The organism is Paenibacillus elgii NBRC 100335 (assembly GCF_004000865.1).
Classification (GTDB): Bacteria; Bacillota; Bacilli; order Paenibacillales; family NBRC-103111; genus Paenibacillus_G; species Paenibacillus_G elgii.
Genome location: NZ_BIMB01000044.1, coordinates 1 through 57671, shown reverse-complemented (window position 1 = coordinate 57671; position 57671 = coordinate 1). Strand labels below are relative to the sequence as shown.

The 57671-nt window shown below is 47.8% G+C and carries 53 protein-coding genes and 1 pseudogene (1 of these 54 running past the window's edge); 17 read left to right on the top strand and 37 right to left on the bottom strand.

What is annotated here, in order from left to right:
• Nucleotides 1-350, top strand: partial view of a DMT family transporter gene (locus PEL01S_RS25785; protein ID WP_025846770.1) — the 3' end only. It extends 562 nt beyond the left edge of the window; only the last 350 of its 912 coding nucleotides appear in the window; its start codon lies off the left edge, out of view; its stop codon occupies nt 348-350.
• Nucleotides 351-599: 249 nt separating this feature from the next.
• On the opposite strand, the gene PEL01S_RS25780 is transcribed toward PEL01S_RS25785, so the two are convergent.
• The 4 genes and pseudogenes from PEL01S_RS25780 to PEL01S_RS25765 all read right to left on the bottom strand — a co-directional run.
• The gene (locus PEL01S_RS25780) at nt 600-1292 is read right to left on the bottom strand and encodes a TetR/AcrR family transcriptional regulator (protein ID WP_164824320.1); all 693 of its coding nucleotides are present in this window, start codon (nt 1290-1292) and stop codon (nt 600-602) included.
• A 53-nt stretch (nt 1293-1345) separates the two neighbouring features.
• Nucleotides 1346-2518 carry an FAD-dependent oxidoreductase gene (locus PEL01S_RS25775; protein ID WP_063185450.1) on the bottom strand — a complete coding sequence of 391 codons (1173 nt, stop codon included), beginning with the start codon at nt 2516-2518 and terminating at the stop codon, nt 1346-1348.
• 116 nt (nt 2519-2634) lie between these two features.
• Nucleotides 2635-4176 carry an MDR family MFS transporter gene (locus tag PEL01S_RS25770; RefSeq protein ID WP_225948245.1) on the bottom strand — a complete coding sequence of 514 codons (1542 nt, stop codon included), beginning with the start codon at nt 4174-4176 and terminating at the stop codon, nt 2635-2637.
• Between the two features lie 486 nt (nt 4177-4662).
• Nucleotides 4663-4893, bottom strand: a pseudogene (locus PEL01S_RS25765) (AraC family transcriptional regulator); the annotation flags it as partial.
• 73 nt (nt 4894-4966) lie between these two features.
• Here PEL01S_RS25765 and PEL01S_RS25760 point away from each other — a divergent pair.
• Complete coding sequence (locus PEL01S_RS25760) at nt 4967-5401, top strand: MFS transporter (protein WP_127462271.1); 435 nt, start codon at nt 4967-4969, stop codon at nt 5399-5401.
• A 75-nt stretch (nt 5402-5476) separates the two neighbouring features.
• On the opposite strand, the gene PEL01S_RS25755 is transcribed toward PEL01S_RS25760, so the two are convergent.
• Nucleotides 5477-6421, bottom strand: coding sequence for a LysR family transcriptional regulator (locus PEL01S_RS25755; protein ID WP_127462269.1), 945 nt, complete (start codon nt 6419-6421; stop codon nt 5477-5479).
• A 142-nt stretch (nt 6422-6563) separates the two neighbouring features.
• Here PEL01S_RS25755 and PEL01S_RS25750 point away from each other — a divergent pair, with 142 nt between their 5' ends.
• Nucleotides 6564-7583 (top strand): alpha/beta fold hydrolase, encoded by a 1020-nt coding sequence (locus PEL01S_RS25750; RefSeq protein WP_063185455.1) that lies wholly within the window; start codon nt 6564-6566, stop codon nt 7581-7583.
• Between the two features lie 141 nt (nt 7584-7724).
• On the top strand, nt 7725-8441 hold the full coding sequence (locus PEL01S_RS25745) for a methyl-accepting chemotaxis protein (protein WP_127462267.1): 717 nt from the start codon (nt 7725-7727) through the stop codon (nt 8439-8441).
• On the opposite strand, the gene PEL01S_RS25740 is transcribed toward PEL01S_RS25745, so the two are convergent.
• From PEL01S_RS25740 to PEL01S_RS25715, 6 genes are all read right to left on the bottom strand, one after another.
• Nucleotides 8419-8724, bottom strand: a complete 306-nt coding sequence (locus PEL01S_RS25740; RefSeq protein WP_239551460.1) for a hypothetical protein — start codon at nt 8722-8724, stop codon at nt 8419-8421. The two genes, PEL01S_RS25745 and PEL01S_RS25740, sit on opposite strands and share 23 nt — an antisense overlap.
• Nucleotides 8725-8887: 163 nt before the next feature.
• Nucleotides 8888-10561, bottom strand: a complete 1674-nt coding sequence (locus tag PEL01S_RS25735) for a response regulator (protein WP_127462265.1) — start codon at nt 10559-10561, stop codon at nt 8888-8890.
• A 12-nt stretch (nt 10562-10573) separates the two neighbouring features.
• Nucleotides 10574-12307 carry a sensor histidine kinase gene (locus tag PEL01S_RS25730; RefSeq protein ID WP_127462263.1) on the bottom strand — a complete coding sequence of 578 codons (1734 nt, stop codon included), beginning with the start codon at nt 12305-12307 and terminating at the stop codon, nt 10574-10576.
• Between the two features lie 38 nt (nt 12308-12345).
• Entirely contained in the window at nt 12346-13230 is an 885-nt protein-coding gene (locus tag PEL01S_RS25725) for a carbohydrate ABC transporter permease (RefSeq protein WP_174807006.1), read from the bottom strand.
• Nucleotides 13231-13266: 36 nt separating this feature from the next.
• Nucleotides 13267-14127 carry an ABC transporter permease gene (locus PEL01S_RS25720; RefSeq protein ID WP_063185464.1) on the bottom strand — a complete coding sequence of 287 codons (861 nt, stop codon included), beginning with the start codon at nt 14125-14127 and terminating at the stop codon, nt 13267-13269.
• Between the two features lie 145 nt (nt 14128-14272).
• The gene (locus tag PEL01S_RS25715; protein WP_127462261.1) at nt 14273-15916 is read right to left on the bottom strand and encodes an extracellular solute-binding protein; all 1644 of its coding nucleotides are present in this window, start codon (nt 15914-15916) and stop codon (nt 14273-14275) included.
• Nucleotides 15917-16326: 410 nt separating this feature from the next.
• Between PEL01S_RS25715 and PEL01S_RS25710 the strand changes: the two genes are divergently transcribed.
• Both PEL01S_RS25710 and PEL01S_RS25705 read left to right on the top strand, forming a co-directional pair.
• A complete protein-coding gene (locus PEL01S_RS25710; protein ID WP_127462259.1) occupies nt 16327-18924 on the top strand; it encodes a DUF4855 domain-containing protein in 2598 nt (865 codons plus the stop codon).
• Nucleotides 18925-19345: 421 nt separating this feature from the next.
• Complete coding sequence (locus PEL01S_RS25705) at nt 19346-20491, top strand: glycosyltransferase (protein ID WP_127462257.1); 1146 nt, start codon at nt 19346-19348, stop codon at nt 20489-20491.
• Nucleotides 20492-20706: 215 nt separating this feature from the next.
• Here PEL01S_RS25705 and PEL01S_RS25700 read toward each other — a convergent pair whose 3' ends face one another.
• Entirely contained in the window at nt 20707-23163 is a 2457-nt protein-coding gene (locus tag PEL01S_RS25700) for an S-layer homology domain-containing protein (protein WP_163767655.1), read from the bottom strand.
• Between the two features lie 1514 nt (nt 23164-24677).
• On the opposite strand from PEL01S_RS25700, the gene PEL01S_RS25695 reads away from it, so the two are divergent.
• Nucleotides 24678-25826 carry a response regulator gene (locus tag PEL01S_RS25695; RefSeq protein WP_127462253.1) on the top strand — a complete coding sequence of 383 codons (1149 nt, stop codon included), beginning with the start codon at nt 24678-24680 and terminating at the stop codon, nt 25824-25826.
• A gap of 74 nt (nt 25827-25900) precedes the next feature.
• Here the strand turns inward: PEL01S_RS25695 and PEL01S_RS25690 are convergent, their stop codons facing one another.
• The 7 genes from PEL01S_RS25690 to PEL01S_RS25660 form a co-directional block, all read right to left on the bottom strand.
• Nucleotides 25901-27298 carry an SMI1/KNR4 family protein gene (locus PEL01S_RS25690; protein ID WP_127462251.1) on the bottom strand — a complete coding sequence of 466 codons (1398 nt, stop codon included), beginning with the start codon at nt 27296-27298 and terminating at the stop codon, nt 25901-25903.
• A gap of 58 nt (nt 27299-27356) precedes the next feature.
• Complete coding sequence (locus PEL01S_RS25685; RefSeq protein WP_127462250.1) at nt 27357-28154, bottom strand: hypothetical protein; 798 nt, start codon at nt 28152-28154, stop codon at nt 27357-27359.
• The gene (locus PEL01S_RS25680) at nt 28147-28458 is read right to left on the bottom strand and encodes a DUF2834 domain-containing protein (RefSeq protein WP_255320164.1); all 312 of its coding nucleotides are present in this window, start codon (nt 28456-28458) and stop codon (nt 28147-28149) included. The genes PEL01S_RS25685 and PEL01S_RS25680 overlap by 8 nt, the downstream gene beginning before the upstream one ends.
• 73 nt (nt 28459-28531) lie before the next feature.
• On the bottom strand, nt 28532-29383 hold the full coding sequence (locus PEL01S_RS25675) for a DMT family transporter (RefSeq protein ID WP_163767652.1): 852 nt from the start codon (nt 29381-29383) through the stop codon (nt 28532-28534).
• Nucleotides 29373-29798, bottom strand: coding sequence for an NUDIX domain-containing protein (locus PEL01S_RS25670; protein ID WP_127462245.1), 426 nt, complete (start codon nt 29796-29798; stop codon nt 29373-29375). Before PEL01S_RS25670 ends, PEL01S_RS25675 begins: the two co-directional genes overlap by 11 nt.
• Nucleotides 29799-29843: 45 nt before the next feature.
• Nucleotides 29844-30533 (bottom strand): class I SAM-dependent methyltransferase, encoded by a 690-nt coding sequence (locus PEL01S_RS25665; RefSeq protein WP_127462244.1) that lies wholly within the window; start codon nt 30531-30533, stop codon nt 29844-29846.
• A 233-nt stretch (nt 30534-30766) separates the two neighbouring features.
• Nucleotides 30767-31141 (bottom strand): winged helix-turn-helix transcriptional regulator, encoded by a 375-nt coding sequence (locus PEL01S_RS25660; RefSeq protein WP_239551138.1) that lies wholly within the window; start codon nt 31139-31141, stop codon nt 30767-30769.
• Between the two features lie 139 nt (nt 31142-31280).
• On the opposite strand from PEL01S_RS25660, the gene PEL01S_RS25655 reads away from it, so the two are divergent.
• On the top strand, nt 31281-32300 hold the full coding sequence (locus tag PEL01S_RS25655; RefSeq protein WP_127462276.1) for a zinc-binding alcohol dehydrogenase family protein: 1020 nt from the start codon (nt 31281-31283) through the stop codon (nt 32298-32300).
• 320 nt (nt 32301-32620) lie between these two features.
• On the opposite strand, the gene PEL01S_RS25650 is transcribed toward PEL01S_RS25655, so the two are convergent.
• Nucleotides 32621-33961, bottom strand: a complete 1341-nt coding sequence (locus tag PEL01S_RS25650; protein ID WP_127462242.1) for a helix-turn-helix domain-containing protein — start codon at nt 33959-33961, stop codon at nt 32621-32623.
• A gap of 489 nt (nt 33962-34450) precedes the next feature.
• Here PEL01S_RS25650 and PEL01S_RS25645 point away from each other — a divergent pair, with 489 nt between their 5' ends.
• The 5 genes from PEL01S_RS25645 (at nt 34451) to PEL01S_RS25625 (ending at nt 38728) form a co-directional block, all read left to right on the top strand.
• Nucleotides 34451-35161: a response regulator transcription factor gene (locus tag PEL01S_RS25645; protein WP_063182458.1), complete on the top strand. Its 711-nt coding sequence runs from the start codon at nt 34451-34453 to the stop codon at nt 35159-35161.
• Nucleotide 35162: 1 nt separating this feature from the next.
• Nucleotides 35163-36098, top strand: coding sequence for a HAMP domain-containing histidine kinase (locus tag PEL01S_RS25640; protein WP_127462241.1), 936 nt, complete (start codon nt 35163-35165; stop codon nt 36096-36098).
• Between the two features lie 153 nt (nt 36099-36251).
• Complete coding sequence (locus tag PEL01S_RS25635) at nt 36252-37175, top strand: ABC transporter ATP-binding protein (RefSeq protein WP_127462240.1); 924 nt, start codon at nt 36252-36254, stop codon at nt 37173-37175.
• Nucleotides 37168-37860, top strand: coding sequence for an ABC transporter permease (locus PEL01S_RS25630; RefSeq protein ID WP_127462239.1), 693 nt, complete (start codon nt 37168-37170; stop codon nt 37858-37860). The genes PEL01S_RS25635 and PEL01S_RS25630 overlap by 8 nt, the downstream gene beginning before the upstream one ends.
• Nucleotides 37861-37912: 52 nt before the next feature.
• Nucleotides 37913-38728, top strand: a complete 816-nt coding sequence (locus tag PEL01S_RS25625) for a DUF4097 family beta strand repeat-containing protein (protein ID WP_127462238.1) — start codon at nt 37913-37915, stop codon at nt 38726-38728.
• 225 nt (nt 38729-38953) lie between these two features.
• Here the strand turns inward: PEL01S_RS25625 and PEL01S_RS25620 are convergent, their stop codons facing one another.
• The 3 genes from PEL01S_RS25620 to PEL01S_RS25610 all read right to left on the bottom strand — a co-directional run bounded on the left by PEL01S_RS25620 (nt 38954) and on the right by PEL01S_RS25610 (nt 41059).
• A complete protein-coding gene (locus tag PEL01S_RS25620) occupies nt 38954-39865 on the bottom strand; it encodes a DMT family transporter (protein WP_371860726.1) in 912 nt (303 codons plus the stop codon).
• A 65-nt stretch (nt 39866-39930) separates the two neighbouring features.
• Nucleotides 39931-40251: an ArsR/SmtB family transcription factor gene (locus tag PEL01S_RS25615; protein ID WP_127462234.1), complete on the bottom strand. Its 321-nt coding sequence runs from the start codon at nt 40249-40251 to the stop codon at nt 39931-39933.
• A gap of 91 nt (nt 40252-40342) precedes the next feature.
• Entirely contained in the window at nt 40343-41059 is a 717-nt protein-coding gene (locus PEL01S_RS25610; protein WP_127462233.1) for a MerR family DNA-binding transcriptional regulator, read from the bottom strand.
• 154 nt (nt 41060-41213) lie between these two features.
• Here PEL01S_RS25610 and PEL01S_RS25605 point away from each other — a divergent pair, with 154 nt between their 5' ends.
• Both PEL01S_RS25605 and PEL01S_RS25600 read left to right on the top strand, forming a co-directional pair.
• Nucleotides 41214-42095, top strand: coding sequence for an alpha/beta fold hydrolase (locus PEL01S_RS25605; RefSeq protein ID WP_127462232.1), 882 nt, complete (start codon nt 41214-41216; stop codon nt 42093-42095).
• 58 nt (nt 42096-42153) lie between these two features.
• On the top strand, nt 42154-42849 hold the full coding sequence (locus PEL01S_RS25600) for a DUF4386 domain-containing protein (RefSeq protein WP_127462231.1): 696 nt from the start codon (nt 42154-42156) through the stop codon (nt 42847-42849).
• Between the two features lie 11 nt (nt 42850-42860).
• Here PEL01S_RS25600 and PEL01S_RS25595 read toward each other — a convergent pair whose 3' ends face one another.
• The 7 genes from PEL01S_RS25595 to PEL01S_RS25565 form a co-directional block, all read right to left on the bottom strand.
• On the bottom strand, nt 42861-43442 hold the full coding sequence (locus tag PEL01S_RS25595) for a Crp/Fnr family transcriptional regulator (RefSeq protein WP_127462230.1): 582 nt from the start codon (nt 43440-43442) through the stop codon (nt 42861-42863).
• Between the two features lie 113 nt (nt 43443-43555).
• On the bottom strand, nt 43556-45085 hold the full coding sequence (ahpF, locus tag PEL01S_RS25590; RefSeq protein WP_127462229.1) for an alkyl hydroperoxide reductase subunit F: 1530 nt from the start codon (nt 45083-45085) through the stop codon (nt 43556-43558).
• A gap of 13 nt (nt 45086-45098) precedes the next feature.
• Nucleotides 45099-45662, bottom strand: coding sequence for an alkyl hydroperoxide reductase subunit C (ahpC, locus tag PEL01S_RS25585; protein ID WP_036692003.1), 564 nt, complete (start codon nt 45660-45662; stop codon nt 45099-45101).
• 193 nt (nt 45663-45855) lie between these two features.
• Complete coding sequence (locus tag PEL01S_RS25580) at nt 45856-46863, bottom strand: ABC transporter substrate-binding protein (RefSeq protein ID WP_127462227.1); 1008 nt, start codon at nt 46861-46863, stop codon at nt 45856-45858.
• Between the two features lie 215 nt (nt 46864-47078).
• Nucleotides 47079-48578, bottom strand: coding sequence for a malate:quinone oxidoreductase (locus PEL01S_RS25575; RefSeq protein WP_127462226.1), 1500 nt, complete (start codon nt 48576-48578; stop codon nt 47079-47081).
• Nucleotides 48579-48913: 335 nt separating this feature from the next.
• Nucleotides 48914-49795, bottom strand: a complete 882-nt coding sequence (locus PEL01S_RS25570; RefSeq protein WP_127462224.1) for a hypothetical protein — start codon at nt 49793-49795, stop codon at nt 48914-48916.
• A 60-nt stretch (nt 49796-49855) separates the two neighbouring features.
• Nucleotides 49856-50434, bottom strand: coding sequence for a TMEM175 family protein (locus PEL01S_RS25565; RefSeq protein ID WP_127462274.1), 579 nt, complete (start codon nt 50432-50434; stop codon nt 49856-49858).
• A 191-nt stretch (nt 50435-50625) separates the two neighbouring features.
• Between PEL01S_RS25565 and PEL01S_RS25560 the strand changes: the two genes are divergently transcribed.
• Entirely contained in the window at nt 50626-51216 is a 591-nt protein-coding gene (locus tag PEL01S_RS25560; protein WP_127462223.1) for a TetR/AcrR family transcriptional regulator, read from the top strand.
• A gap of 137 nt (nt 51217-51353) precedes the next feature.
• Entirely contained in the window at nt 51354-52520 is a 1167-nt protein-coding gene (locus PEL01S_RS25555; protein ID WP_127462221.1) for an MFS transporter, read from the top strand.
• A gap of 80 nt (nt 52521-52600) precedes the next feature.
• Here PEL01S_RS25555 and PEL01S_RS25550 read toward each other — a convergent pair whose 3' ends face one another.
• The 7 genes from PEL01S_RS25550 to PEL01S_RS25520 form a co-directional block, all read right to left on the bottom strand.
• The gene (locus tag PEL01S_RS25550) at nt 52601-53365 is read right to left on the bottom strand and encodes a hypothetical protein (protein WP_255320163.1); all 765 of its coding nucleotides are present in this window, start codon (nt 53363-53365) and stop codon (nt 52601-52603) included.
• A gap of 101 nt (nt 53366-53466) precedes the next feature.
• Nucleotides 53467-54735, bottom strand: coding sequence for an SMI1/KNR4 family protein (locus PEL01S_RS25545; RefSeq protein ID WP_127462272.1), 1269 nt, complete (start codon nt 54733-54735; stop codon nt 53467-53469).
• Between the two features lie 74 nt (nt 54736-54809).
• Nucleotides 54810-55466, bottom strand: coding sequence for a hypothetical protein (locus tag PEL01S_RS25540; protein WP_255320162.1), 657 nt, complete (start codon nt 55464-55466; stop codon nt 54810-54812).
• Between the two features lie 262 nt (nt 55467-55728).
• Nucleotides 55729-56193, bottom strand: a complete 465-nt coding sequence (locus tag PEL01S_RS25535; RefSeq protein WP_127462215.1) for a DUF8821 family protein — start codon at nt 56191-56193, stop codon at nt 55729-55731.
• Between the two features lie 14 nt (nt 56194-56207).
• Nucleotides 56208-56411, bottom strand: a complete 204-nt coding sequence (locus tag PEL01S_RS25530) for a DoxX family protein (protein ID WP_174807005.1) — start codon at nt 56409-56411, stop codon at nt 56208-56210.
• 233 nt (nt 56412-56644) lie between these two features.
• On the bottom strand, nt 56645-57424 hold the full coding sequence (gene srtB, locus PEL01S_RS25525) for a class B sortase (protein WP_127462213.1): 780 nt from the start codon (nt 57422-57424) through the stop codon (nt 56645-56647).
• A 19-nt stretch (nt 57425-57443) separates the two neighbouring features.
• Nucleotides 57444-57671, bottom strand: a 228-nt coding sequence (locus PEL01S_RS25520; RefSeq protein ID WP_164824318.1) for an LPXTG cell wall anchor domain-containing protein, incomplete at its 5' end; no start/stop codon positions are given.

Sequence of the window (57671 nt, the reverse complement as noted above, 5' to 3'; positions counted from 1 at the left end):
TTTCGGTATACCCGGTGGCGGTCTGGAGCGAGCCTCACGTACAGGTGGAGCCTCACTTCTGGTGGTGGGTTCTCTTGCTTGGATCGGCTCTGCTCATTCAGGGCTTATGCGCAGTTATCTGGAATGCGCAGATCCGCAAGGTAGGGGCGGCTAAAGCCTCCCTGTTTCTGAATTTACAACCGTTTGTCGCCATGATTTTAGGTTATATCACGCTTGGCACCCCGATTTCCTTAACGCAAGCGGCAGGTTCTGTTCTAATCATTTGCGGCGTAGTTCTAGCCACTGTGCAGGGACAGAGAACAAGGAAAACACAAGACGATAAACTAAAATTCTCCCCTGTGGAGAGATAATGGCCTACGCGGCAATCGAGGCTAAAGAGGAAGATTGAGGATTTACGACAAACCAAAGGAAGCGCTTTTTATCATGGCTCCTTTGAAACGTACACCTAGGGTCTGGAGTGGTTTCGGCTCACCGCGCTGTCTGTAACGGCAAGTTTTAAGGGCCATCCTTCGTTGGGATGGCCCTTTCTTTGTTCTCGCTTTGTTCAAAAATTCGCTCTTGAAGGGAAACCAGTAAGCCGTTACCGTCCAACAACTGATCTAGCTCCGCTGCAAACCGTTAGCTTGCACAATACCGTTCAAGATCACTTCAATCCCCCAATAGAACCGTTCCTTCGAAACGGTGTCTCCGGAAAACAACTCCTCTTTCAGACTGTGAATGAGCGGGAAACGAACCGGATCTGAAGCTTGGTAAGAACGTTGGATGGCATTCATCTGTTCCTCTCCATGCCTGGACCTAGCGGCCTTCTCGAAAGCGACTGAGGAAACATACAGCAATAATAGATCCATTCCCCAAGCAGCGGAAGTGGACGTAATACCACCCTTGTGCAGGACCGTAAGTAGGTATTCATTCAACCGGAATGCATGGGTCCCTACCGGAATTGCCTGAAGTGACAGCTCTGCAAGTCCAGGCTGCTCGATTAGCAACATCACATACGCATCCAAAGCCCGGAAAAGCTGTTCCTTCCAATTGCCTTCCGTTAGCTCTGGCAGCACGAGCTCCCCAAGTCCATAATCCAGCACATAGGAGCTCAACTCCTGCAAGTTCTTTACGTAAACATAGAGCGAGGAAGGTCCGGTGTCCAGTGCTTTGGCCACCTTCCGCATGCTCATGCCTGAGGTGCCTTCTTCTTTCAGCAACTCATAGGCGGTCTTTACAATCAACTCATGACTGAGCGGTTCTTTGGCCGGACGAGCCCGGCGACTTACAATTTTACGTTTAGGTTTCATCATACTTTTCTTATATCATACCGGAAGCGAATAGTAAATTCGCCCTTCGGGCACGACTACGCTTCGTTATGCTGCTCATGGTACGAATTCATAAGCTCGTTAAGCTTCCGGGCTGCATCATCCGAGAAGCACAGGACGAGATTATCGTTTGACTCACGAGCCATCTCCGAAGAATAGGCGTACATCTTCTCCTCATAATCCTCGATCGCTTTTGCTTGATCTTCATTCCGTACGATCGCAAGTGCAAGCTCCATTGCGTCCTGCATCGCCATATTAACGCCTTCGCCAGCGAACGGAGACATGACGTGGGCCGCGTCACCGATCAGCGTAACACCGGAGTTCCTTTTCCACTTGAATCCAACCGGTAACATGTAAATCCGTCTTGGAAGAACAGCATCAGCCGCGTAGCGGATATAATTTTTGAGCGACTCATCCCAATCTTGGAAGATCTCCAGTAGTTTTGCTTTCGCTTCCTGAGGATTTTCAGACCTAATACCGCTTGTTTCGAGCCACTCCCGATCCACCCACAGGCTCGCATAGACCTTAATGCGCCCATCACCATTCAACTGCCCCAAAATGCCTTTGTGATCGTCCAATGCAAACACTTTGCCACGACGGTTGAATGCAGCCAAATCAGGATAGCGGTTAGCAGCGTCCTCAACATTAAGCTCTAACATGGTTAGTCCCGAATAACTGACATCCGTATCCGAAAGCAGCCGACGAATACGGGAGAAGGCACCGTCCGCTCCAACTACAAGATGCACGGTATCGACGAACCCGTTCTCGAAATGAAGTTCTGTCATGCCACTTGGTAGTGAAACGGCCTTGTCTAGCTTATACCCATAGCGGATGATCGCTGGGTCCAACTTGCTTAAGAGTAAATCGCAAAGTACGCCACGGTCGATCTCTGGCCGCCCTCCTGGAGTATCCTCATCGGCTACTTCATCCATATAACATTTCCCCGTCTTATCAAAAAGCCGAAAGTCCTCCCCTTCATAACGAGCTACTTTTTGAAAAGCCTCATAAAGTCCGGCTTCCTTCAGCGCCTGTTGACCGGATTCCTCATGAATGTCAAGGGAACCTCCGCGTTCATGACTCTTGTCTTCCAGCTCCCGCTCATAAATGACGGACGGAATGCCATGATGTTGAAGAATGAGCGCAAGCGTTAGTCCGCCGGGGCCTCCTCCGATAATAGCGATACGTTTTTGATCTTTAGTAGTTGTTGTCATTGTAAACATCTCCTCAGCATATTTGTCGTTTATCAAAGTGAAATATCTTTATTGCGAACTCCGTTCTTTTCGTCCAAGGCCGCAGAATACAAATTCTCTCTGCTGATAAGCTAATGCTATTTCGATTGAGGTGAGGCAGTCTTATTTTCTATACGTTTTGCAAAAAATAAACTGAGTACTAATGCCGCAATCGCAAACCCCAGAGTGATCCAGAACGTGGAACCGAAAGCATACCCCAACTGATTGAGAGTATGCTGGGAAGGTAGTTCTCTAATCTTTTCAGCTAGAAAAGCCATCGTAATCGTCACTCCGAAGGATGACATGATTTGCTGGGCTGAAGTTGTTATCGGTGTCACGCGACTGACTAATTCCTTCGGAGCCGATTTGAGCACATGAGTATTGATCTGCATCATCGTCAATCCTTGGCCTAGTCCTGCAAAGGCAAAGCTACACATAATGTACAACGGACTGGTATTAGCAGTAACTTGTGTCAATGCGAGCAATGAGCCAGATAGAGACAGAATGCCCATAATGGCAACCGGCCGAACTCCGTAACGGTCAAACAATTTGCCACCGAGGTTGATTCCCACCGTTGACAAGATTGCCTGTGGAATGACATACAGTCCAGCCTCAAGCGGCGAAAGGCCCTTAACCTGCTGCAAATAAAGAGGGAACAACAGAATGCTGCCGAACAACGCAATCTGATTTAGCCACGCGACGAGAATTCCATGTACGAATGCCGGAGAGCGGAACACCCTAAGCTCCAGCAGAGGATATTTCTGCTGCAATTCATGCCAGATAAAAATTGTAAGCATGACGATACCGAATATGAGTGAACCAAGCGTCCATGCATTCGACCAGCCCTTCTCACCAGCTTGGTGAACCGCGAAGACCAGTGAGGCGAAGGAAATCGGAGCTAAGATTGCGCCGACTACATCGAGCTTGCTGTTGTGCTTCGGCTTCGCTGTAGGGAGGTATCTCCATGCCATTAGTAACGCGATAAACCCAACCGGCACATTGATGAAAAAGATCCAGTGCCAATTTATAAACTCAATAAGCCAACCAGACAGAACAGGACCGAGAATCGGTGCGAGTAGCATCGGAATCCCGAGAATCCCCATGACTGAACCACGTTTATCGGGAGGCGAAACGGAGAACACCGTTGCAATCCCAATCGGGGCAACCATGCCCCCTCCGAGTCCTTGAAGGATACGGAAGATGATCAGTTGCTCAGGCGTTTGCGCCAGGGCACACAAGACAGAAGCAAGCACAAATAACACGATGCTCGTCATAAACATCCGTTTTGACGAGAAACGGTCCGAGAACCAACCTGCGAGCGGAATAATAGCTGATAATGACAAAGTATAGGCCGTAATGACCCATTGAATGGTGCTGAGATTGGTATCAAAGGCGCTTACCAATTTCGGTACTGCCACGTTCATAATCGTACTGTCCAAGATTACAAGGAACATTCCCGAAGTCACTGCAAGCAGCACCGGTAATATTTTTTTCAATGAAAATTCTGACTGCATACTTGCTGTTTTATTTGCTGGCCCCATATCGATTATTCTCACTTCTTTCTGTATAAATTTCAGAGCATGCTTATTGAGCTCTAATAAGCACATTTCAGTTATACCATTACGAACACCGTTCGTCAAGAACGGTGTTCGTAATGGTTATACATATATCATAACCATAACCCCTTTTTCGAGGGGTTATTTTCATTTTTAGGAGGGACAGATGAATGAGAATCATCAAGACACAGCAAGACCTTGTCGTCTTACGACTTGCTGTGACACTTCCAGTGGAACTTCTCCTTCAGGTTGAGGAGTATTTACTACAACTTAGAGATGAGCAGAAGGAAAAAGAGGCAACCGAGTTTCGTTTGGTCGGAAGGGGCTACATCGTAGTTCTTGAAGCAGGTGACAACATTCGAGAGCTTGGCAACATGGGGTTAGACCATGAAAACGGAGGACTGCTTGGAAGTCACCCCGAGTACGTAGAAATACTCGATGTAGGTGATGGGCTCCAAACGTACAAAGTCGCCATACTGTACGATAACGACTACCTGATGACGTTCTTCACGCAGGCCGGAGCGCACGACGAGGAGGTGGAGAAATATATTCCACTTGCGCCTGGGCAAGTAAACCCACCACCTTCGCCGCCCCGCCGTGCTGCAGCTCCAGCGCGGCAAGCGTCAGCCGTCTCCGCCTAATGTACTCCGCCAGCGTCACGTCCGTAATGAACGAGAACATACGCTGGAACTGATACGACGAACAGCAGGCCATGCGGGCCGCTTCCCTCAACTCGATCTCCCCGGTCAGGTTTGCTTCAATATAGTCTATCGCCCGATTCATCCGCTCCAGCCACTCCATCTCATTTCCCTCTCTCGAATTCAAGTATAGGCGGGGCGGCAAATTAGCTGATGAAAAGGGAAACCCGTTCCTTGTGTATACAGCAGCAGCACTTCTTATTATAAGTTTCATCTGTTTGTCTTCAGCCGTTGGTATGTCGCCAGTATTTATTGCGATCTTTCTTATTTTCGGTGCCCTTGGTCAATCGTTCATGCAAATTGCGATGTCGAACACCGTTTCACGAACGCAATCAAAAGAGCATATAGGAGTAGGAATGGGCTTGTTCTCCATGATTACTTTTATTTCTACGGCTGCATCAACAGCTGCTATCGGCAAGATACTGGATTTGGGTACATCGACCTTTCGCTTAAATCCGATACCCCAAAATAGCACTACTTTCGTATATAGCAACATTTTCCTGGTACTTGCCATTCTGGTCGTTGTGATGTCCGCATTTTATTATGTACAATTTGGGCGTGTAGCTAAAATGGCTAAGGACGAAAAAATGGATAGGGAACCCGTTATTTAGCGACATTGATATTGGAATGATCCTTTCCTACGGACGTTTAACAATTGTAAGAGCCACTCCAGATTAAGGAGTGGCCTATTCGCTATGTTTAATAAATATCTTATTTTGGTTAGAGTTGGTCGGAGACTCCTCCTCTATAGCGAGAACCTCTCTTGCTGCTTCTATGAAAGATAATATGATTGGTGAAAGCCACTTGTCTTTATGCCATAACATCTGTGTATACACATACAAGTCCGGAATTTTCCATGGAAGAGCAACAAGTTCGCCCCGTTCCACTTCGGCTTCAGCTACGATTTCAGGAAGAAAAGCAATACCGATTCCCGAAATGGCACATTGTTTAATGGCTTCGGCACTTTGAAACTCTAAATACGTAATGCTATCGATGCCCTCTTTCTCGAATGATCGATCAAACATGGTTCGATAGGGACACCCTTTTTCATTAGTCAGGAACACTTCTCCGTGAAAATCTTCCAACTGAAGCACAGCTCGTTTAGCGAGCGGGTGGTCTGGAGCAGCAAAAAAGCGGAAAGTTTCCTCCAGCAACGGTTCCACTGCAAGTCCGCTCGAGCGAATGGGTTCGTCCAGCATAAAGACGACATCCGCGGTTCCCTCAAAGAGCGTTTGCTTGAGTTGCTGATTTGGAACGGAGCGGAAGATGAGACGAATTCCCGGATGCTGCGAACGAAATAGTTGAAAGACAGCTGGAAGCCGATAGGCGCAAATAACCTCGTTGGCACTTATCGTTAGGGTACCGCTTAGAATTTCATTGTCATGAACGACGCTGCGAGCTTCGTCCAATTTGTTTAGAACGCCCTGGACATGAGTTAAAAAGCGTTTACCTGCAGTTGTGAGAACGAGCTGCTTGCCCAAGCGGTCAAAGAGACGAACACCAAGCTCTTCCTCCAATGCTTTTATTTGCATCGTGACGTTGGAGGGTACGTAGTTTAGCACTTCCGCAGCTCGACTGAAATTTAAAGTTGATGCAACCGTGCGGAACGTATTCAGTTGACGCAATTCCATCATACGATCCCCTTTTACTTCAATATTATTGAATACTACTTTGAAATCTATTCACTTTTATTGAGAGTATCACAGATCTATACTAAACAACAAGAAATACATTCTCAATGTGTGGTTTCATTTTGAAGGGAGCGACAATACGATGGATTATGAGATTTTTGATATGGGTGACGTAACCTTGCAATCGGGAGTGACGTTACCGAGTGCTTTTCTTGCTTATAAGACTTATGGAAGATTGAATGAAAAGAAAGATAATGTCATCATCTATCCAACTGGTTTTGGCGACCAGCATGTTCAGAATGAATGGTTGATTGGAGACGGCATGGCACTCGATCCGCAGAACTATTTCATAATCGTTCCAAATCTGCTGGGCAACGGATTATCTTCGTCTCCCAGTAACACGCCTCCCCCATTCGACCGGGCTAATTTTCCGCAGGTAACCATCTATGACAACGTTCAATTCCAGCATCGGCTGGTGACCGAAAAATTCGGCATTCAAAAGATCGCTCTCGTCGTTGGTTGGTCCATGGGAGGCATTCAAGCATTCCAATGGGGGGCAAGTTATCCAGACATGGTGGAACGAATTGCACCTTTCGCCGGAGTTGCCAAGACTTGGCCCCAAACGTATGTGGTCCTGGACGGCATGAAAGCTCCGCTCATGGCCGCAATTGGTTTCGATTCAAGCAAACTAAACCAGCTGACTTCTGCAGACATGCGCGCCGTTGGTCGTGTGTATGCGGGATGGGGCGTATCGCAGGCGTTTTACAGAGAGGAACTTTATCGTGAGCTGGGATTTGATTCATTGACAGATTTTATGACTGGCGTCTGGGAAGATAGCTTTATGAAGATGGATCCGCACAATGTCCTGGCCATGTTATGGACAGGACAACATGCAGATATTAGTGCAAACCCCTCCTATAACGGAGATTTCGATAAGGCACTCAAAAGCATTAAAGCGCTTGCCTTCGTCATGCCAGGGAGCACGGATCTTTTCTGCTCGGCGGACGATAACGAATACGAGGCTAAGTTCATACCTAATGCTGTTTTTAATCCTATCGAGTCGATCTGGGGCCATTTTGCCGGTCGCGGCATCAATAGTGACGATAATAAATTTATTGATGATAACCTAAAACGCTTGTTGGCGCTTAGTACAAACGGATAGATCATCATTAGCATTGGAGTGTCCTGCCAGGGATGGTTCAATGCTAATTATAATTTCAGGGAATGTTTTATTCTTTCACAGTTATCTCGTAATTCCGGGAGTTGCCTTGAGCTCGCGCCCCTTAAAGAGCTTGGATAATCGTTGCAGGCCCCGCTGCACCTTCCATTCCAAAACGCGACTTTGACTGCGGGGTATACACATAGGGAAATCAGCCAAATCATAACCAAAATTCTGACTAATGTGGGCATCATCGTCGCTATTAGCTTGGTTCTCTTTATCGTCGTCATGCTGGCGATCTACGAGAAAACCTTCAAACCGCTGGACCACCTGGTAGCCCTCATTCAAAAAACCAGCAAGCTGGACCTGAAAGAAGACGCCTCCTATGAGAAGCTCATGAAACGAAGCGACGAAATCGGAAGAATGACGCTCGCCATCAGTGAAATGAGAAATGCATTAAGAGAGGTTGTCGGTTCGATCAAGCAAGCATCCGGCAGCGTCACCGCCACCTCCGAACATCTGACCCAGGTGTCCAACGACAATTTGGTTTCTACGACCGAACTGTCGCTTGCGATTGACAACATCGCCAAAGCAAGCGAAGAGCAAGCCAATGAAACGGAACACGGCTCCGATAAAGTTTCCGATTTGGCGCGCGGCATGGGGGACATCTTGAACAGCACCTCGGAGATCGAATCGATGGTCAATCAAACCAACAGTTTATGCCATAACGGCGTTTCGATTATTAAAGACCTGACCCTTTCTTCCGAGGAGAACAAAAGAGCTTCCGCAAATGTCGAGAGCATCGTGGTCGAGGTGGACCGCAGCTCGGTCGAGATCATTAGTCCGCGCCATGCAGAGTGACTCCCGCTTCGTTCAATTTCCGGCGAAAGATCGGCTCCGACAGGTCTTGTCGTTGATCAAGGCCTGTCTTCTCGGCCAGCGCAGGCGTCAGAACCGCCATAACCCGGCCGTCGGCGGTTTCCAGCACCATGACCCGACTGTCTTCGTCCAGGTCCGGGTTGATGGCGAGAGTAAAGACTTCATCGCTGTAGAGGACGTCTCCGTTCAAAAATTGCATCCGCCAAAAGTCGGTAATCGTTTGTGAAAATAAAGGCGTATTTTCTCCACTGGGTTGATTGGTCATCAGGTTCACTTCCTTCTACCAGCATATACTATCTAAGTTATAGCATAGCAACGTTTGTTAAGAACACGGATCGGTTGGTTAAAAAAACTTTTCCTTCCGAAACTAAAAAAATCAAACCATCTCGATCGAACCAAGACGGCTTGATTTTTTCATTTAACTAATGCTAACCAGGCATCGGGCTTCGCGCCGTGCGAAAATCCTGCGGCGTCGTCTCGTTCTGCTTCTTGAAGAAGCGAATAAACGCAAGCGCCGAGTTATAGCCCAGCGCAGCCGCGATTTCGTTGACCTTCATCGAGGTGTTCAGAAGCATGTCTTTCGCGATCACGTTCTTGTAATCGTTCACATATTTCGATAGCCCGATCCCGGTCATTTGCTTATACAGCCTGGACAAATACGACGGGTTCAAGCCTACGTAATCCGCCAGAGCGGTGAGCGAAATATCGGTAGCGATGTGCTCCTCGATATAGCGGTGCACCTTATTCACGACCTCCGTCGGCAGCTGCAAGCCCCGCTGCGCGTTCCATTCGAAGATGCAATCGGCGATTTTCCAATAGTATTCGACCAGCTCCGGCCAGGGAGCAGAATCGTCATAGCGAAACAAAATGTCGAGATCCACCTGCAAATTGACGTGATCGCGAATGTCCCGATATTTGTACAGATAGAACAAAAAGACGGACGAGAGGGAATGGTACAGCTCGCTCTTCCGCTCACAGGGCGTGTCCGGGTCGTTCCATATGGCGGTCAGCTCGACGAACAGCTTGTTGAACTGCTCGCGGTGATTGTTCTCCAGACAGGTCATGAGCAATTGTACCCGGGCGTGGAAGAATCCGTCATGATAGTTTTCCGCTTTATCGGTAGGGTCCGCCTTCTGCATGTCCTTATCGGTCATAATGACCTCGTGCAACAATCCGTGTCCTTGCATCAAGCCGTATTTGATCGAATGAAACCGGTCCGACAGACTGTTCCACGGGATCGCCTCGCTGCCGAGCAGGAACGAGACCGACAGCCGCAGCAGCTTCTTGCACGTTTCCTGCACGCTGTCCAGAATACCGCTCGTATACCGGTGGGCTCTCATCCAATCCAGACCGCCGGCATGGCCGGATAGCTCGTCAGAAGCTTTGGGCTGAATGATCCAGACGATCTTGGACAGCTCGAAGACGACGGAAAAGCTTCGTACCTGTGCCGACAAATACTCGTCGCAAATATTTTGCAGCGCATAGGTGAGCAGCGCTTTATCCGGCATGGTGAACATCTCTTTCCAGGCATCCACCCTTCCCATGAGCAAATACACCGGCATGGTCGCATCGAGCGGGATGTCGATTTCTTTGAACGCCTGTCTGAGCTCCTCCTCCGTGACCTGCTTGCCCTGCAGGAGTCCCCACATGAACTCCTTTTGCAGCGAGGGCAGGGCCTGTCTCATCTTGGATTGCGCTCTCGCAATCATCTGCACTTGATCCTGTTCCTCTTCGATTTTCTCGATGGCCCGTTCGACGGACTGAATAATTTTTTCGTCGCTTTCGACCTTCAGAATGTAATCGAACCCGCCGTAGGTAATGGCGCTTCGGGCATAGTGGAAATCGTTATAGCCGGTCAGAAAAATCACCTTGCAGGCGGGCCACTGCGACTTGATTTCCCGCAGCAGCTCGATCCCTTCAATACCGGGCATCTTAATGTCGGACACGACGATATCGATCCGGTGGTCGGACAGCACCTCCAGCGCTTCTTCGCCCGAATAAGCGCTCATCACCTCAAGCGGCAGATGGCTGGTTTGCTCGAATAGCTCAAGAAGGCCGTCGACGATAATGGGAAGATCATCCACGATCAGCAGTCGGTACATGCCGTTCCCCCTTTAGCTTACGCTCAGTTTGATGATGACTTGCAGCCCGCCCAGCTCCGAACGGGACACGGTAATGCCATATGCTTCTCCGTAGCGCAGCTGAATTCTACGATGGACGTTCATAAGGCCGGTCGTTTCCTCGATCCGGTTCGAGGAATAGCGCAGCTTCTTCTGCAGCAGGTCGATCTCCTCGTCCGTGATGCTTTGGCCGTTATCTTCGACATAGAGGAGGAAGTCATCGTCCCTCCGCTCGCTATGTACCCACAATTCGCCGGGTTGAAGCATATTGCCCAACGCATGCTTATACGCATTCTCAATAATCGGCTGTAGAATGAGCCGCGGCACGTGAATCGCAGGGACATCTCCCTCGAACAAAACCTGAATCCGTTCCCCGTAGCAGATTCGTTGCATCTCGACATACGTGCGGGAATGCTCCACCTCCAGCTCAAGCGGGATTTCATCCTCGTCGTTACGGGTGATGAACTGGAAGTATTGCCCGATATATAAGCAAAATTGATACGCCTTCTCCTTCTGGCTCTCCGATTTAATCAACCGGCATAGTACAAAAAAGCAATTATATAAAAAGTGAGGATTAATCTGCGATTGCAGCCGCTTCAGCTCCGAACGCTGATTCCGGATTTGCTGCTCGTAGTTTTCCTCTATCAACGTTTTCAAGGACCGCACCGTATCATTGAACGCCCGGTACAAATAACCGAATTCATCCGCTCCGCGATCGATGAGGATCGGCTCCAGCCGGTTCTGCTGAACGCGGCGGAAGGAATGCACCAGCTTCATCAATGGCCGGTAAATAAACCGCAATAGAAAATAAGTAAAAAACATGACGATACAAACGGCCAGCGCACACGCCCACCAGAACAACGTCCGGTACATCTGCAGCGAGCCCAGAACCATCTCTTCCGGGATGCAGGTAATGGAATACGAGTTCCAGAGCTTGGAATATTTATACACCACAAGATACCTTTTATGGTCATGAACGATCGTTTCATGGCCTTCCTCAGATTGCAATTCCCGCTTCTCCAAGGCAAAAGACTTCATTCGCTGAAGCAAAGCCGGGTCCATCCCCGTCTCCATGCTCCACCCCAGCTCCAAATTGAGCAGGACGCTCTGCCCGCCTCGCGTCCGGCCGATTTGCGCGAGTGTTTCCTTGATCTTGGCCGCCGACAGCTCGACCCCCAGAATATATAACGGACTTCGGGCCGAATTCCCGGGATATGGCATCGTAATAAACAACCGGTCGTTCCAGTAAATGAACGGCGCTTCATACAGCTTCGCATTTTGCTGCATCGCCGTATATTCCTCCGGGTCCAGACGGGTTTCATAATCGTTGCTGAGAATGCTGCGTTTGAGGAGCGGAACGTAGGCCTTCGCTTCCTCAATGAAAGGACTTGAATTTTTCATCAGCTCAAGCCGCCGCTGGATATCCAATACTTTGCGCGTCCGCTCGTACGGACTCATGTCATTGCCGGTTGCCGCAAGCTCCATCAGATCCGTATCCATCACATAGTTGGGCAAATAACGGCTGATGCGATCCGCTTCCTTGTCCAGCGAGTCCATATAGAACCGCGTCGTATTCAGTACTGACTCCGTAATTTCACTGCGGATATTGTCCGAGCCCTTCTCGTTGATCGTCCAAGTAATCGCCATCAGCGGCAGCAAAGCCGCCAGAAAAGCGGCCATCACCTTCTTGAATATCGAGGAATCACGCAAAAAGAATAAGCAGTTCATCGTATGTTCTCCTCTAATGCCTGCAGAACGCTTCGCTATTATCCTTTTACACTCCCCATGACGATTCCTTTAATGAACAGCTTCTGCAAGAACGGATACACCACCAGGATGGGAAAGGCCGCTACGAAAATTTGCGCCGCTCTGCTCGTTCGGTCGGACAGCTTAAGCATCAATTCGGCATTCTCCGCTTTAATGAAGCGGAAATCCATCTTGATAATGACCGTCTGTAAAAACGTTTGCAGCGGATAATTTTCAGTATGATTCATATACAGCATTCCGTCAAACCAGCTGTTCCAATGACCGACCATCGTGAACAGTCCCGTCGTGGCCAAGGCAGGCAAGGAAAGCGGCACGTAAATTTTCCATAAAGTCGTAAAATGGCCTGCGCCGTCGATCCGCGACGATTCCTCCAGCTCCTTCGGCAAATTGCGATAGAAATTCAGCAGCAGGATGACATTGAACACCGGAACGGCTGTCGGCAAGACCAACGCCCAGATGCTGTCGATCAAGTTCAGCGATTTTATCGTGAGAAAAGTGGGAATCAGACCGCCGCTGAACAGGATCGTAAAGACGAAGAACCAGGCGTAAAACGTTCGCAGCCGGAATTGCCGAGGCTCCTTGGACAACGGATAGGCCGTCAGAATCGTCAAAAACATGCTGAGGGTCGTTCCAAGCACGACGCGCTGGACCGATACCCAGAACGCCCGCAAATATTCGGGCTTGCCGAACACGTTATTATAGGCGGCCGTCGTGAACTCGATCGGCCACAGCGTAACCTTGCCGGCCGCGGCAGCCGTGCCGGAGCTGAACGAAATCGCCAAAATATGAATAATCGGCATCAGGCACAGGAACGACAGAAGCGCCAGGAAGATGTAATTGCACGCGATAAATAGTTTGCGGCCCAAGGATGTCTTTATCGCCACGGTAGGCCTCCTTTCTGATAACGGACGAAGCTTAGCTTAGAAAATCCGGTAATTCGCTACGCGATAGGCGAGTACATAGGAAATGGCGATCAAGATGAACGATACGACGGATTTCAATAGACCTACTGCCGTGGCGAAGCCGAATTGCGCCTGCTGCACCCCCATGCGATAGACGAAGGTATCGATAATGTCTGCGCTTTCATAGACCGGCGGGCTGTACAGGTTGAAGATTTGCTCGAAGCCGGCATTGAGGACGTTCCCGATATTCAGCGTCAGCATCAGGATGACGATCGGCATCATACCAGGCAGCGTAATATGGAAGGTCTGCTTCCACCGCCCCGCGCCGTCGATTTCCGCCGCTTCATAGAGCGACGGGTTGATGTTGGTTAGCGCCGCCAGATACACAATCGTGCCGAAGCCGAACTCCTTCCATACATCCGACAGCACCATCGCATACGGAAACCAGGCGTTGCTTCCCAAGAAGAAGATAGGCTGGATACCGAGTAATCCGAGAAATTGATTGAGAATGCCGGACGATGGAGACAATACGTCGACCAAGATCCCGCTTAACAGCACCCACGATAAAAAGTGGGGCAAGTAGACGAGCGTCTGGAACGTTCGCTTGATCCATTCTCTCCGCAGCTCGTTCAGCAGAATGGCCACCGTGATCGGCACGACCAGACCGGCGATAATTTTCATTACGGCAATATAGACGGTATTGAAGAAAATACGCCCGATATCGGGATAATCGATCAATAATTGAAAGTTTTTCATCCCGATGAAGGGTGAGCCGAACAAGCCTCTGTTCGGGATATATTTCTGGAAAGCCATGATGAGGCCCGCCATGGGAACATAGCTGAATATCACCACCAGCACGATTCCCGGAATCAGCATCATATGCAGAGGCCACTCCCGCCTCCATATCCGTATCAGTCCATTCACGCCATTCACCTCGCGTATGCCTAAGGATGTTGTTGCGGTACCATGAAAAAAAGAGGGAGGGACGGTGTACGCCCGATCCCTCGATTCGCCCGGATAGCCGTTATTTCTTCGTTTTGTACCACTCGTTCACTTCTTTGGTCATGGCATCGCCGCCAAGCTTCTTCCATTCTTCCACGAATTTATCGAATTCATCGACCGATACTTGATTCATAATGATTTTAAAATAGACCTCGTCCCGCTTCTTGAGCAAAATCTCCTGTCTTTCGGCCATGGTTGGCGTCGGCGCGCCATAAAATTTGTTTTGCAGGTACTGCTTGTTCTTCTGGATAGACGGAATAAGCGAATACACGCCATTCGGACCGGAAATCAGGTATTCCCACCACATGCTCGTATCGCCGTTCACGTACTTCATCGCACGCTCATATCGCGTTTTCTGGTCCTTCGACTCCAGAATACCCGTATCCTTGTTGGCAATCGCTTTAGGCAGCACCTCGCCGTTGTTGTCGATTTGCTTGCCGACGCGCAGCGGATTGATCAGCCAATAATTGTTGCCCTTCTCTTTGCGGTCTTTGCCGAACTCGTACACCTTCTGCTCTTCGGTCGGGTGGTTATCGACGGCGATCCATTGGTTCAGCAGCTTGATGACGCCTTCCGGATGCTTCGCTTTCTTGGAGACGACGTAATATTCATCCACGCCCAGTCCGATTTGCGATAAGGCCGGGTTGCTGTCCACCGTCGGAATCGGGAACGCGCCCCATTCCTGCACCACTTTTCCGTCCTTCACGGCGCCTTTGACGAGCTGGGCCGGCGTCCACGATGCGCCATAGACCATCCCGATGCCGTTGCTGTAGATGAGCTCAGCCTCTTTCTCGGCATCCTTCACCGCAAATTCGGGATCGATCAACCCTTTCTTGAACATGTCCTGCAATGCGGCCAGCGCCTGCTTCACCTGCGGCTGAATATCGCTGTTGACCAGCCCGCCCTTGCCATCCTCGATCCAAATATTTTCATAGGCATGGTATCCGTTGAGGAAAGCCCGTAATCCCGTAACTCCAGTTTCAATATTAAAAGGATTTTTGCTGATCGCGAGTCCGTACGGCTTCCCCGTACCGCCGGGATCTTTGGTTTTAAAAGCCTCGGCGATCGTCATCATGTCTGCCATCGTCTTCGGCTCGGGCAAATTCAGCTTCTTCAGCCAGTCCGTACGGACATATAGGAACTGGTAATTGTACGGATTATAGGTGTTCGGAATCGCCATCAGTTTATTGTCGAACATGGCCGTCTTCATCTGCATGCCGCCGTCCATCGTCAGATACTTCTTCGTTTCGTCCGTGGCATACTTGTCGTACACTTCCGTCAGGTCCATGATCATATCCGCTTCGGTCAGCTCTTTCAACTGCGTCGCGTTTACCGGGAAGAAGTCCGGAAGATCGCCGGATGCGATCGTGATTTTGACCTTTTCCTTGAATTGGCTCGTATCGGCTACCCACTTGTTGGTCACTTTGACGCCAATGTCTTTTTCGTACGCATCATACACGGCGTTCTTGGTAAAGTTCTCGCCTTCGTCGAACTTCAGATATTGATCGCTTGGCGAAACCGTCGAAACCTCAATCACACCGTTTCCTTGGCCGGACGCTGCGTTATCCGCTTTGTTTTCCGATTCGTTTGCGTTGTTGCTGCATGCCGTAACCGCCAAGCTCATCGCCAATGCGGCGAACGAAAGCGTCTTCGTTGTCTTCTTCATGCTACCCCTCCAACTTATGTTACAAGTCTCGGTTGTCTTCCTTAAGTATGGATAATGCCACCTTCATAGTTCAAGTATAGGCAGGGGACGCGCCTTCAACCATATACTACTCTTTACTTTCGTATACACCTCTTGACGTGGCCGTGCCATATACGGAAGCAAACAAGTAAACAATTGTATACAAAAGTCATAACTTATCTCTTTGAAAATAGACCCCGATTACTTATTCTTACAGTAAGAAGATTCCTGCGCGCGTCAAGCGTTGACCGCGAAGGAATCGTCAGGAAAGGAGGCTCTGCCGCATGAATGGACCCGAGGCTTGAACGAAACGTCTCCTGTAAGCTGGATTCGAACGTAATCTATTCAGAGCTTGATGCTGCATTAACTCAACGTTGGAAGGAGCGGGATTTATGGGATTGAAAATAAAATGGACAGCCGTCGTCATGACCGCCGTCATGATGTTATCACAGATCTCGGCCGTGCAAGCGGAAGAGGCGAAGCCCAAGGAACGTAACCTCGCTTTAGGGTTGAATTATACATGGTCGCAAGCGCCGGAGGCGGCCCATCCGGATACTAACCGGAAGCTGACGGACGGAAAATATGGCGCATTGGATATGTCGGACCCCGCGTGGGTAGGACATGTGCAGAAGAAGACGCGCGAGGTCGTGTTCGATCTGGGCGAGCGAAAGTCGATCTCGAAAGTTAAAGCGCATTTCTTGCAGGATTGGCCGACGAACTCGATCCTTGTGCCGTTGTCGGTGTCGATGTATGCCTCCGACGACAGCCAAAATTGGGGAGCGCTTTCACACAAAGCTACCCAGCTTCTCTGGGGAGACGGGCCTCCAAGACAAGAAACCTTCGAGTGGGACGGAAGCCGGGACGGCATCCAAAGCGACAAAACCGTTACGGGGATGGTTTACACCCGCTATGTGAAAGTTACCTTCCCGATGCATACCCGGGCGTGGAGCCTCATCGATGAAGTCGAGATTTGGGGCACGGATGGAAAAGTAGCAGGAGCGGTAACGGTTCCTCCCGATCAAGTGGGCTTCTTAAAGCCGGGAGAAGCGACAGCCGGCATCAACCACTTGGGCTTGCTGTACAACGGGCATTACAAGGATAATCTGGGCGATTGGACGAAAGAACGGATCATTCCCAACATCAGCTATGTGAATCAGGCCGGACAGCCGGTGGATCGGCTGTTTGACGGCGTGCTGTTTCTCGGTCTGACCTCGCCGGCCGGCCGGGGCTACGATGGAAAAGCCAATCTCGAGGATTGGCAATGGTATCTGAATAAGACCTTCGCCGCAACCGGCGACATGCAGCAGCTTAACGAAGCGACTAAAGAAGTCGGGGCCAAGCTGGGGCAGCCGGATTATAAGGAAAAGGTCGTCCTGATGATTCCGGACCCGGGAGAGTACTTGAACGATTTTGGCGTCGTGAACGGAGAGTCTTTAAGCTTTAACGCTTCGACGGTCGGGGAAGCGAAGGCGTTCGCCAACCGGGAAAAAGCGATCCAATGGTGGCTCGATCAAGTGAAGCAAAAATGGGAAGCGGCTCGGTACTCCAATCTGGAGCTTGTCGGCATGTACTGGCTGGAAGAGCAGATCAGCACTAGCGCGAAAGGGCCGGATTTGCTTCGTTCGACGAGTGCCAAGGTTCATAACAACGGTCTGAAGTTTTTCTGGATTCCGCATTTCTTGGCTTACAAGAGCTTTATGTGGAAGGATGTCGGTATTGATGCCGTCAATTTCCAGCCGAACTATTTCTTCGAGGAAATGGGCTATGACCGTCTGGAAGATGCCGCAAACACCGCCAAGCGGTACGGGATGTCCAACGAGCTGGAGTTCGATGATCGCATGCTGACGGATAGCGTCTTCCGCGACCGGTATATCGATTATTTGAACAGCGGTGTAGAAACAGGTCTGATGCAGGAGGGCTTCAAAGCGTATTACCAAGGCAACAATGCCGTATATAATACGGCGGTGAGCGCCGACCCGATCAACCGGGTGATGTACGACTGGCTGTATCAATTCGTCAAAGGGACGTATGTCAAAAACACAGCCGTCGCTCCGGAAGCCGAAGTGCAGATGAACGGGAAAACAATTCAAAACAAAGCCCTCGTGCCGGATACGGAGCCTGTTCAGTTTGCATGGAAAAGCAATGACGGCAGCGGGCTGACCAAGGTCACCGCTACGTTTGACGGCAAGCCTTATACGGCAGGAACCGTCATGAATCTGGCGGGCAAGCTTGGAAAGCATGAGTTGATCGTTACCGTGATTACGGCGGGCAAATCCCGGAAAACTTCTTACGTGATCGAAGCATCCACCAGCGCAGCAGCCATGAAACAATTAGCCGACCGTTTCGCGGCGGAAAACCAGATCACGAATGCCAAAGCGGCTCGCGCGCTCATCAAAGATCTGGAAATGATGACCCACCTCGAAGGGTCCAATCCAACGAAGTTTATCGATTTTCTGAAAGTATTTAACGCCCGGCTGGACCGTGTGAAGGAAGAGCATATGATTACCGATACGGCGTACAATACGCTCAAGGAAGGCGTCTATTACCTGATCGGGAATTTGGCGGAAAATAAAAAGGCCGAAGCCTCTTCGGTGGAAGGCGATAAGCCCGGCTATGCCGCAGAGAAAGCGGTCGACGGCTCCCCCGTTACGAGATGGGCGAGCGAATACAGGGACAATACGTGGTTCCAGGTCGATCTCGGTGCGCCGACAGACATCGATACGGTGAGAATGGATTGGGAATACGCCCGGGCGAAAACGTTCCGGTTGCTTGTTTCGAACGACAAGCAGAATTGGACCAACGTGACGCAGGAAAATGGCGGCATGATTACGGCAACGGACGGGAAACAAACGGTGCATTTTAACCCGGTCCAAGCCAAATACGTGAAGTTCCAAGGCATTCAAAGAGCAACGGATTACGGATACTCCTTCTATGAGTTTGGCGTATACAGCCTTTCCGGAGCTAAAAAGTTAGCGTCGTTCGACGAGTAGGAAACGTAATGTAGGGGGCGCGCTCCCCTTCCCTTTAGATTTTTTTCTGTGCAAAAACGGCTCTTGGTCGCATTCTTGCGGCAAGGGCCTTTCTTAACCCAACCAAAATATTTCCTTTTGTCGTATAAGTCTTAAGATGCGATCACGAGCATGAAACTGAGAACGGTGTAATCGGAACGCATGCAGATTCTTTCTTTGCTCCAATGTCGATAAGGAAAGGGCGCGTACATTTCGAGTATTTAATCTTACTGGCGGCACAAAGGGTCCCTTAAATGACGGCCATTTCGGAAAGTGAATCAAGTAGCTCGATTTACAATAATCGTTTTAGGTTTTACTTTTTTAAGAAGGTGTGTAACATCTTAACCAAAATAAATATAAATCATCATTTGTCCGGTCATATCGTTTTCCGAAAGCATAAGCTATGCAAGCAGAACTGAAAATCGTGAAAGGGGGGGTTGAAGAAGTGAAGGTCTTGATGTTAATTGATCGCCTTAAAACCGGGGGGACCGAGAGACATGTCTTGTCCTTGTCAAAATTTTTGCTTACTAAAGGTATTCGGGTTGGGATTGTAACAAAAGGAGGCCCGCTAACCTCTGCTGCACGAAAAATGGGGATATCCGTGCATATACTACCCATGCAAAAAGAAAAGTTGATGAAGCAGGTACAAGGCTTATACAAGATTGTTAACCGAAACAAGTACGGCATTATTCATGCTAATACTAGACTTAGATTGGCCAATCGTTTTCAACGCGCGCATCCTGGCATTCCCCTTATAGTTACAGTGCATAGTACCTACGAACCAAAGAATGATCTAAGAGCTTCCGTCGTTTCCTCCAAAAAAATCGTTTCGGTTTCACCGGGGCTGTCACAATGGTTACGGAAGAGAGGAATCCCTGCGTATAAAATTCAACTTATTCCGAACGGAATCAATACTAAGCAGTTTCAGGCCAAGCAGCCTAAAAAAAGATGGAGAAAAGCCCTCGGCTTGCCACAAGATGCTCGGCTTTTAGTCTATGCCTCAAGGTTCGAAAGGGATAAATATCCGATAGCCCAAAAAGTCATCTTGGCTGTTGAAAAGGTTGCGCGAAGCAACAAAAAGTTTGCGGCAGTGTTATATGGTCCAGGTCCTTTTCGACGACAGCTTTCACAGTTGGCCCAGAAAGTGAACCAACGTCTTGGACGAAGAGTTATTCTTGTTAAGGGACCACTGGCTTCGATTCAAAATGCTTTTTATGCAGCAGATATCGTCGTAGGAACTGGTCGTGTCGCGCTTGAAGCAATGGCATGCGCCAGACCGGTTATCGCAGCTGGAGTGTCCGGATATTGCGGGATCGTTAGACCCGGTTCCATTGCTATGATGAAAAGTTATAATTTTGGTGACCATGGCTCCATGATATCTCTCAATGCAAACAGACTTGTGAACGATATAAATTTCCTCCTGAAACGCCCACAACGACTACGGATATTAGGTGAATTCGGTTCGAAAATGATAAGGAGGGATTTCTCGATAAGTAAAGTAGGGGGACGGTATATAGTACTTTACCGAAAATTTACAAAAAAGGCATAATGATGATCGCAGCAGACCGGAGGCACATTACACAAGAATGGAGCAGCAGGCCGCGGCAGCTGCTCATTTTGATTTATTCAACGATTGGGCAGGATAACATGGAAAATATGGAACAGCGAAAACCCACCGCGTAAGGTTGGCAGCCTAACGGTGGGTTTCGCATGTCTTTGCCGTTGCAGCGGTAAAGACTCTTTTTATTTTTTGCCGAAAAAAGCTTACTTATCGATCAGATTGGTTGTCTTAAGCAATCTTGCAATCAATGCCGTCACTTCAGCACGCGTCATATTCGACTGCGGGCTCAGAAGCTGCGGCCCGTTGCCTTGCACAATTCCCGCCTCAATCATCAGAGCGATATCCTCTCTCGCCCAAGCAGATACCTTTTTCGCATCTTCATACTTCGCCAGCAGAGCATCGGTCTGCTCCTGACTCAGCGCGGCCTTCGTCTCGATCAATTTGTAAGCTCGGGCAATCATCGCCATGCCCTGTTCTCTCGTGATTTGACGGTCGCCGTAGAAGTTACCGTCCTCGTAACCGCGCACGATATCGAACTCGTTCGCAATCGCTACAGAGCTGCGGTACCAAGCGGAATCCGAAACGTCAGGGAACTTGTTCTGCGGTGCATTTTGACGTTTCAAACCGAGACCGGTCACGACAATCTCCGAGAACTCGGATCGCGTTACGTTGCGATCCGGCGAAAACGTATTGTTCCCGGTTCCGGCAAGGTCGAGTCTCGCCGCAATATTGTTCACGTCGGCTTTGCCCCAATGGCTCTTCACGTCATCGAAATCTTGCGGATTCCAGATGACCGAGTAGGAGCCGTTGCTGCGTAAGTCTTTAATGAATGCATAATAACGGCTATTGATTTTCGTTACAACCGTCGGCACATGGAACACGCTGCCGTCCGGATTAACGATAACGCCTGTCGTAATGCGGTTCGGATCGATGCCTTCCGGCAGCGCGATGTACTTCGCCGCGTATCCGTTCAATTGCCCCGCTCTTACCATCTTGCCGTCATGCGAGAAAGTCATATCCAGATCGACCGGAGTGACCAGCAGCTCGTAGCCTTCCGCTGCCGCTTTGCTCTTGGCGTTATTAATTAACGTGTCAGAAGAACGTGCGATATCGATATGAACCGCAATATCGCCGAGCGCCGCGTTGCCCAACTGCTTGGACACTGCGCTCAAATCCATTTTTCCGCCTGGAACTGGGTAGATCGCCAGCGGGTTGCTGATTTCGAGGCCTGCTCCCTTATCGGCAAGCTGCTTCACAGCTCCTGCCGTCAATCCGTCTACCTTCATATCGCCATCTTTCGAGGAATGAATCGCCAGCTTCTGTCCGTTCCCTTGCGACAAGGCTTTGTTCAGCTTGTCCAAATCCACTTGAACCGAAGTCACCTTGCGGTCTCCCGAGGTGGATTCTTTCCCCGTTGCAAACGTATCGTCTTTGCCGTTCACCGAGGTTTCGATTCCCGAGCCACTCGGTGTTGTCGAACCTCCCGACGAAGACGAGCCTGTAGAGGTTGAAGGCGTTGTGGTGCTTCCGCCGCTGCTGCTATCCGAGTCTCCGCTGTCGCTAGATTCTCTTGTAATCGTCAACGTATATTCCGTTACTTTGCCTTTGGCATCCGTAACCTTTACAACAATCGTGTTCGTTCCTACATTTAAAGGCAGATTACCGCTTGTTGTTCCGCTAGGAACTTGCTGCCAAGGGCCATTATTAACCGAGACTTCAATCTTGGCGTTCGGATCAAGCGGCAACGAGCTTACCGTCACGCTGTAAACGCTATTCGTTACGGAAGCCGTATACTTGGTCGTGCTTCCATTGAAGGCCGGCGACAACCCGATCGGCGTTCCGTTCCAGCTATTGAGCTGCAGTCCCGTCAAGGAGGATTGATCTGCGGTGTTAACCGTCAGTCCTTTGCTTACGGTGCTGGACTTCCCATCCTTCGTAGCCGTTACTTTCACCGTGTAGTTGCCATCGGCCAAATTGACTTCCGGTGTGTAGCTCCAGTTACCATACGTGTCGGCCGTAACCGTCCCTGTAATCCCATCCGCAATGTTGACCGTAACCTGAGAGCCTGGCGCTGCTGTTCCTTTGAATGCCGGCTTAGACACCGTTACTGTCCCGCTGGCCGGCTCCGTGATTTCCAATGCCGGCTCTCCGACCGAAGTCCGAATCGTGGTGGCTGGGCTAACGGCAGACGCCATCTGCGTCGCTGTCGCTTTTACCCGCGTCACAAACGTATAGTCGGTGCCTGGTGTCAGTCCGTTAAAGGTTGGGCTATCCTGCCAAGTTAACCCGCCGTCCATACTGTATTCCTGACCGCTGACTGGTTGCAGGGTAATGCTCGCAGGCGTCACGCTGCTTGCTACTGGCGCACTCGGTGCGGCCGGTCCATCCCCTTTCGTAACCACTGCCGTTGCCATACTCGTTACGCTGCCTACCGCATGCGTACCATCGGCGGTGACCGTCAGGGTGATGGTCGCGCCCAGATCATCTGCGGTTAACGTGTAGCTTGAACCCGTCGCATTCGTGATGGCGACTCCGTTTCGGTACCACTGGTAGGTCGGCACATTACCTGTCGTGTCTGGCGTATACGTGATTCCCGTTACGTTCGCCGTTAACGTCTGACCCGCCTTGGCAATGCCATCGATCGTTACGCTACCTCCCATTACTGGAAGAAGTTTGATATCTTTTGTGGTAGTGATGATGTTACTAATGACACCGGAATTATACTCGACAATAACTCCCGGATCTTTATATGCGCTAGAGCCACCGTGTGTGTTATTTACGCCTAAGTAACGTACTGTAGTATTATTGGTGTCTAGCAGAAGTGTAAGATGGACGTAGTCGGTTCCATTAAAGTAATAATAAGGCGGTGACTCAAGATTTGTATGCAGACCATTGTTTGATACATAATGTGTCGCGCTATCACTAGAAGTGCTCCAACTAGGAGCTGTAGTTTTAGTAGCGCCAATAAAGCTTATAAAGTACCAGCCTCCTGTAAAGGGACTCTTAAATTCTTTAAACATACTGGCAATCGCTAACATTTCTGCAGCACCCGCATCACCTGCTGCTGGTTCTAGAAGATGTCCTTTATTGTTCGTTGCAGCAGTCACAGCATCGTAAAAAGTCATGCTACTCTGTCTTGCCACATATACAAAATGGCGTCCATTGTAGGTACGCACAGAGGTTTTTCCATCAGTCAATGGTGCCCCTGGCGTTACATTTATTGTGACACTTTGGGTTTGCCCTGAAACTTGTGTAAATGTCATATTTCGAATTACAGCTTGAATATCTTCATAAGTATTGCCACTTGAAAAATTGAACACTCTATTCGTAGGTGTAGATTTGTCAGAAACAACGCCACTAATTTTTATGCCATTCGTTAACTCCGTAATACCGCTTGAAAGAGCTCCAACATCAATTGAGCCACTATTTACCGCCACAGTAAAGTATCCGCCTTTTGCATCAACGACGCCTGTGCTTCCAAATGCAGCATTTGGCAGCTGATAGGTTACTTCGGTTACTTTAACAGGAATACCAAGATCAAGTATTGGTGTTGCCGCTGCTCTTACTTCTAATGGATGAAAAGGGATCATCGTCAATACCATGATGATTGCCATTAGTAAAGATAACATTCTTCGATTTGTTAATTTCATCTTTTGTTCATTCCTGCTGGCGAAAGCATATAGAAATTCTATATTCGCAGATTTCTTTCTGTTCAGCAGGTTTTCTCCCTTCTTTTTAATTAATTTGTCGACTGCTTCTAACTCGAGCGCCTCTGCTTTCGCTTGAGTTACTCTGATGAGTTTTACCATTCAAATCAAATTTGTCCTGCCGTCTGCATCTAAAGGGTCCCCTGAGCCAGCGGCGACGCTTCGCCAATCAAATCAGGTGCGCGTTCCTACGGCACACTACCAGCCTCCTTTTTATTGAATCGCCAAAAAAAACATCCAAAAGCGGGCATACGCGACAGATACTCACTACAGCTCGGAATTGTGCATTACGGCTTGGAAAGTTCACCGATGCAAACGTTATTTCGAGAGCTATCTACTAGTTTACCAACTCAACCTAAACAAAACCTAGACAACTCATCCTGGGTCTGTTCAATATATCCGCATGAAAGCCGATATAAGAATTGTGAAAGCAATTACAAGAACCGACTGTCAAGGAGGACGCTCCTGTGAAAGCCATATTGGTTGACGATGAACATTTGGCATTAATAGGACTTAAAAAAGCGATTGAGCGTGAAGCAAGCGAGGTCGAGATCGTTGCCTCCTATTCCTATTCTACCGAGGTCATGGCAGGCGTATTGGCTCATCGCCCCGATGTTGTGTTTCTTGATATCCATATGCCGGATATTAACGGCCTGAATCTGGGGAAGCAGATCCAGGCGGTCGTTCCCGGTACCGAAATCGTATTTGTGACCAGTTACGACAAATATGCTGTGCAAGCTTTTGAGCTTTACGCCTTGGACTATATTGTGAAGCCGCTGCAAAAGGAGCGTCTACGCCAAACGATCCTGCGGATAAAAGAGAAATTGGCTATCAGAGCCACCAGGAAAACACAGGACGCGACTTCCCCCATGATTTGCTGCTTTAATCAAATCCAGTTTAAGCTGCCCGGCATGGACGCCCAGAACGTGAAATGGCGCACAAGCAAGGCGCAAGAATTGTTTGCCTATTTGCTCCATCATCGGGACCGGACCATCAATCGAAGCGTTTTGCTCGAACTGCTATGGCCGGAGCTGGAAGAGACTAAGGCAGCGCAGCATCTCTACACAACGATTTATCAAGTACGTCAAACCTTGAAAAATTACAACATGGATACGGTTTCCATAAACAGCGGTAGTTTGGAGGCAGGGTACAAGCTAGACATCGGGGAAGCTCGGGTAGACACAGAGGAATGGGAATATGCCATGAGGCAGTTAGGTGTCCTGGATGCAGGTACAGTTGACGCCTATGAGCATGTGTTGAATATGTACAAGGGGGACTATCTGGGAAAATACGATTACCTCTGGGCCGAACATGAACGGGAACGGTTTCGATTGCTGTGGTTATACCATATGCGAAAGTTATGTGAGTTCTACGAGCAGCAAAAAAAACCGAAAAAAGCCATTCAAGTCCATCTCCGTATTCAACAATTGCTTCCGGACGAGGAGGGAAGCTATTTCTCACTGATGAAGCTTTATGATGGGATTGGCGACAGGATCGGTGTGGAAGAGCAATATTTGCTCTTGAGAACGAAAATGGAACGGGATTTGGAGATTCCGATGAGTCCTGACATTAAGGATTGGTATACACGTTGGAAATTCGTGAGCCTTACTTCCTAAACCCGCCACTTCGAGTTTCACATGGAAGCCCCCCGGCGCCGCGCAGGCTTCGGTCCGGTGGGCTTTGATAAATTTTAAGTCGCGGAAGCGAATGCTTTCAGCTTTTCCAGCAATTGCTTCGTTGCCGCATCCTTAAACGTAAGCACATCGCTTGTCCTGCCAATCATGCCTTGCCGGATTCGATCGTCCAGCCAGTCCGTGATAAAGCCGGGAGCATACCCCCCCGTGCTGAACGACCCGCCAAAAGCGATCATTTTGCTATAATCCTTCAAATATTGTTCACGGCTTGTATTGGGGTAAGACTTGGTGTACAGCCAAAACTGCAGGTCATACATCAACGTAGAGAGCTCGTCCGCATGAAAGGCAAAGTATCCTTTTTCCTCTACAATTCGGGTACAAATTGCACGGATGATCTCCTCCATGTTGTCGACCTCGGTGACACGGGCACACAGCTCCGATAGCAGCGGGGAAAATTCCTCATGGGCCACCTTCCGCAAAGCCTCATACTTCCCTTCCTCCGAGGTATCATAGACATCGTGATGCACCAAGCTCCGGACAAAGACCTCGAAGCTTTCGGCCAAAAACGTAATTTCATAATCGCATTCCTGGTCGACATGGACCACCTCAGGCTCTCCATGTCTGCCGCATTTCCGATAATCCAGCATCACGACATCGTGACCTGCCGAGGGGCAATCGCAAATGACCACGCCAATATCGGGATAGCCCCATTCTTCAATCATAAACTTACTGCCAAATTCCGCGCAGAGCGAATAAGGCTTTTCACGCCCGATTCCCAAGATCCCCGTAATCGCAATATGGTCTTCCGCCCAAGACGTCGCTTCCTCCGTAGGGAAGCAAGTGTTGACTGGCACACCGCCGTTATGCAATTTCATCATGGCAATGTAAGAGGCCGGCAATTTGTAGCCCAGCTCTTGTTCGATCGAAGCTATAAGCTCGTCTGTAGGCGGCTCGCTGACATATTGTTTTAGCGCGTAGTCGCTATCGTCCCAAAAGCTCGTCAAGTCAAACCCTTCAAAGGGGATTTTTCCCGCCCCATACTTTCTTCCTTGCTCGTTCCGGGCCTGTAGGGCCAGCGACTGCTTGCGTTTGCGGTTCATTACGGCGAGACCATGACGGCTCTCTACTAAAAACGACAGCGTGGCCCGGTCCTTGGGAGCCAGTTGATCCGCGATTTCGAATTCTCTTACGGCATCCTCGTATTGTTCCAGATAGTAGTAGGCATAGCCCGCGCGGAAATGCCACAAAGGGTCGCTGCCGCCTTGCTTCTCAATCGTCAAAAGCTGCTGCAGCGCTTCCTCGTAACGTTCCAGATTGTTCATGGCTCTAGCCAAATGACTGATTACATCATAATCGCGGTCCTGTTCAGGAATCTCCAGAATCCGAGCGATGATTTGTTCAAATTCATCTTCTTCATGCCAGAGGTTTAGCTGCTCCAATAGGCTTTTATCCATATTCATCCTCTTCTCGTTAGTAAGGTACATGGTCTACAGGTACCAATTGAAAATAAACCTACAGAAGCGCGCCGAAGTAAAATTCCAGCGCCTCCCGGGAGTACCGGTCACTTCCCTGCCACTCCGCAACGGAGTTAAAATCGTGGCTCCCTCCCCGAAGCTTGCGGGGCGTATCCTGCTGCGCCAGCAATCCGGCATATCCCCATATTTCCATCGTTACGTCCCGCTCCTGCTTGCTTGAAGGAAACGCATCCTTCCAGCGCTTCTCCAGCTGCCGGGCACCTTCATGCTCCGCACAGTCCTGAATCGCTTCGGTCATTCGGCGGAGCATGGCAGTATCCTCCTCGGCAACCTCGAACACTTCTTCTTCCTTGCTGAACAATTCGAGATCCAGCCAGCAATACAGAAGCTGGTTCAAGCGGACGCCTCCCCATTTGACCCGCTCGAAATTCAGCACGTTCAAATCCGCATGGACATAATCCCGGTCTGCCATGAGGCCATGGAAATTGCAATCCCCGCAGCTGCTGTAATTCGGCCGTACCGCACTCCGCTGTCCGTAGGTATGTAGAGGCAATTGGGACGTCAGGGCCCAGCTCGACAGAGCGCTCCGCAGATAAACTTTTTTCGTAGACAGACTGTGCAGGAACGCAGCGGTTACCCGTTCTTTGGTCGTCTTTTGATGCAATTCGTGCAGCCGTTCGACCAATTCATCATGCGTAATCGTGATGGGATCGAACATCAGCCCTTTGCTTTTGGCATACAGGAAATCCTCGCCGGCAAAGGTATACGGCCGACCCTTCCAACCGCCGGACGACCAGAACGTGTTCATAAGTATTTTTTTCGCTTTTTTATCCACGTTTTTTCTCCAAATGAATTTCTCGTTGTAATAAAAACAACGGAAGTCCCAACGAAACGCCCACGGTTACTGTCCCAACGATCGGTACCCATAACCATTTCATTCCTTGGCGACCCCCTTCATATATGATAAAGGCGATTAAGACCGCTGCCGAAACCGCGACATCCAGCCATGCGAATGCGCCGATACGGGTCTGCCCTGCTTCTCTTATCAATAAAGAAAGGTTAGGGCCATGCTCGCTAACCCACGGTATGAACTGGGAATAGGGCAGTATGGTTCCGAGCAAAGCTAAAATACCGTACACGAATTTCAACCGCTTCACCTCCATGTCAGATATGAGTTCTCCCATATCATAGCACATTTTGGAAAAGTGTTGGCTACTCTTGCTTCAGGTTCAACCAGATGACCGAAACGACAATCATCACGCTGCCTGCGATAAATTTGGCCGTAATCTCAATTGGGAAAAAGGGATACGAATACAAAAACACAATGACGGGATTCAGCGACCGGATCAGATTGGCTACCGAGAATTTGATGTATTTAATGCTTTCATAGAACAAGATAATGCCTAGAAAGCCGCTGCAAAATGCCGCAATCACAATGAACAACAAGCTTTCTCCGGCGAAAAAAGCCTTATAATCTCCCCGAGCAATCCATATAAACGCGCCGATCAACAAGGTAGAAATGATCTGGTTGTAAAATAAAATAATGGAGGAATCGACCCGATCCACCAGCTTCTTCGCCAGCAAATTGGTTAACGCAAACAAAAAGGTATACAGCAGCCCCAGTATAATTCCCATCATATTATTGTTCGACGATCCCGTGTTCACGACCAGAAAGGAACCTAAGATACAGATGACGATCGGAACATAGCTCGACGATTTAATTTTTTCACGGAGGATGAATACGGCCAAGGCCAGCGAAAAAATAATATAAAACCGGCCGATTAAGCCAAAAGCGATCGGTCCCAGCATAAACAAGCTGAAATATTGGCACACGACGCCGATGGAGTTGGTGACCCCCAGCAGATAGATTCTTTTGTCGTTGACGAATGTCAGGCTTTTTTTTCTAATCCCTAAAAATAGCAAGCAGAATAAAGCGGAAAACAGACTGCTGTAAAAGCTGGCGACCATCGGGTCGATCGACGACAGAGAGAACATATTGGTCAGCGGCGAGAGGCTCATCACCAGAACGGAAGCAACGCTGAGTAGAACGCCTTTAACTTTCATAACCATGTTCCTTGATATGGCTGAAGATCGATTTGTAAATTCCGTCTGTAAACGACAGTTCCTCTTCGCTTGGCAGCGTTGTCGATAATCGGACTTCCGTCGTTTCGGAGAATGCGGGAATATCCTCGAAATACAAGACTTCCGCGGCGGAAATAATCACGTTCTCATGGTTGGCCAATGTATAGTAGCCTACAACCTGTATATCTTCGATAATGGCTCCGGCTTCTTCCCAGGCCTCTCTCTTGGCAACCTCCAGAATCGTTTCGCCGTCTTCCTTCTTTCCCCCTGTAAACTCCCACTTTCTTTTTTTGTTTTTCACGAAAACAAATTGATCTTTATAATGTAAAACAACCAAAACATACTGATAGCTCTCAGGACATTGGTTGTAATGAATTTCCATGTCGTCGATTATCATGACCTTCACCTTCTTATCGTTTTTAAGCGAGCATCAAGCGTTTCTCTATTGCTTCTTCTTCAGGTGAAGAAATAAATATCTGCCGCTCTGTTTATTGAATTTGTGAATCACATTATCCAGCAAGGTCCAGACGCCCTTATCTCCGACGCACGGAACGACTTTGCAGCACAGCACATCGAATTTGCCGTCCAGAAATTGATAGATTTCCTTTACGGTCATCTCCTTCTGAAAGCCATAGTTCCACAGGTTTAGCTTCTCATACCATTGACGCTGCCACTTAAAAATCGAATTCGCATGGGACCAGACCATGATGGCTTCCCCGGAGCTTTCCAAATGGTCGAACAACGTCTGCAGGCCTGTCTCATAATTATGAATATGCTCCAGCACGCTGAACGCCATAATAAAATCATGTTGTTCGGCATGATCCGTCATCGGAACATTCAAGTCATGCTGCTTAAAGCTGACATGGCTGTAATTCGCCAGATTTTCTTTGGACTTGAGCAGCGCATCTTCCGAATAATCGTATAATCTCACGCTTTCAATACTGGGGTAACGGTTGATCAATTCCAACGTCATATAGCCCCCGCCCGCCCCGAAATCACCGACTTTTTTATATTTATGAAAGTTGACTCCCAGGCTTTCGTAGATATTAAATTTTTTCAGCGCCTTATTGTTCCTTACTTTCTCCAATGCGTAGTTATCTTTTTTCCATACGACATTCCACACCTTTTCCATACTTGGAATCACCCTCCAATTTTTTCTATCTGCATTATAGCCTTAGCCATGGAAGGTGTATATAGCAAATGTAGTAGATTTATGTCGATTTTGTAATTTTATGCTCTTTTTCATTTATTAGTTAAAACATAGTTTATTTTAAGTGAATTAATTTGAATAAGGCGCGATCTGAGAAAAACAAAAAGGATGCTTCCCCATAGGAAGCACCCCTATCACCGTTCGGTTATATCGCCTCATAAGTTCGATTGTTCAGCCGCATTCATCTCCAAATCATCACTCTGATTTACCCTTTCCTCGTAGTGGTCCCCCCATTCTTTCATTAGCAAAATAATCGGTTCCAGCGTTCTCCCAAACTCCGTTAACGAATACTCTACCTTAGGCGGTACTTGATTATATATCTTTCGTGTAACAATACCTTCTCGTTCAAGATCTCTCAATTGGAGCGTAAGGGTATGATGAGTGACTTGGGGGTATATCCTTCGGAGCTCATTGAACCGCTTTGTCCCGCTCAGCAGATGATAAATAATGACCCCCTTCCATTTTCCGCCGATAACACCCAAGGTTGTTTCAACCGGACATTTTTTTATTGGACTTAGCATATAGAACATCCCTTCTAGGTATGGTTTCTGATACTTAATATTATTTATTTGCGTACTTTTAGTATATTACTTATTAAAATATAATGAAATAGCTGGCAGCAATGAATATGAGAAGGGATGATAGAATTTGAGTACAAAGCCAGAAACGATGAAAGCAGTCGGTTATTATAAGTATTTACCAATCGAACATCCGGAGAGTCTGTTAGATCTTGAGGTGCCCAAGCCTTCCCCACAAGGACGCGATATTCTCGTTGAAGTAAAAGCCATCTCGGTCAACCCGGCCGATCCGATCGTACGCGCCTACGATAATAAAGTTGGAGAGCCTCCTTATATCCTTGGTTGGGATGTAGCTGGAGTTGTCCAGCAAGTCGGACCGGAATGCACGATTTTTCATCCGGGGGACGAGGTATTTTATGCAGGGAGCCTCATTCGGCCGGGAGGTAACAGCGAATTTCATTTGGTGGACGAGCGGATCGTCGGAAGAAAGCCGTCGACACTGGATTTTGCCAATGCCGCATCCTTGCCGTTAACAACGATTACGGCTTGGGAGAGTCTTTTTGATCGGCTTCTCATTTCCCAGTCTCCTGAAGCAAACCGGAACAAATCGATTCTGATGATCGGCGCCGCGGGAGGCGTAGGCTCCATCGCCTTGCAGCTTGCCAAGCTGGCTGGACTTACCGTCATCGGAACGGCTTCCCGACCTGAATCGGTTCAATGGGTGAAGGAGCTGGGAGCGGATTTTGTGATTAATCATTATGAGCCCTTCCTCCCGCAATTGCAGAAGATCGGCTTCGACCATGTCGATTATATCTTCTGCATGAACAATACGGATCAACATTGGAATAACATGACAGAAGTTATTGCTCCGCAAGGGAAAATCTGTCTCATCGTGGAAAATGAAGCACCCATTGCACTAGGCTTGTTGAAGAGCAAGAGCGTTACGGTGGTCTGGGAGACGATGTTTACGAGATCGACTTTTCAGACCGAGGACATCGAAGAACAGCATCGTTTGTTGAATCGGTTAGCGGAGCTTGTCGATGAGAGAAAAATCCGCACCGCGGTTACTGAGCGGATGTCGCCAATTAACGCTGCGAACTTGAAGCTTGCCCATGCCAAGATCGAATCTGGACAAGCCATCGGCAAAATCGTATTGGAGCATTTCAGTTAAGCTATCTGGACCAGCATGGCGGCTTGGACAATCTACACCGGCCGCCATGTTGGTTAACTGCCTTCCAGAAAACGAATTAGTCGCTTACTTTCCAAACTTCCGAATAATGGGTATATGGAGTTTATGAAGAGTTTTATTGACATAAAAAAAGCATTCTGCTTTGTGCAGAATGCCTCAAGGTATGGATGTTAATTGTTCAAAATGTTATTCTGTTCCATGGTCAAGCAGCTTGATTACCGCGCCATCACTTGGACCTGGCACAAAAGACCCGATTGTACCAAATAGCCCCAAGGCGATAACCAGGGCCAGGAAATAAGCCTTCATTCTAAATACACCTCCTCTCTCACGCCCATGGCTGACCGATACATTTTCAATTGCTGAGCCGAGGCCCGTTCTCGATAAGATTCAAATAACGTGACGCATTGAAAACCATCTTCATACTTTTTCATATCGTTGGCTAAGGAAAGACAATGTAATGTCTCATCAAGTCCCTCTCGAATTCGGCCATGCCTGAACTCATAAATAGCTTTATGATACCTGTATCGAAGATGTCGTTCTGAAAGAATCGGATCATGATTAAATAAATCGAAACGTGCAATAGAGCCAGAAAAACGCGCCAGCACATGATCAACATTGAACTCATATGTATTCGCTGACGCAATGATAGCATTCAATCCGGCCACAACGTCGTTTAATCGGTTAAGGCCTGCTAGATAGTCGGCATATTCATTAATAATGCCTTTGTTTCCAGACAATACTTCAAGCGTGTATAAATTCGCTTTCCCCCAAATCTTAAACTGTTCCACTTCTTTTTGGCCAGATTCATCGAGAGGATCTGGCCATTCTAAATTCATGTAATTAAGCACATATTCTTTTGCTCGGTCATATACCCCTCGTCTTTCCAACACAGCTCCTTTATACAAGAGTCCCTTACCGTAATAATACACGGGATGCCGTTTAGGCGCTACCTCTTCATCGCCGCATAGAACAGTACTTAGCTCCACCAGCTCGCCCGCATATTCTTCAACCTCGCTCCACTTTTTCAATGAATAACAAACTCGCGCTAATTGGTACAACGCGTCCAAACGATAACTCTCCGGCAACCGGTTTCGAAACGGATCAAATCGGATAACGGCCTTCCAATTCTTTTCCGCATCCGTACCTTGCGTGACCGTAAATAACCTATAGTGACTCATCACCAGCATTTCGGAAAAGCTGTCTTTGACGTTCTCCACAACAATTTCATAAAAGCGTTCCGATTCTTTTTGTTTTCCCTTATTGAATAGCTTCTCTGCCGCAGCAAAGATGATTTGCACGTTTTTTGGGTTATCAAGAATTTTAGATACGACCGCATCAATACAATCGTTTCTGCCAACCTCGGCACTTCGTACCAAATACGGAACTAACCGCGGCCGGGACAATTTATCTTCGGAGATACATTCTTCCGTGTACAGCTCATACAACCATCCGGGCACCTTTCCGAAAACTTTGGCCAGGGCATCCAGTTGGTTGATCGTCATTGATCGGGAAATGCCATTCAAGGCCATGCTTAGATTGCCTGTATTAATCCCAGAGAGTTCCGCCAATTGATTGATATTATAACCATGCAGCTTCATTTGGTCTTCAATTTCCCAACGCAAAGAGCGATTAACGACCCGCACGAAAAAACCAACCTCCCCTAAGAATATAAAACAATATTCCATAACAATAAAATAAAAAATTTACATTTGTTAAAATGACAAGATTGATGTTTACATATAGTAAAAACTCGATCCTTCTATACCCTTCGGCCACTCTTGAAAGATCTAGCTGTTTTTGCATAGGATGGAGGTTGCGAAAGGGGCATCACGAAAAAATTAACCTTTGGTGAATCTATCGAAACGATAGACGGCAGCCATTCTAAAATGCCCAGAAAGACTGAATGTGTATTACAAAATAGTTAAAAAGCCGGGTTTTTCCTATTCCAAGGTCGTTAACAACGTGAATTCCTTGTATGAAGTGATAGGTTATTTTCAGCCGTCTATATAGTATTATTGGGCGAACGGTCATATCTCGATTGGGGATGATCGGATTATAATGAGCTTGCGGTACTTTTTTTGTTATACTAATGAAATGAAAAGTCATAGCAAGCGTGGAAAGGATTGTTCATTATAAATCATTCAATATTCATTATGGAAGATGATCAAGCCATTGTAGAAATGGTTGAGACTTATTTAACGAAAGAAGGATATGCGGTGACCGTTGCCGGGGATGGCGACGAGGGACTTCGGAAATTCGAGCAGGCGCAGGGGCGATTTGATCTGTTACTCGTCGATCTTATGATGCCCAAGATCGATGGAATGGAAGTCATCCGCCGCATTCGGACTTACAGCCATGTGCCGATCTTGATTATGTCCGCGAAGGACAGCGACATCGACAAGGCGTTAGGCCTCGGGTTCGGTGCAGACGACTACATTGAGAAACCTTTCTCGATGATCGAATTGTCTGCGAGACTGAAGGCGATCATCCGGCGGGCGACGCAATACGCGAGCGTTGAGACGAAGGTTGCGCCGATGCATAACATCCTGAACATGGGCGATTTACGGATCGATTCCGACAATTTTGCCGTCTTCAAGCACGAGGAGCCGATAAAATTAACATCCAAAGAGTTCGAGATTCTGCGACTATTCGCAGCGCATCCCAATCGCGTCTTTACGAAAGCACAAATTTACGCGAAGGTATGGAACGATGACTATTACGGCGACGAGAACGTCATTAATGTTCATATGAGCAGGCTGCGGGACAAGATAGAAGATAACCCGTCAGAGCCGCGGTATATTAAGACGCTATGGGGCATTGGCTACAAGTGGGAAGGCCGCTAAGATGACGCTCATTCTATTGATGATGATCGCGATTCTTATCTGTTTAGTCATCTATCAGGCGGTTAATCGCGCGGGCCACCGCAAGCAATTGCGCCGGTTGCGATCAGAGATCGAACGTATATCATCCCACGCTACCCATGAGAAGTTATTGCTCATGACGAACGACCGGGAGTTCAAAGCGCTGCTGATGGAGATCAACCGGCTCTTGGAGGCGCAGCATCAGATGTACTCTGACTATGCCAAGATGGAAATATCGATGAAAAAGATGGTATCGAATATTTCGCACGATCTGAGGACCCCCTTGACTGTCGTACTGGGTTATATTGAGATGCTCCATCTCGATCCGGCGATGCATGCAGAGGAGCGCGAACGTTTGCTGGGCAAAGTGTCTGTCAAAACCCAAGAGACGTTGGCGCTCATTCACGATTTCTTCGATTTGGCTAAGCTGGAGTCCGGGGATCAAGATATGCCGATGACCCGAATTCTCATGAATGAACGTTGCGGCACGACGATTCTGGCTTATTACGACATTCTTACGGAGCAAGGTTACCTCGTCCATATCGAGATCCCGGATCATCCGATTTATGGCTTCGGTAATGATGAGGCGCTGCACCGCGTGCTGAACAATCTGATCTCGAACAGTATTAAATATGGCAATCACGGCAAGCAGCTCGGTTTGACGCTCCGGGAAGATGAATCTTCTGTCTATGTGGATATATGGGACCGGGGAAAGGGCATTGATGCGATGCATATCGATCATGTGTTTGAACGGATGTATACGCTGGAAGATTCGCGGAATAAGTTCTATCAAGGCAGCGGACTGGGTCTTACCATTACGAAGCGGTTGGTGGAGAGTATGGGCGGGTCCATCCACCTCCGCAGCAAGCCTTATGAGTTAACGGTGTTTACCGTTCAATTGAAAAAAGTACAATACTAGCTCATGAATTGAGGAGGGTTAACTCATTTCATGAGTTTTTTCATGCATCATCACACATAGAGTCCGCTTAAGAAATTCGTAAGAGTGAAGTAAGAAAAAAGAAGATAACGTCCTGTAAGATATAGTTATGAGTGAGCGAGGGGAGAAAAGAGTATGGAGCATATCGTACGAACGAATCGATTGACCAAGGCTTTTCAAGGGCAGGAAGTCATCTCGAATGTCAATATGAATATGAAGAAAGGCGAAATCTACGGATTCTTGGGTCCCAACGGCGCGGGAAAAACGACAGTGATGAAGATGATTACGAATCTCGTCAAGCCGACGAGTGGGGAGATCGAGCTATTTGGAGAGAAGCTAATGCCGAATTCCTATCATCTTCTGGGACGCATGGGAACAATTATTGAATACCCGGTGTTCTATGATAAGCTGACTGCCCGCGAGAATCTGGAACTGCATTGCGATTATATGGGGTACTACAACAAGAAGGCGATTGATGAAGCGCTGGAACTTGTGAATCTGGTCGATACGGGCAAGAAGAAAGTAAAGACCTTCTCGCTCGGGATGAAACAGCGCCTGGGGATCGCCCGCGCTATTACGACCAAACCGGAGCTGCTTATTTTCGACGAACCGATCAATGGACTCGATCCGCTAGGGATCAAAGAGTTAAGAGACGTATTCCGCATGTTGTGCAAGGAATATGGCACGACGCTATTGATCTCCAGCCACATTCTAGGCGAGATCGAGCAAATTGCGGATACAATTGGCGTCATTCAAGGCGGTCGGTTACTGCGAGAGATCGCGATGGACGAAATTCGCGGCATGACGACGAATTACATCGAGATCATGACGACGAATTGCAGCCGGGCTGCTTATGTCTTAACGGATAAACTTCAATTGAACAATATCCGAGTCATCGACAATCAATTCATACGAATCTATGACCAGCATATAGCACAAAGCGAAATTACTAAAACCTTGATCATGAATGAAGTGGTTATTGATTCGATTCATAAACGAAGCGGCTCGTTAGAGGATTACTTTTTGCAAGTGTTGAATGGAGGTGGAGTACATGCTTAATTTGATGAAGCTGGAGCTAAGAAAATTTAAAATCATGGGGTATATTCGCAGCGCGGCGATCGCTACTCTGATCATTTTCGGATTCATGATGTTAATAAGCTATTCGCCGAAGATGTACGGCATAAACGTATTTGAAAATTATAGCAGGGTGTTTTCTATGATAGATGTATTTGCGAGAGGGACATTTATTATTTTCGCCGCCGTCTTGCTGGGGCGATTCGTCATCGATGAGTTCAACCATAAGACGATTACCGTCTTGTTCATGTACCCGATCAAACGTCACAAAATCATTGCGGCTAAGCTTATGGTCGTAATCGCGTTCACTTTTCTATGTACCGTGGTTTCCATGATTATTTTGAGTACGTTGTATGTTGTCATCAACTCATTCACACATTTCGTGCCGGGTGAACTGACGCTGACGCTCGTGTTGCAGCACGCCGCGAAATTAGGCTTCCATGCGCTGGCGGCAAGCTTCATGGCGCTGATTCCGCTCTACTTCGGGATGCGCAAATATTCTAGTCCGACGACCATTGTATCCTCCGTCATCATCGTATTGCTGACCTGCTCGGACAGTGGCGGATTCAACTTGAATGACATTATTATCGTTCCAATTCTGCTAGCCGCGATTGGCCTAGCGGTCGGATACATGGCGATTCGCAAAATTGATCAAATCGATATACGTTAACTTGGGAGAGTATATTCAACACATCTAATGCAGAAGAAAGGAAGATACACATTTGAATAACAACATGAAGTTAACTATGATACTCCTGGCCGCTGCCAGTATCGTACTCGCCGGATGTACGAAAGAATCCTCCGTCACCAGTACACCAAGTTCGTCCCAGCAAAACTCTTCTATACCGACGAACACAATTGTAAACTCAGAAACATCGGACAATGGAAATGTCTCGAATACAGTAAAAGGGGATATTTCTCAAATTGATGTAAATAACATTCATTCCCTAAAAATCAAGAGTAGCGCTGCTACAGTTACAGTCATAGGCGACAAACAAATCAATCAAGCAGAATGGGAACTATCCAAGGGCAATTCAAAAGGAATGGACACCAAGGTGACTACGTCGATCCAAGATGGAACATTACTGATTATGCTTAAACAGGAACAAAAGAAGAGCATAAATACGGGGCCATTGCCATCGTTAACCATCCGTCTTCCTTATAAAGACTTCAACTCCCTTGAGATAGATAACGGATTTGGCAACATATCCGTTGAGTCAGAATTGTCGGTCCAACACTTAAATGTGAGCAGCAGTGCCGGCAACATCACCGTAAGGGATGTACTTGGCAAGAAAAGCAGTAACATATCTACGAACCTTGGTAACGTTGAATTCAATCTACCTGATCAATCAGCGCCTCTATATGTAAATCTATCAACGAAACTAGGGAATATTGATAATCAGGTTTCTCTTGAAAAAGCAACAAATACCACAACGGTTGTTTCCAAAGAACTTCATGGATATGTGGGTGAGGCTCAATCCGAGAGTGCAACGCTCAACATTTCCGCACAGACGGGCGATATTCTGTTCAAAAAATGAAAAGAGGGCCTCACCTGAAAAGGATTACCCCATTTACGATTTATGGGCAAGTGAAAGCCATCCGACCTCAAGGCCTACCTTGTTGCTGGGATCAAACGTTCATAAGCGAAGCAAGCAGGAATAAAAAGTCTGTCTAGCGCAGACAAAGGAAAACTCCACTCGACGAGCTGGCGCCCGCACTTTAGCGGTCGTCAGCTTTTTTAGCAAGAGCATCCTTGTCCACCTCTATGATCTCTCAACTCTTCCGATCGTCGCCAAGCCAATTCCGGCCAACACCATGGCCATCCCGAGCACTTGCTGCCATGTCATCATCGTGTCATATAGTACGACAGAGAACAAGGTTGTCACAATGGGCGTCAGGTTCAGGTAAATACTGGCCCGGCTCGCCCCGATCTGTTCAACCCCTTTATTAAAGATGACATAGCCGACCAGCGTACCGAACAGGACCATATATACCATTTCCAGCCACCCATGAGATGATAGAGAAGGAACCTTTCCCCATCCTCCTTCAACCAACGAGCTGCCCCCAAGAAACACGGAGCCGATCAAAGTCATCAGAGTCGTTGCCAATAGCGGGGATACCTCCTTCATGACTGCTTTTCCAAGCAAACCATACATAACCCCACAAGCTAACGCGGCAAAAAACAAAATGTCTCCCGTATTAAAAGATAGGGTGCTCATCGTATGGAAAGACCCTTTCGTAATGACAACGACCACGCCAACCAGCGATAAAACCAAGCTGAGTCCTGTCCTGCCGCTCCACGCTTCCTTCAAGAAGAACACGGCTCCTACCGTAACAAAAACAGGCATGGTCGCGATGATCAACGACCCATTAATCGCAGACGTATATTTCAGACCCAAAAAGAACAAAGCATTATAGCCAAAAATCCCGGTTAACGATACAAAAAGCAGTCCCTTCCATCTTCGCTTTAACACGGACATGTTCCATTCCGATTTCAAAGTGACGACCAGCATTAACAGCAAGCCTGCGAGAGCAAAACGAAGGGTCGCAGCGACAAGCGGCGGAATTTCCGATACGACATGCTCCGCCATCGAAAAAGATCCACCCCAAAATAAAGGTACCGCCAGCATCAGCCAATAGATGCCCTTCCACGGTTTACTGCTACTGCTCTTCATAACCATTCTCCTAACATCATATCGTTTATATGTTTAAAAATTTAAACATAGACTTCAAAAAATTTTTATATCCCTGCTTCAATCGCCGTAATGAGGTTTTTAATTTTGACCAGGAATTCACCCGAGCTTATCGAATAAAACTTCTCATTCCCATTCCTGTCGAAGGTAATCAAGCCGGCTTGTCGCAATATTTTCAGGTGATGCGAAACGGCCGGTCTGGAGATTGCCATCTGATCGGTGATTTGATTTACGTTCAGGCTGCCGTGCTCCAGCAAGAGCATAATGATATGCTGCCGATTCTCATCGCCTAAGGCTTGAAAAATCGCCGTCGTTAATTGGAATGTTTCCAACACACGCTCTCTGTTTTGACAATTCGAGGCTTCCATCGCAATCACCCTTATATGTTTAAGCTTTTAAACATGTTTATTATGGCCCTAGGCGCTTATTTTGTCAAATAAAAACCGTTTAGACGATCCGCTAACATCCGTCTTCTATTTTGTAAAAATCGATAAATTTCATGATTTCCGCGATTCCCCCGAATTTCATGGTAAGCTGCTGGTTTAAATTTTGCAGCGCAAGCTGAAGCGATCGATCGATTTTGGAATAACTGTGTACGTCCAAATCATGTAGAAGCTGCTTCATATTTTCAATATAATAGACGGTTCTTCTTAAGCTGCTTATGACCAATATTTTTCTTAATTCAGGTACGGTAAAGATCCTGTACCCATTGTCCTTATCTCTTTCGGAGCGAATCAGCCCCTCTTTCTCCCAATGTCTGATCGCAGAAGTGTTTACTCCGGCAATCTCCGCTACTTTTCCAATCGACATCGCATTCGTTATTTTCACATTCCTATACATGGTGAAATCGGCGTTTTTGACCATGGCAAGTATTTCTTCCACTCGTTGCTTTTCTTCTTGAATCTGATGCAGCTCGTGATTCACTAACCAAAGTGCCTGAATCCTATCTCCGTTCTTAATTCTTCTCATTGCATCATAAACAACGGGGATCTCATATCCTTTCAACAAGGATCTGATCGTCCTAAAAGCTTGAACATGAATGGGCATGTAGGTTCGATGGTTTCCTGCGGTTCTCGGCACATCGGGAATTAATCCTTGCTCTTCATATCTCCTCAATGTGGTCGTGCTGACGTTTAGTGCATTCGCAATTTGTGTAGGCGTATAAGTTATTTGCACCTTCCCACTCCTTACCCTTGAAGTGAAACCTTCAAGTACTACGTTAACATAGAACCATCAAATGAGCACGCCCCTAGCTGTTGCATTCATGTGAAACCGAAGGATTGCATGAATGTTGTATGGTAGTAGTATAAACCGGTTAGGAGTGATTATCGTGAAAAAAATCGTAGAATTACATGACGGCTCAACATTGGAGGTCGGTTTAACGGGAAACCCTTCCGCCAAGGTCATCATGCTGCCTGTAGCGAAAAAATCCGTTTACGGCCAGGAAGCTGAGAGCTTGAAATTGTGGGGTGTAGATCCTGAACTAGGAAAAAACTTCGTTGAAGGACTTTCCGACACGTTTCAAGTTATGTATTTTGACTATGAAAGTCACCTATTTGCACATCCCCAACCGAACAGTCTCACACCTGAAAACATGGCACAAGATCTTCTGCGCATCGCGGATGAAATGAATGTTGGGAAGTTTAGTTATTACGGTTACTCCTGGTTAGCTTTGGTCGGATTGCAATTGGCGATTAGAACCAACCGGCTGGAAAGTCTGATTATGGGCGGATACCCGCCGTATGAAGGACCCTATCAAGAAATGTTAGCCGTAACGGAAAAAACTTACGAGCAAGCAATGAATCATCAAAACATCCCTGAATATGCACACGAAGAACCTACCAGCCCTGAGGAAATCGATTGGAATACCATCCAGGTGAAAATCGATCCCAATCAAACGAAGCAATTTTTCACGATGTATCAAAGCTTAATGGATTTTGACGACAAAAAAATTCAAGACAGCTTGAGCTTCCCTAAACTGGCTTTTGCAGGTGAAAAAGATACCATCGTGTATGGCGAGAGCTTTGGAAGCGTCACGGTGGATATTATCGGTTTGTTGCAAAAAAATGAGAAGCAATTAAAATCCTTCGGCTGGGACGTCGAAATTTTAAAAGGAAACGGCATGGATCATACCAAAGCCATGCAGCCTGCCACCGTCTTGCCCTTGATAAAACCGTGGTTAATCGAAGCATTTCTTGACTTAAGTCAATGACCGGCCAACCTCCTCCTAATACAATGAACATAAATCATGTCATCTAGGAGGCTATCTTATGGCTGAGCGAAAATCGGCTTTAACCGCGGGTATATCCCTTATCATCATGGCGCTTGTCTCGTTTTTTTCCTACGGTTTTGTCCATGGAAGCCTTGTGGTGAAAGGCAACGCTGGCGCCACATTTAACAACATCGTATCATCAAGCGGCCTGTTCAAAGCCGAAATTTTCGGATGGGTCATCATCCTGATCAGTGACATCGTCGTCGCATGGGCTCTCTATATTTTCCTGAAGCCCATGAATAAAAACCTTTCCTTGCTCGGCGCATGGCTCCGTCTTACCTATTCGGCTATATTGGGAATAGCCATCCTGAACTTGATCGTGGTGCTGCATCTCTCGGGGTCTGGAACTTATTTAGCCTCATTTCAAACCGAACAAATTCAATCCCTTATGATGCTGTTTCTTGAAGCGTTCGAATCGATTTGGTCCATCGGTTTGATCGTTTTTGGCGGGCATTTGTTGATAATTGGCTATGTGGCTTTGAAATCCGGCAGCATTCCTAAAGTGATCGGCATTTTATTGCTGCTTGCTGCAATTGGCTACATCATCATTCACCTCAGCAAAACGTTTCTTCCCCAATATGACGGGGCTATTGCCATACTTAATCTTGTTTTTGCTATACCTATGATTGCCGGAGAACTGGGCTTTGGAATATGGCTGCTGCTCAGAGGAGGAAAATTCCCCAAAAGCGCATGATAGCTTTCCTATCAGCCGTTGGTATGTATTCGCTTTTTGATTCTGCTTAATGACTCTGGAGTCATACCAAGATAACTCGCCAATTGATGCTGTGGTACACGACTAACCAGATGGGGTCTTTTTCGTAATAGCGCTCTGTAGCGTTCTTCGGGTGTCGAAGCGATAAAGGAAGTCCATTCGTCTTGTACCTCGCCCAGGGTTTCTTCTACCATCATACGTATCATGGTTTCCAATTGGGAGTGCTTGTGAAGCATGTCCTTTTCCGCATCAAGATCGCCAACGACCAATACACAGTCTTCCAGACAAGTTAAAGTGTACGCAGACGGGTTGTTTTGTTGATGACGATTGAAAATCGAGAGCCCTTGCTCTTCCGTGTAGAAATTGGATGTGACTTCTTTTCCCGCTTCATCAATTGAGTACTGCCTTACACATCCCTTCAGCACGAAATAGCATTTCGTAGGGACATCCCCTTGTCTAAGGAGCACGGTTCCCTTTTTATATTCCTCCACAAGGATATCTTCAGCGATCGCCCGTTGTTCCTCATCGGTAAGCGAGGTAAATTTAGTCATCAACTTGAACAATATGCTTTTCATGTTTCGTTCCTTTCCTCTCATCCTAACCGAATCCCTTGTTTATATTATAAACCTACACCAAAAAGCCCCTAAAATAAAATAGGGGCTTTTCATAGTATACGCAAAATGTATTATTAATTTCGTATAAGATAATCGAATGCGCCCAAGGCTGCGTTTGCGCCCGATCCCATGGAAATGATGATCTGCTTATAAGGACTATTGGTGCAGTCGCCTGCCGCAAACACACCGGGTACGTTTGTAGCGCCATGACGGTCTACGACGATCTCGCCGAAGCGCGTGCGCTCAACCGTATCCGCTAACCAATCGGTATTGGGAACAAGTCCGATCTGAACAAACACGCCCTGCAATTCGACATGATGCTCTTCCCCCGAATCGCGGTCGACATACGTAATCCCGTTGACTTTGTCCGTGCCGGTAATTTCTTTGGTTTGAACGTTCTTGTGCACCGTCACATTCGGGAGGCTGTACAGTCGCTTCTGCAGGACAGCATCGGCTTTCAGCTCGGGCATGAACTCCAGCACCGTCACGTGCTTCACGATACCTGCAAGATCAATGGCCGCCTCGATGCCGGAGTTGCCGCCGCCGATCACGGCTACGTCTTTCCCTGTAAATAAGGGGCCGTCACAGTGAGGGCAGTAAGCAACGCCTTTGTTCTTGAATTCCGCTTCGCCGGGAACGCCGACATTACGCCAACGAGCACCAGTGGAGAGAATGACGGTCTTGCTCTTTAACACAGCCCCGTTTTCGAGTTCGATTTCGACGAGATCCTTCTTCTCCAAACGCTTCGCACGCTGGAGCTTCATCACGTCGATGCCGTATTCTTTGACATGCTCCTCAAGGCTCGCTACAAGCTTAGGGCCTTCGGTGTATTTCACGCTAATGAAGTTCTCGATGCCCATCGTATCCATGACCTGACCGCCAAAGCGTTCGGCGACAATCCCGGTACGAATGCCTTTGCGTGCCGCATAGATCGCCGCGCTGGCGCCAGCGGGACCCCCGCCGACGACAAGCACGTCGTACGGTTCCTTGTCCGCAAATTCGGATGCGTCCGGAGCCGTCCCCAGCTTGGCGAGAATCTCTTCAAGCGACATGCGACCGCTGCCGAAAAATTCGCCATTGAGGTAAACGGAAGGCACAGCCATAACGTCTTTGCTCTCGACCTCGGCTTTGTACGCCGCACCGTCGATCATCGTATGCGAGATGCCAGGGTTTAGGACGCTCATGACGTTCAGGGCCTGTACGACGTCGGGACAATTGTGACAGCTCAAGCTGACGTAGGTCTCGAAACGATATTCGCCGCGGATGTTCTTGATCTGATCAATGAGGTGCTGTTCCACCTTGGGCGGCCTTCCGCTCGCTTGCAGCAGCGCAAGGACCAAGGAAGTGAACTCATGTCCTAAGGGGATGCCGGCAAAAGCAATCCCCGTGTCTTCCCCCGCGCGGTTCACATGGAAGCTCGGCGTTCGGGACAATTCGGTTCTTTCCACCGTAATTTTGGAGGATAAGCTGGCGATTTCATCCACCAGCTCCAGCATTTCATGGGATACGGCATCGGACCCCGCACTCACTTGGATCTGCACATCGCCTTCCATGAGCTGCAGGTATTGACTTAGTTGTTCTCTAATATCTGCGTCCAGTGCCATAAGTTTTCACTCCTTAGATCTTTCCGACAAGATCGAGGCTCGGCTTCAGCGTTGCGGAACCTTCTTGCCATTTTGCAGGGCACACTTCGCCCGGGTTGTTGCGAACATATTGAGCAGCTTTGATCTTGTTCACCAGAATGCTTGCATCGCGGCCGATACCGCCTGCATTGATTTCAACAGCTTGGATCACGCCATCCGGATCGATAATGAACGTGCCACGATCCGCCAGACCGTCAGCTTCGATCAACACGTCGAAGTTGCGGGAGATCGTATGCGAAGGATCGCCGATCATGATGTAAGTGATTTTGCCGATTGTCTCGGAGCTGTCGTGCCATGCTTTATGCGTAAAGTGAGTATCCGTGGAAACGGAGTATACTTCAACGCCGAGGCCTTTCAACGTTTCGTATTGGTTTTGCAGATCTTCAAGCTCCGTCGGGCATACGAACGTGAAGTCGGCCGGGTAGAAGCAAACGACGCTCCATTTTCCTTTGAAGTCAGCTTCCGTTACATCGATAAACTTCCCGTTGTGATAAGCCGATGCTTTGAATGGTTTTACTTCTGTTCCGATAAGAGACATACTGATTTTTCCTCCTTAGATTTGGGTTGAATTTTCGCTTATGTATAAATAATACCATAGACCGTCGTTTTGATCATGAAGCTACAATGAGGATATTATGAAGGTATGATGAAGATCGTGAGGCTAGACCTGCGCCCTTCGGCAGAACCGGAAAAAGGAGATGTAACTGGTCCTGTTGAACAGCGGTCATGGCTTACTTGTTTTTTTCCTTCAAGATACTCTCCAGCACGTTGTCGATCATCTGGCGATTCGCAATGGCACCTGTATACAGCCAGCTTGAGGTACGATCATATTCGAATACGTGCTCGTTTTTGACTGCAGGAATACCGGACCAAACCGGATCCTTTAGTATCTGCTCTTTCGTTGCGCCCTTGCTGTTCACAATAAACAGATAGTCAATGTTCATTTGAGCAAGCTTCTCCATCGTAATGGGATTCCAATTGGCTTTAGCCGTTTCGGAAATTTTCTTAATTTCTTCCGGCACGGTTAGCCCCAGGTCCCGGTACAGAACGTCGCCGCTGGATAGATGCTCGTTAGGCACATATACCGTTTTCTCGGTTACCCAGAGAACAGCCACGGATTTGTTTCCGATGGCCTGCTTTAATTTCTCCTTGGCTTCCTTCACCTTCACATCGTAATTCTCCAAAACCTTCTTAGCTTCCTCGCTTTTATTCAACACCTCGGCCACAGTCATGAATTCCTGCCGCCAGTCATTGTTGACTCCGTTCCCCACGGTGAATGTCGGAGCAATCTTGGCATATTGGGCGTATTTGTCCCCAGCTACCTGCTCCGCACTATCTATGAGGATTAAGTCCGGAGCAAAGCTCATGACCGATTCAAAGGGAAGATCGCTTGGAATGGTCGGAATCCCGTAAAGCTCCTTCTGGAGGTAGCTTTGAACCGATTTTCCGTTGCCGACGGACCATTGGGCGACCGGCTTCACCCCAAGAGCAACCAGATGATCCTCCAAATAGGATGCTACAATCCTCTGGGGGTTAGACGGTATTTTCACTTCGTGCCCCAACGCATCCTTCAGCACACGCTCAGCGGCGGGCTTCACTGTTGAAGAATCATCCGGAGAGGATGCCGACGGAGAAGTGCTGGAGACTGCGCCGTGATCCGTTGTGTTTGAGCATCCGCTTCCCGCTATTACAGCTCCTAACAGCAGTCCTACCCATGGATATGTACGTTTCCAGTTCATAGGATGCCCTCCCTCCGTTTATTTATGATGGATGTTGCCGCAAACATCTTCAACCGAACAATAGATTGATCAGCAATCTAATTGATAACTATAATCATTATCAATTAGCCTGTCAAATGGATTGTCCGTTGACCCGTTACGAAGGATTGCAGGCAAAACTAAACGGCCTCCGTCCCAGGGACGAAGGCCGCTACATTCATTTTTATTTTTTCCGTCTATATGGCAGGCTGCAGTTCGTTGCTTAGACCAAGCGCCCGCCCTGTCGAAGTATGAATTTCTTCGATAAGCTCCGGGTTTTTCAGCAGTGATACGCCATAAGAAGGAATCATTTCTTTGATTTTCGGTTCCCACGCTTTTAATTGCTGCGGGAAGCATCTTTTGATTAACTCAAGCATAACGGAAACGGCGGTCGAAGCTCCCGGGGAGGCCCCGAGCAATGCAGCGATCGAGCCATCCGCGGCATTAACCACTTCCGTACCGAATTGAAGCGTTCCTTTGCCGGCAGCCGTATCTTTGATAACCTGCACACGCTGTCCCGCTACCACGATATCCCAATCCTCGCTTTTGGCGTTCGGGATAAACTCGCGCAGCTCTTCCATGCGCTGTTCTTTCGATAACATCACTTGCTGGATCAGGTATTTCGTCAATGGAACGTTTTTGGCACCTGCCGCCAACATCGTGAAGACGTTATTCGGCTTTACGGAGCCTATCAAATCGAACATGGAGCCGGTTTTCAAAAACTTAGGCGAGAAGCCGGCAAACGGTCCAAAGAGCAACGATTTTTTGTTGTCGATAAATCTGGTGTCCAGATGCGGAACAGACATCGGAGGAGCGCCGACTTTAGCCTTACCGTATACTTTGGCATGATGCTGCGCTACGACATCCGGATTTTTGCACACCATAAATAGTCCGCTTACCGGGAATCCTCCGATATGCTTCCCTTCGGGAATACCGGATTTTTGCAGCAAAGGCAAGCTTCCTCCACCGCCGCCGATAAAGACGAATTTCGCCGTATGGCGTTCGACGGTACCGCTATCGACATTGCGTACTTTCAATTCCCACGAGCCGTCGCTGGCACGTTTAATATCATCTACACTATGCTTGTATTTGATATCGACGTTCTTGCTCTTTAAGTGATCGAACAGCATACGCGTTAAAGCGCCAAAGTTGACATCCGTTCCAGATTCGATTCTTGTGGCCGCCATAGGTTCATCCGTGGTCCGGCCGTTCATAATCAGCGGAATCCATTCCATCAGTTTTTCCGGGTCATCGGAAAACTCCATCCCTTGGAACAGAGGATTGTCGGACATCGCTTCGAAACGCTTTTTCAAAAACGTTACATTATCTTCCCCTTGCACTAAACTCAAATGAGGCAAGGGCATGATAAAGTCCTGCGGATTGCGAATCAGGTTGCTTTTTACAAGATAAGACCAAAACTGCTTTGAAATCTGATACTCTTCGTTAATTTTGATCGCTTTGCTAATATCTATGGATCCGTCCTGTTTTTCGACGGTGTAGTTAAGCTCGCACAGTGCAGCATGCCCCGTTCCCGCATTATTCCATTCGTTAGAGCTTTCTTCTCCTGCGGTTGCGAGCTTCTCAAAAACTGTAATGTTCCAGTCCGGTACTAATTCCTTCAGCAGCGTTCCTAAAGTCGCACTCATGATTCCAGCACCAATTAAGATAACGTCTGTTTTGGTTTGTCTGTTACTCATTTTAACCGTCCTTACGCGCTATTATTTGAAGAAAAGATGTGGCACTCTTGCTTTAGGCTACACAGCAAGCTAGGGCGCGACCTAGTCACACCCTTTTCTGGATCAATTATAACCTGTCATTCTTAAATCAAGATTAATATATCTACTATTATATGATAGTTGCCTGCTATTTAAAAGCCGGAAAATTCAAGTGATTGCAGTTAAGAAGTGAGAAATCGTCCATAAAACCCTAGGAATACACAAAAAACCAAAGCCTTACCCCCGCTAATTACCAGGGTTATGGCTTTGGTTTATCATTTTCAGCACTGATCTCCATGCTGATTTTGGATGAATCGCTACGCCTGATTGCGTTTTTCCGCATAATGGTTCTTGAGCGGTTCATACCACCAGTCGAGAAACTGCCCCCATCCCTGTTCCGCCAGACTGTCGTCCAGTATTTGGAACCCTTTCTCAAAATCCTCTTCGGCCGGTAATCGGGTGAGACCGTAATCGTTGTTGTATTCATAAGCGCGAGTTTCAATGATCAGGCTCCGTATCGCTTGAAAATGTGGATTTGCCATCACCATCTGGGCGCTGTAGCCGTCCTGCGGCATGCCGCTCTCCGTTTGCCAGGCCTTATCCATCGCATTCAAGATCACATAGGCAGCCATGAGAGGATACCAGATGCTGATCAGAAACTTCTCATTCTGCTTGCGCGCTTCCGACAGCGTCATGCTGATGATCTCCTCCAAAGGAATATCCCGAGGCGGTTCCGTGTCTTTGCCGGTCAATTTGCCAGCGTCCACGAACATCTGCCAAAGCTCGCTGCCCGCATCAACGTAGATCATGCCGACATTCCGCAGATGCTCCGGTATTTGGTCCAAATATTGCCCTCCCCAAGCTTCCATCGGATGGCAGTAGGTGCCTACTTCACGATTGGTCTCCCAGTCCCACTCGCGGTCGGGATGACGCAGCAGGGATTTCTGCTTTCTTAGCCCGTCAAAGTACGCCTGATGCCGCTCGTATTCGGGGTGCTCCGTTACCGGAAACGCATAGGTATACCTGTGCTTCACCAAAGGCGCAAGTACGTGAAAATGTTGAAACGAAGCGTCCCATCTTCCCACAAAACGAGCCAGGGAATCGTAAATGGAGCGCATATCCAAAGCCGCGCTGAGAGGACTTTCATCCAATACAAGAACAACGCCATCAACAGCGCCTTCAATTTCGTGCATACCCATCTATGCTTCCAACCTTTCTATTGGTAAGTTCTACGAAACCAATTCCCAGCCTTCTCTCGCTTACTGGCCTCTCAGAGCATGCTCGATTCGCTTATCCGGCACGAACCAGATGATGGCAACGAGTACGAAAAAGAAGCACGATATCCAAGGACTCACATAGGCGGTCAGTACCGCGATCAAGTAGAGAAAAGGAGATAATTTCACCTTCCAGTCTTTGCCCATCGATACGACGAAGGAGGAATCGCCGGAATGCTGTTGAATAATCGCGAGCTGAAGCAGCCGGTACGAGAGCGCTGATAGCAGTAAAATAATGCCGTACAGCGCCGTTGGAGTAGGTGCAAAATGGCTTTCCCCCATCCAAGCCGTCGTGAACGGTATAAGAGATAGCCAGAAGAGCAGCAGCAGGTTAAGCCACATCAACCGCCCGTGCACCGTTCGAACCATGTGCAGCAGGTGATGATGATTATTCCAGTAGATGCCGATATAGACGAAGCTGAAGATGTAGCTGAGAATTTTCGGGCCAAGTCCGATTAGCGCATACCAGTCATGGCCTTCCGGCAATTTGAATTCCAGCACCATGATCGTAATAATAATCGCCAACACGCCATCGCTGAACGCTTCCATCCGGTTCGCTTTCATAAGGTTCACCTTTCTCGCTTCTCGCGCTCTTTTAGCCTTTTGACACCAGTAACTTTGCATAAAACGGTACATCTTGTCAAGCTTAACTTGCACGTACTCGAACAGTACCCGCTCCAAGCATATATTTGACAGGTCAGTACAAAATTATTATGATGTTTTTATTAGATTGTGCAGGAAGGGAGTGGACTAAGGTGAGTAAAAGCGGAAGACCACGGGAGTTTAAAGATACCGCTGTGATCGATGCGGCTATGGAATTGTTCTGGGAACATGGTTACGAAGCTTGCTCGACAGAGGATCTGTGCAAACAAACCGGTCTTGGAAGAGGAAGCTTATACAATGCCTACGGAAGCAAGCACGAGCTTTATGAACAAGCCCTCTTACGTTACCATGAGACCGGCATCCAAGCCCAGATTGAGATCCTTAACCAGCAAGGACCTGTAAAAGACCGGCTTCGTGCTTTGCTCGATTGGGCGATCCAAGAGGACTTTTCATACGAGAATCGAAGAGGCTGCCTATTGATCAATGCTGCCATGGAGCGCGCACAAAGAGATCCGGCGGTCGAAAGCCTATTCAAGCGTCACGTGGATTTGCTGGAGCAGGCTCTGCAACAGGCGATTGAGGCAGGGCAGATGTCGGGAGAAATCTCGCGGACACATCAGGCTTCGGATTTAGCCCACCTCTTTCTAAGCAATTATTATGGACTCCGGGTACTCAATGCCGCTGCTCAGAATCGTGAAAGGGCCGTTCAGATGGCCAAAGCAACGTTGGAAGTCTTGTTCTAGCGTTGCGCTTTTTTATGGCTAATTTTGTACTGATTAATAAAAAAGTGAGGGCGCCTGAACAGAACTCCATAGAAGCATTACCACGCCCAATTTTGTACTAACCATTACAATTTGTTTGAAAACTGGAGGTTACTTGTATGCCGTTTGCTATTTACGTACTGGGAATGATGATCTTTTCCATGACCACTGCCGAATTTACGGTGGCCGGAATCATGACTTCGTTATCGAAGGAATTTGACGTATCCATTGCTTCCATCGGCTACCTTATATCCGCTTATGCTGCGGGAATGATTGTGGGGGGGCCTTTGTTAGCGATTGGTTTGTCCAAAGTGTCGAAGAAAAGGGCTTTCTTATGGATTTCAGCCCTATTCCTCTTCGGTCAGACGCTTGGCGCGTTAGCCATCGGTTATGAGATGATGATGATTGCCCGGATCATTACCGGCGTCTCCTCCGCTGCTTGCTTCGGCGTTTCGCTTGGCATTTGCTTTGACTTCGTCAGTCCTCAGTACCGCGGTCGTGCCGCATCGATCGTCCTTGGCGGTTTAATGGTGGCCACGGCGCTCGGCTTGCCCGCGGCGATGCTCTTCAACCAATACTTCGGATGGCGCTCCAGTTTTTGGGCAGTTGTCGTGCTGGTTTTGCTGTCTGGCCTTTTGGGCATGAAAGTGATCCCCGCTGCGGCTAAGCCGGAATCCGTTAGTTTGCGCAGCGAACTGGCGAGCTTCAAAAATCCAAATCTATGGGCTGCCTATGCGACCAGCCTTCTCATTATCGGCGCGACGTTTGCCGCATTCAGCTATTTTGCGCCTATCTTGACCGACCTCTCCGGCTTCGACACAGTGACGATTCCGCTTCTGTTAGGGATATACGGCATCGCGACGGTGGCTGGAAACCTGGTTACCGGCAGATTTGCGGATCGGTATATGATGCCAACCCTAACCATAGGATTGATACTCTTGACTGCCACGCTGATGATGTTTGGAATCTATGCCCACAGTCCGTACGTTTCTGTCATTGCCGTCATACTGATCGGACTAACGGGAGTAACCCTGAATCCCGCGATGTCGACCCGCATTACCCGCGTTGCAGGGACCGGCACGCTGGTTACAACCGTTCACGGGTCCGTTATTAGCCTCGGCGTCGTCGCCGGCTCTTCCATCGGAGGATTGGTCATCGACGCTGGATACGGACTCCGTTCTCCGTTATGGGTAGGTTTCATTCTGGCGATTCTGGGCTTGATTTCATTGCTGCCTTACTTCAAGAGGGATGAAACGCCAGCCATCGCGGTGAAGAGTAAGTGTTAGTTTTTCTATTGGATATATGTGAAGGAGCTTGTCACGGTGTGACAGCTCCTAGTTTCTCCCCGCCCCCTTAACTTGCAGCTCTACATCGTAAACGTGCTAAGTAAAGACGGCCATATAGAAATTTTCTCGCGGCAGGACGGGCATGATGTTTCCCCCGCTAAATAATGCAGATGCCCGGCTAACGTCGGCTCTCCGATCACCTCCGCCCGCTCCGCCAATGTTCGTATTTCTTCATCTGCCAAGGACGTTGCCGGAACGATGACGTGTGATTCCTGGCCAGTGTGAAAGACGGGATCGTGTTCGTAGGCTTGAAGGATTTCTGTATTGTCTTCATTAGGCCATAGGAATACATCTTCCTCGCAGGCAGGACACACGGCCACATACTCATCCCCGTGAATAAACGTCATCAGCATGTTGGCAACGTTATACGAACCTCGATAAGCGGCGTCCGCGACAAGAATATAACGTTTCTCCGTCTCATCGATGGAATGGTGGGCTGTATAGGCGAATACTTCCTTTGTAAGCACCTTGAGTTTGCCAATGGCCTCTATATATTCGCGATACAATTCGGTACAAACGGAGCTGCCTGCATCTTCGGCCAGTTCCGCCCAAGATTCCGGAAATGGCGCCCCATCGCGCCCATCACGGCTTGCCTCGATGATACCGCAATTGATAAACAGCTCTTTGCGCACTTCCGCATCCGATGTAGAACAGGCAATTTGCGCCAAAAACGGCATCGCCGCGTAGGTAGCCGTATAGATCGTATTTTGATGGAACAAATGCTCCTGAAAGAGTTCGTCAAAAATCTCCTGGCTATATTCCCCCATGAGCTGCTGCAATAACACAGGTACGTTCTCGGCAGATCCGTACGGGCCTGTCAGCTTTCTCCATACATCGCTATTCCACTTAAGCAAGCTCTCCCTCCGTTCATAAAGTTATTTCGAATTTATTCTTTATCAAAATAATCATCCGGCAAATTTAATTCTTTCAAACAATCTATAAATTTTTCCCTGAAATTATTATTGTTTTTATATTCCGGCCATGCAGCCTTATAATAAGGCAATAACTTCTCATGAGGGACAATGCCCCAAAATAGAATAGAGTTTTTCACAACCTCCTTGTTGCCACCCATTAACACCTGTTCAATGATCTCCCAATTATCCGATTTGTCATTGCAACTGCGTGTGGCATAGATTGCAGCGGTTTGTATATCCGAGTCGGCGTGGCACAAAAAGGGCGCAAAGTTTTGGAATGTAATCGCGCCGGAAGGCTCCAAAACATACCCCACATGACGTAACGTTTCCGGGTCGTGTACCCTGTCGAGACTTTGCACTATCACTTTTATAAATTCCGATAAATCGACAGATTTACCATACCAATTCAGAATCTGTAAAGCGTGTAATAAATCCTCAGTTCTATCCGAATGCAGCAGCTCCAAAAGATAGTCTCTTCCCGCGTCAACAGAGGTTTTGCAGATGAGCTGAATGGCGGTGATGCGATCTTTTTGTCCTTGATCCGCAACGTTTTTTAAAAAATCAATGGTTGGCTGCGAGATTTTCTTAAACTTGAACATTCCGTCAAGCGCTTTTGATTTGATTTCTTCGTTTGGGGCGTTGTGATAAACCTGGATCAACGCATTTTCATCGCCCGGCATTTTGCTGCCAAACCACGCGATGTCATAATCCAGAATAATTTCATCCAGCCAGCGCTCATACCAGTCCAGAAAGTTGTCTTCATAGACAAAGAAAAAGGGATGATCAGGATAAAAACCTGAAGTGTAAACGATTTTCCCTCTGTGTTCTCCTTCAAGCACGAGATACATATCGTATTCGCAGCCTTGTGTGCCGATGCACAGCATGCCGCCCATCACCATATTACAGGCGGCGTCGTATTCCGAGTCGGAGATGTCCTCATCATTGGTCAAGGGTTCGGTTAGACGGTTCCATTCCTCTTTTGTCATTCTGGGGTGCAGAACGCATTTTGCAGTGAGTGCATTTCTTTCGGTATAGGAAGTGGCCTTTTCAATCGAATAAATTCCGTAATACGGCCCGGCGCCTCCATTTCCGACTTTCGTTAAAAACTGCGTATAAGGCTCCGGGAGTGAGACCTGATTTTTTGCTTGCCAGTCCGCAAGCTCTTTTGCTGTAAGCTTTTCATAAACCCTGTATTTGTGTGAGGACGCCCCAAACACCAAAAAATCCGTGTCTTTGCGCATGGCCTTTTCGAGTTTGTTTTTTATTCGATCAAGCTGCGTTTCTTTCTTCCAAAACAACCTATTGACCTCCCTTGTCACTCTACCTTCTCGTAGCGATTATTCTGCATCGCCTGCTTGATCCATTCCTCCATTTGATGCTTAGGTAACAGGATGTTGCCTCCAAAAGCATTGTTTTTATGAAAGCCCCAATCTCCATATACTAGCATATGATACTGACTATCCATTTGTTTTACGAGTCCCCATACGCCAAAATCTCCCTGTGCGCCTGCGCTGATAAATAGCCATTTCCGGTAAAGGTATATGTACGGGTTCCCAAACATCTTAAAATCATCCAAATACCCGCTGCTCCCATTTCGGGCCGGAAGACGATTATTAAAATCTTTAATCATCCATACCTCTAAGACCTTAACTCGCAACCACGCTTTTAAATCATTCCGTTCAAGCACACATTCAATGGAACACTGAACAAAAGAAGAAAGCTCAATCTCTTCCGGATGAGAATCCCACCCATTGAGACTGGAAGATACCGGAGTGTATAACATCCAAAAGGGTTCTCCTGCCTTCATATGGAAAGGATGACGTACTTTCACTGTTCTAACCTGACCTTGCACAGGCGGGCGATCTGACCATACCCAATGGGGAGCATCTAGCGAAGGAACTTCGTTTTCGTAATCAGACCATTCCATAACATCATTTTCGAAACCAACGATATCAAAAAACTCACTCTCCATCTTGACCGGCTCCGATAAACTGCCGCATGTCCCGCACACCAAGGAGATTACTTCTTGTACCATTGTTTCAACTCCATTCTATTAACTACCTATTTTATGAAACTGTGTGCTCGTCTGCAACTTGCCACCTCAGGAGGCTATAAAAGAAAAAGGCATTATCATGAGCATGTCCCGCAAAGGAACGCCCGCTGATAATGCCCTTGATCCCTGTCTCACAAACGGGGGTCCGTCCCCCACCGCTGTGCTTGCGCTTTTTCTTACTTTAATATTCTCCCTTAATCACAAAATACGAACCTCGAATTGTTCCAGCTAGTTTAGACTTCTGTCTAGCAAACTTAAACTTCTCTTCTAACTCCTTCGGTATCTCCATCCCCTCAGAAAGCTTAAAACCAACGGCCCGCTTCTTAGGGTCATCAACCGTATACAAGACGTTGACCTCTAGACCATCCTCATAAAAGACGAAGGCCCATTTAATATTTTCCACTTGAAAACGCGACGTTTCTAATGGCTTGGCCGCAAACGTAATATCACGTTCTTCTTTCAAAATTCGGTTCACATAATCAAGGGTCTCCTGGCTTTCGCTAGCTGGTATAACCGTAAATTCATGCTTGTACTTGTTCATGAAGTAACGGGCTTCATTAGCACGTAAACCGGCAAGCGCATCTACTACAGGCGAAGACTCTAAACCAACCGTAGAAACATTTTTAAAATCAACGATATAGGACATTTCCTTTCCTCCCATTATTTATTATACAATGCGGAACTGAAAACGTGTGGTGCAGCCGCGCCCATCATATCAAAGAAAATCCCTGTGTATGCCCATTCTTTTAGCCGCGGAAAACCCTGCACGAGTATGGCTATCGCCCCAAGTACTTTCCAATACCTAGAATGGTTACACTCATTTGTTTCCTCCTTATCATTTTGATTCAAGTGTAGCTTGTTCATACTGCAATATTTCAAGATTCCAAAGTTTCAAAATTCCAATCCAGAATCGGCCACCCTTTGGTGTCTCTTTTGATTATAGGACACTGTTTGGTGTCATGTCAACAATATTTATAAGCATCTCATTAAACCGTGCTCCGTTAGTCGAAACAAGCTGCCGCCGAGGCCATATTCAAAAAAATCACGTCCTCCAAGGGAGAACGTGATATGAAGCAAGACTCTGTATTTCAATATCGTCATTTACGCTTTCGGGCGACCACCGCTAACCGACCGTTTTCAGTCGAGTACTCACACGTAGACAGTACAATAAGCTTGTCGCCATACCGGGCTGTCACGCCCGTGTCGTAAAGAGCGAGTTTTTTGATGTTCTGAACATACGAATCGAACTCTGCGGATGTACTTACCTTCTCAATCTGGTAGTATTTAAAAACGTCGTCTGATTTGCGATAAACTTCTGACTCAATAACGGCGACAATCTCATACTCTTCCTTTTCGTAAAGCGTACTGAACTGGAACGTAGCATGCTCCTTATAAAAGCTTTCTTTCTTGTATTTCAACAAATCTGCGAACATCCAGCCGTTTTTCATGTGATGCCCGTGAATCAGCAAAATATCCGAACCGTTAATCCGGCTGTGCGCGTCCAAAAAGGGGAGGCCGCTTTTGCTTTCATTTTTATCGAAATCATGATTGAGATAGTACTCCGCATCCTGCGGGTTCTGCATAATCGGGTAATTAATTCGGGTATCGTCAATCTTCAGCCAACCGACGATGTCCGGGTTTCTCTCATGAAGCTCGCGAAATTCGGGAAGCATGACCGGCTCATGCGCCTTCGTAATCAAAGCGGAGGGGATTGCCTCCCCTCCGCCTTTGTCCGACTCTTCCTTCCGAATTTTGGCAATATCTTCTATTTTCTGTTGCTCGGCATAATCCCGCAGGAGAGTTCTCGCAACAGTGGCAAGAGAAAATACCAACAGAAGGAAGGAAACGGCGATAAGAAATTTTTTGATTTTACTCATTTTCTTACCGCCTTTCCGGTTACTGGATGTGCTTTTTCTTCTTTCTGTCGAGCAGACAGAGTCCGATCGTAATCAAGGACATCAGCGCCAAAGCCATATAGAAGATTGGCGATACGCTGCTATCCCCTGTTTTCGGAACATCGTCCAGCTCGTTGTCGACGTTGCCAGGTCCCTTATTGCCTTCGCGGCTTCCGTTGTCGACGTTGCCCGGTCCCTTGTTGCCTTCGCGGCTTCCGTTGTCGACGTT

Coding starts and splice junctions, on each gene's coding strand:
- PEL01S_RS25665 (WP_127462244.1), bottom strand. CDS start 30,533: ATGGAAAAGGTGTGGAATGTCGTATGGAAAAAAGATAACTACGCATTG.
- PEL01S_RS25735 (WP_127462265.1), bottom strand. CDS start 10,561: ATGTACCGACTGCTGATCGTGGATGATCTTCCCATTATCGTCGACGGC.
- PEL01S_RS25730 (WP_127462263.1), bottom strand. CDS start 12,307: ATGAACTGCTTATTCTTTTTGCGTGATTCCTCGATATTCAAGAAGGTG.
- PEL01S_RS25640 (WP_127462241.1), top strand. CDS start 35,163: ATGACGCTCATTCTATTGATGATGATCGCGATTCTTATCTGTTTAGTC.
- PEL01S_RS25540 (WP_255320162.1), bottom strand. CDS start 55,466: ATGGAGAGTGAGTTTTTTGATATCGTTGGTTTCGAAAATGATGTTATG.
- PEL01S_RS25545 (WP_127462272.1), bottom strand. CDS start 54,735: ATGCGCAAAGACACGGATTTTTTGGTGTTTGGGGCGTCCTCACACAAA.
- PEL01S_RS25740 (WP_239551460.1), bottom strand. CDS start 8,724: ATGACCAATCAACCCAGTGGAGAAAATACGCCTTTATTTTCACAAACG.
- PEL01S_RS25535 (WP_127462215.1), bottom strand. CDS start 56,193: ATGTCCTATATCGTTGATTTTAAAAATGTTTCTACGGTTGGTTTAGAG.
- PEL01S_RS25700 (WP_163767655.1), bottom strand. CDS start 23,163: ATGGGAGGTAGCGTAACGATCGATGGCATTGCCAAGGCGGGTCAGACG.
- PEL01S_RS25530 (WP_174807005.1), bottom strand. CDS start 56,411: ATGAACAAGCTACACTTGAATCAAAATGATAAGGAGGAAACAAATGAG.
- PEL01S_RS25710 (WP_127462259.1), top strand. CDS start 16,327: ATGGGATTGAAAATAAAATGGACAGCCGTCGTCATGACCGCCGTCATG.
- PEL01S_RS25775 (WP_063185450.1), bottom strand. CDS start 2,518: ATGACAACAACTACTAAAGATCAAAAACGTATCGCTATTATCGGAGGA.
- PEL01S_RS25655 (WP_127462276.1), top strand. CDS start 31,281: ATGAAAGCAGTCGGTTATTATAAGTATTTACCAATCGAACATCCGGAG.
- PEL01S_RS25715 (WP_127462261.1), bottom strand. CDS start 15,916: ATGAAGAAGACAACGAAGACGCTTTCGTTCGCCGCATTGGCGATGAGC.
- PEL01S_RS25570 (WP_127462224.1), bottom strand. CDS start 49,795: ATGGGTATGCACGAAATTGAAGGCGCTGTTGATGGCGTTGTTCTTGTA.
- PEL01S_RS25575 (WP_127462226.1), bottom strand. CDS start 48,578: ATGAGTAACAGACAAACCAAAACAGACGTTATCTTAATTGGTGCTGGA.
- PEL01S_RS25580 (WP_127462227.1), bottom strand. CDS start 46,863: ATGAACTGGAAACGTACATATCCATGGGTAGGACTGCTGTTAGGAGCT.
- PEL01S_RS25720 (WP_063185464.1), bottom strand. CDS start 14,127: ATGATGCTGATTCCGGGAATCGTGCTGGTGGTGATATTCAGCTATGTT.
- PEL01S_RS25675 (WP_163767652.1), bottom strand. CDS start 29,383: ATGAAAGTTAAAGGCGTTCTACTCAGCGTTGCTTCCGTTCTGGTGATG.
- PEL01S_RS25635 (WP_127462240.1), top strand. CDS start 36,252: ATGGAGCATATCGTACGAACGAATCGATTGACCAAGGCTTTTCAAGGG.
- PEL01S_RS25555 (WP_127462221.1), top strand. CDS start 51,354: ATGCCGTTTGCTATTTACGTACTGGGAATGATGATCTTTTCCATGACC.
- PEL01S_RS25620 (WP_371860726.1), bottom strand. CDS start 39,865: ATGAAGAGCAGTAGCAGTAAACCGTGGAAGGGCATCTATTGGCTGATG.
- PEL01S_RS25780 (WP_164824320.1), bottom strand. CDS start 1,292: ATGATGAAACCTAAACGTAAAATTGTAAGTCGCCGGGCTCGTCCGGCC.
- srtB (WP_127462213.1), bottom strand. CDS start 57,424: ATGAGTAAAATCAAAAAATTTCTTATCGCCGTTTCCTTCCTTCTGTTG.
- PEL01S_RS25705 (WP_127462257.1), top strand. CDS start 19,346: ATGCAAGCAGAACTGAAAATCGTGAAAGGGGGGGTTGAAGAAGTGAAG.
- PEL01S_RS25750 (WP_063185455.1), top strand. CDS start 6,564: ATGGATTATGAGATTTTTGATATGGGTGACGTAACCTTGCAATCGGGA.
- ahpC (WP_036692003.1), bottom strand. CDS start 45,662: ATGTCTCTTATCGGAACAGAAGTAAAACCATTCAAAGCATCGGCTTAT.
- PEL01S_RS25565 (WP_127462274.1), bottom strand. CDS start 50,434: ATGAAAGCGAACCGGATGGAAGCGTTCAGCGATGGCGTGTTGGCGATT.
- PEL01S_RS25660 (WP_239551138.1), bottom strand. CDS start 31,141: ATGTTCTATATGCTAAGTCCAATAAAAAAATGTCCGGTTGAAACAACC.
- PEL01S_RS25630 (WP_127462239.1), top strand. CDS start 37,168: ATGCTTAATTTGATGAAGCTGGAGCTAAGAAAATTTAAAATCATGGGG.
- PEL01S_RS25670 (WP_127462245.1), bottom strand. CDS start 29,798: ATGATAATCGACGACATGGAAATTCATTACAACCAATGTCCTGAGAGC.
- PEL01S_RS25755 (WP_127462269.1), bottom strand. CDS start 6,421: ATGGAATTGCGTCAACTGAATACGTTCCGCACGGTTGCATCAACTTTA.
- ahpF (WP_127462229.1), bottom strand. CDS start 45,085: ATGGCACTGGACGCAGATATTAGAGAACAACTAAGTCAATACCTGCAG.
- PEL01S_RS25690 (WP_127462251.1), bottom strand. CDS start 27,298: ATGGATAAAAGCCTATTGGAGCAGCTAAACCTCTGGCATGAAGAAGAT.
- PEL01S_RS25600 (WP_127462231.1), top strand. CDS start 42,154: ATGGCTGAGCGAAAATCGGCTTTAACCGCGGGTATATCCCTTATCATC.
- PEL01S_RS25595 (WP_127462230.1), bottom strand. CDS start 43,442: ATGAAAAGCATATTGTTCAAGTTGATGACTAAATTTACCTCGCTTACC.
- PEL01S_RS25615 (WP_127462234.1), bottom strand. CDS start 40,251: ATGGAAGCCTCGAATTGTCAAAACAGAGAGCGTGTGTTGGAAACATTC.